Origin of the sequence: Qipengyuania xiamenensis (genome assembly GCF_019711495.1) — a bacterium.
In the GTDB taxonomy this organism is placed as follows: domain Bacteria; phylum Pseudomonadota; class Alphaproteobacteria; order Sphingomonadales; family Sphingomonadaceae; genus Qipengyuania; species Qipengyuania xiamenensis.
The window spans coordinates 620,696-676,528 of sequence record NZ_JAIGNM010000001.1 but is presented as its reverse complement, the minus strand read 5'-3'; the positions used below and the strand labels follow the sequence as shown (position 1 = coordinate 676,528).

58 protein-coding genes and 2 tRNA genes (2 of these 60 only partly in view) are annotated in these 55,833 nt (G+C 62.9%); 35 read left to right on the top strand and 25 right to left on the bottom strand.

Annotated features, from left to right (window positions below; all coding sequences use genetic code 11):
* Positions 1-347, top strand: the 3' end of a protein-coding gene (locus tag K3165_RS03360; RefSeq protein WP_221547414.1) for a hypothetical protein. The gene continues 496 nt to the left of window position 1, outside the view; the window shows 347 of its 843 coding nt (coding positions 497-843); the start codon falls outside the window, past its left edge; its stop codon occupies positions 345-347.
* 14 nt (positions 348-361) lie between these two features.
* Here the strand turns inward: K3165_RS03360 and K3165_RS03355 are convergent, their stop codons facing one another.
* Entirely contained in the window at positions 362-1,678 is a 1,317-nt protein-coding gene (locus K3165_RS03355; protein WP_345720354.1) for a pectate lyase family protein, read from the bottom strand.
* A 319-nt stretch (positions 1,679-1,997) separates the two neighbouring features.
* Between K3165_RS03355 and K3165_RS03350 the strand changes: the two genes are divergently transcribed.
* Entirely contained in the window at positions 1,998-3,263 is a 1,266-nt protein-coding gene (locus K3165_RS03350; RefSeq protein ID WP_221547412.1) for a hypothetical protein, read from the top strand.
* A complete protein-coding gene (locus K3165_RS03345) occupies positions 3,260-4,648 on the top strand; it encodes a lipopolysaccharide biosynthesis protein (protein WP_221547411.1) in 1,389 nt (462 codons plus the stop codon). Before K3165_RS03350 ends, K3165_RS03345 begins: the two co-directional genes overlap by 4 nt.
* A gap of 41 nt (positions 4,649-4,689) precedes the next feature.
* Here K3165_RS03345 and K3165_RS03340 read toward each other — a convergent pair whose 3' ends face one another.
* The 5 genes from K3165_RS03340 to K3165_RS03320 form a co-directional block, all read right to left on the bottom strand.
* Positions 4,690-5,916 carry an outer membrane beta-barrel protein gene (locus K3165_RS03340; RefSeq protein WP_221547410.1) on the bottom strand — a complete coding sequence of 409 codons (1,227 nt, stop codon included), beginning with the start codon at positions 5,914-5,916 and terminating at the stop codon, positions 4,690-4,692.
* A 3-nt stretch (positions 5,917-5,919) separates the two neighbouring features.
* The gene (locus K3165_RS03335; protein WP_221547409.1) at positions 5,920-6,495 is read right to left on the bottom strand and encodes a polysaccharide biosynthesis/export family protein; all 576 of its coding nucleotides are present in this window, start codon (positions 6,493-6,495) and stop codon (positions 5,920-5,922) included.
* 139 nt (positions 6,496-6,634) lie between these two features.
* On the bottom strand, positions 6,635-7,483 hold the full coding sequence (locus K3165_RS03330; RefSeq protein ID WP_221547408.1) for a sulfotransferase domain-containing protein: 849 nt from the start codon (positions 7,481-7,483) through the stop codon (positions 6,635-6,637).
* Positions 7,480-8,700, bottom strand: coding sequence for a DegT/DnrJ/EryC1/StrS family aminotransferase (locus tag K3165_RS03325; RefSeq protein WP_221547407.1), 1,221 nt, complete (start codon positions 8,698-8,700; stop codon positions 7,480-7,482). The genes K3165_RS03330 and K3165_RS03325 overlap by 4 nt, the downstream gene beginning before the upstream one ends.
* Positions 8,697-10,784: a polysaccharide biosynthesis protein gene (locus K3165_RS03320; RefSeq protein WP_247713870.1), complete on the bottom strand. Its 2,088-nt coding sequence runs from the start codon at positions 10,782-10,784 to the stop codon at positions 8,697-8,699. Before K3165_RS03320 ends, K3165_RS03325 begins: the two co-directional genes overlap by 4 nt.
* A gap of 340 nt (positions 10,785-11,124) precedes the next feature.
* Between K3165_RS03320 and K3165_RS03315 the strand changes: the two genes are divergently transcribed.
* From K3165_RS03315 to K3165_RS03305, 3 genes are read left to right on the top strand one after another with little or no spacing between them, the layout of a single operon-like run.
* Entirely contained in the window at positions 11,125-12,342 is a 1,218-nt protein-coding gene (locus tag K3165_RS03315; RefSeq protein ID WP_221547406.1) for a glycosyltransferase family 4 protein, read from the top strand.
* Positions 12,343-13,269, top strand: a complete 927-nt coding sequence (locus K3165_RS03310; protein ID WP_221547405.1) for a methionyl-tRNA formyltransferase — start codon at positions 12,343-12,345, stop codon at positions 13,267-13,269.
* Positions 13,266-13,952: a PIG-L deacetylase family protein gene (locus K3165_RS03305; RefSeq protein WP_221547404.1), complete on the top strand. Its 687-nt coding sequence runs from the start codon at positions 13,266-13,268 to the stop codon at positions 13,950-13,952. The genes K3165_RS03310 and K3165_RS03305 overlap by 4 nt, the downstream gene beginning before the upstream one ends.
* 22 nt (positions 13,953-13,974) lie before the next feature.
* On the opposite strand, the gene K3165_RS03300 is transcribed toward K3165_RS03305, so the two are convergent.
* The 5 genes from K3165_RS03300 to K3165_RS03280 all read right to left on the bottom strand — a co-directional run bounded on the left by K3165_RS03300 (position 13,975) and on the right by K3165_RS03280 (position 18,125).
* Entirely contained in the window at positions 13,975-14,790 is an 816-nt protein-coding gene (locus tag K3165_RS03300; RefSeq protein ID WP_221547403.1) for an HTD2 family dehydratase, read from the bottom strand.
* 2 nt (positions 14,791-14,792) lie between these two features.
* Positions 14,793-15,578, bottom strand: coding sequence for an enoyl-CoA hydratase-related protein (locus K3165_RS03295; RefSeq protein ID WP_221547402.1), 786 nt, complete (start codon positions 15,576-15,578; stop codon positions 14,793-14,795).
* 73 nt (positions 15,579-15,651) lie between these two features.
* Positions 15,652-16,455 carry a WecB/TagA/CpsF family glycosyltransferase gene (locus K3165_RS03290; RefSeq protein ID WP_221547401.1) on the bottom strand — a complete coding sequence of 268 codons (804 nt, stop codon included), beginning with the start codon at positions 16,453-16,455 and terminating at the stop codon, positions 15,652-15,654.
* Between the two features lie 19 nt (positions 16,456-16,474).
* Positions 16,475-18,004, bottom strand: a complete 1,530-nt coding sequence (locus K3165_RS03285) for an acetyl-CoA acetyltransferase (RefSeq protein ID WP_221547400.1) — start codon at positions 18,002-18,004, stop codon at positions 16,475-16,477.
* A 46-nt stretch (positions 18,005-18,050) separates the two neighbouring features.
* Positions 18,051-18,125 (bottom strand) — tRNA-Gln (locus tag K3165_RS03280).
* 80 nt (positions 18,126-18,205) lie between these two features.
* On the opposite strand from K3165_RS03280, the gene argE reads away from it, so the two are divergent.
* The gene (gene argE / locus K3165_RS03275; RefSeq protein ID WP_221547399.1) at positions 18,206-19,357 is read left to right on the top strand and encodes an acetylornithine deacetylase; all 1,152 of its coding nucleotides are present in this window, start codon (positions 18,206-18,208) and stop codon (positions 19,355-19,357) included.
* On the opposite strand, the gene yghU is transcribed toward argE, so the two are convergent.
* On the bottom strand, positions 19,358-20,209 hold the full coding sequence (yghU, locus tag K3165_RS03270) for a glutathione-dependent disulfide-bond oxidoreductase (protein WP_221547398.1): 852 nt from the start codon (positions 20,207-20,209) through the stop codon (positions 19,358-19,360).
* Positions 20,210-20,303: 94 nt separating this feature from the next.
* Between yghU and K3165_RS03265 the strand changes: the two genes are divergently transcribed.
* The 3 genes from K3165_RS03265 (at position 20,304) to K3165_RS03255 (ending at position 25,093) form a co-directional block, all read left to right on the top strand.
* Positions 20,304-21,305 carry a DNA topoisomerase IB gene (locus tag K3165_RS03265; protein WP_221547397.1) on the top strand — a complete coding sequence of 334 codons (1,002 nt, stop codon included), beginning with the start codon at positions 20,304-20,306 and terminating at the stop codon, positions 21,303-21,305.
* A 276-nt stretch (positions 21,306-21,581) separates the two neighbouring features.
* Positions 21,582-23,642: an NAD(+) synthase gene (locus K3165_RS03260; protein WP_221548307.1), complete on the top strand. Its 2,061-nt coding sequence runs from the start codon at positions 21,582-21,584 to the stop codon at positions 23,640-23,642.
* A 107-nt stretch (positions 23,643-23,749) separates the two neighbouring features.
* Positions 23,750-25,093 carry an MFS transporter gene (locus K3165_RS03255; RefSeq protein ID WP_221547396.1) on the top strand — a complete coding sequence of 448 codons (1,344 nt, stop codon included), beginning with the start codon at positions 23,750-23,752 and terminating at the stop codon, positions 25,091-25,093.
* Between the two features lie 63 nt (positions 25,094-25,156).
* Here K3165_RS03255 and K3165_RS03250 read toward each other — a convergent pair whose 3' ends face one another.
* Genes K3165_RS03250 through K3165_RS03240 form a run of 3 tightly spaced genes read right to left on the bottom strand, consistent with a single transcriptional unit; the run spans position 25,157 to position 26,916 of the window.
* The gene (locus K3165_RS03250) at positions 25,157-25,579 is read right to left on the bottom strand and encodes a DoxX family protein (RefSeq protein WP_221547395.1); all 423 of its coding nucleotides are present in this window, start codon (positions 25,577-25,579) and stop codon (positions 25,157-25,159) included.
* Positions 25,580-25,605: 26 nt separating this feature from the next.
* A complete protein-coding gene (locus K3165_RS03245) occupies positions 25,606-26,199 on the bottom strand; it encodes an FMN-dependent NADH-azoreductase (RefSeq protein WP_221547394.1) in 594 nt (197 codons plus the stop codon).
* A 15-nt stretch (positions 26,200-26,214) separates the two neighbouring features.
* Positions 26,215-26,916 carry a pirin family protein gene (locus tag K3165_RS03240; RefSeq protein ID WP_221547393.1) on the bottom strand — a complete coding sequence of 234 codons (702 nt, stop codon included), beginning with the start codon at positions 26,914-26,916 and terminating at the stop codon, positions 26,215-26,217.
* 114 nt (positions 26,917-27,030) lie between these two features.
* On the opposite strand from K3165_RS03240, the gene K3165_RS03235 reads away from it, so the two are divergent.
* Positions 27,031-27,960, top strand: a complete 930-nt coding sequence (locus K3165_RS03235) for a LysR family transcriptional regulator (RefSeq protein WP_221547392.1) — start codon at positions 27,031-27,033, stop codon at positions 27,958-27,960.
* On the opposite strand, the gene K3165_RS03230 is transcribed toward K3165_RS03235, so the two are convergent.
* The 3 genes from K3165_RS03230 to K3165_RS03220 all read right to left on the bottom strand — a co-directional run bounded on the left by K3165_RS03230 (position 27,957) and on the right by K3165_RS03220 (position 30,225).
* The gene (locus K3165_RS03230; protein WP_221547391.1) at positions 27,957-28,298 is read right to left on the bottom strand and encodes a hypothetical protein; all 342 of its coding nucleotides are present in this window, start codon (positions 28,296-28,298) and stop codon (positions 27,957-27,959) included. The genes K3165_RS03235 and K3165_RS03230 overlap by 4 nt on opposite strands.
* 10 nt (positions 28,299-28,308) lie before the next feature.
* Positions 28,309-29,388, bottom strand: coding sequence for a branched-chain amino acid aminotransferase (locus tag K3165_RS03225; RefSeq protein WP_221547390.1), 1,080 nt, complete (start codon positions 29,386-29,388; stop codon positions 28,309-28,311).
* Positions 29,389-29,817: 429 nt separating this feature from the next.
* Positions 29,818-30,225 carry a hypothetical protein gene (locus K3165_RS03220; RefSeq protein WP_221547389.1) on the bottom strand — a complete coding sequence of 136 codons (408 nt, stop codon included), beginning with the start codon at positions 30,223-30,225 and terminating at the stop codon, positions 29,818-29,820.
* A gap of 214 nt (positions 30,226-30,439) precedes the next feature.
* Between K3165_RS03220 and K3165_RS03215 the strand changes: the two genes are divergently transcribed.
* From K3165_RS03215 to K3165_RS03155, 13 genes are all read left to right on the top strand, one after another.
* Complete coding sequence (locus K3165_RS03215) at positions 30,440-31,174, top strand: TlyA family RNA methyltransferase (protein WP_221547388.1); 735 nt, start codon at positions 30,440-30,442, stop codon at positions 31,172-31,174.
* A 96-nt stretch (positions 31,175-31,270) separates the two neighbouring features.
* Positions 31,271-31,897: a DUF2975 domain-containing protein gene (locus K3165_RS03210; RefSeq protein ID WP_221547387.1), complete on the top strand. Its 627-nt coding sequence runs from the start codon at positions 31,271-31,273 to the stop codon at positions 31,895-31,897.
* Positions 31,897-32,130: a helix-turn-helix domain-containing protein gene (locus K3165_RS03205; RefSeq protein ID WP_221547386.1), complete on the top strand. Its 234-nt coding sequence runs from the start codon at positions 31,897-31,899 to the stop codon at positions 32,128-32,130. The genes K3165_RS03210 and K3165_RS03205 overlap by 1 nt, the downstream gene beginning before the upstream one ends.
* Before the next feature lie 54 nt (positions 32,131-32,184).
* Positions 32,185-33,717 (top strand): acyl-CoA carboxylase subunit beta, encoded by a 1,533-nt coding sequence (locus K3165_RS03200; protein WP_221547385.1) that lies wholly within the window; start codon positions 32,185-32,187, stop codon positions 33,715-33,717.
* Positions 33,718-33,723: 6 nt separating this feature from the next.
* Complete coding sequence (locus tag K3165_RS03195) at positions 33,724-34,266, top strand: hypothetical protein (RefSeq protein WP_221547384.1); 543 nt, start codon at positions 33,724-33,726, stop codon at positions 34,264-34,266.
* 41 nt (positions 34,267-34,307) lie between these two features.
* A complete protein-coding gene (mce, locus tag K3165_RS03190) occupies positions 34,308-34,757 on the top strand; it encodes a methylmalonyl-CoA epimerase (RefSeq protein ID WP_221547383.1) in 450 nt (149 codons plus the stop codon).
* Between the two features lie 21 nt (positions 34,758-34,778).
* Positions 34,779-36,935, top strand: a complete 2,157-nt coding sequence (gene scpA, locus K3165_RS03185; RefSeq protein WP_221547382.1) for a methylmalonyl-CoA mutase — start codon at positions 34,779-34,781, stop codon at positions 36,933-36,935.
* A gap of 214 nt (positions 36,936-37,149) precedes the next feature.
* Complete coding sequence (gene bioB / locus K3165_RS03180; RefSeq protein ID WP_221547381.1) at positions 37,150-38,172, top strand: biotin synthase BioB; 1,023 nt, start codon at positions 37,150-37,152, stop codon at positions 38,170-38,172.
* Positions 38,169-39,020 carry an alpha/beta hydrolase gene (locus K3165_RS03175; RefSeq protein WP_221547380.1) on the top strand — a complete coding sequence of 284 codons (852 nt, stop codon included), beginning with the start codon at positions 38,169-38,171 and terminating at the stop codon, positions 39,018-39,020. The genes bioB and K3165_RS03175 overlap by 4 nt, the downstream gene beginning before the upstream one ends.
* The gene (locus K3165_RS03170; RefSeq protein WP_221547379.1) at positions 39,017-39,802 is read left to right on the top strand and encodes a heme-dependent oxidative N-demethylase family protein; all 786 of its coding nucleotides are present in this window, start codon (positions 39,017-39,019) and stop codon (positions 39,800-39,802) included. The genes K3165_RS03175 and K3165_RS03170 overlap by 4 nt, the downstream gene beginning before the upstream one ends.
* Positions 39,803-39,937: 135 nt before the next feature.
* Positions 39,938-40,372, top strand: a complete 435-nt coding sequence (locus tag K3165_RS03165) for a hypothetical protein (RefSeq protein WP_221547378.1) — start codon at positions 39,938-39,940, stop codon at positions 40,370-40,372.
* A 77-nt stretch (positions 40,373-40,449) separates the two neighbouring features.
* Positions 40,450-42,516 carry an acetyl-CoA carboxylase biotin carboxylase subunit gene (locus K3165_RS03160; RefSeq protein ID WP_221547377.1) on the top strand — a complete coding sequence of 689 codons (2,067 nt, stop codon included), beginning with the start codon at positions 40,450-40,452 and terminating at the stop codon, positions 42,514-42,516.
* Positions 42,517-42,712: 196 nt separating this feature from the next.
* Positions 42,713-42,970: a hypothetical protein gene (locus tag K3165_RS03155; RefSeq protein WP_221431420.1), complete on the top strand. Its 258-nt coding sequence runs from the start codon at positions 42,713-42,715 to the stop codon at positions 42,968-42,970.
* Between the two features lie 32 nt (positions 42,971-43,002).
* On the opposite strand, the gene K3165_RS03150 is transcribed toward K3165_RS03155, so the two are convergent.
* From K3165_RS03150 to K3165_RS03135, 4 genes are read right to left on the bottom strand one after another with little or no spacing between them, the layout of a single operon-like run.
* Complete coding sequence (locus K3165_RS03150; RefSeq protein ID WP_221547376.1) at positions 43,003-43,440, bottom strand: hypothetical protein; 438 nt, start codon at positions 43,438-43,440, stop codon at positions 43,003-43,005.
* Complete coding sequence (locus tag K3165_RS03145) at positions 43,437-44,213, bottom strand: cyclase family protein (RefSeq protein WP_221547375.1); 777 nt, start codon at positions 44,211-44,213, stop codon at positions 43,437-43,439. The genes K3165_RS03150 and K3165_RS03145 overlap by 4 nt, the downstream gene beginning before the upstream one ends.
* An 11-nt stretch (positions 44,214-44,224) precedes the next feature.
* Positions 44,225-45,334 (bottom strand): 3-dehydroquinate synthase, encoded by a 1,110-nt coding sequence (gene aroB / locus K3165_RS03140; protein ID WP_221547374.1) that lies wholly within the window; start codon positions 45,332-45,334, stop codon positions 44,225-44,227.
* Entirely contained in the window at positions 45,325-45,894 is a 570-nt protein-coding gene (locus tag K3165_RS03135; protein ID WP_221547373.1) for a shikimate kinase, read from the bottom strand. The genes aroB and K3165_RS03135 overlap by 10 nt, the downstream gene beginning before the upstream one ends.
* 70 nt (positions 45,895-45,964) lie before the next feature.
* Between K3165_RS03135 and K3165_RS03130 the strand changes: the two genes are divergently transcribed.
* The 5 genes from K3165_RS03130 (at position 45,965) to K3165_RS03110 (ending at position 51,380) form a co-directional block, all read left to right on the top strand.
* Entirely contained in the window at positions 45,965-46,105 is a 141-nt protein-coding gene (locus K3165_RS03130) for a hypothetical protein (RefSeq protein ID WP_221431415.1), read from the top strand.
* Positions 46,102-47,946, top strand: coding sequence for a hypothetical protein (locus K3165_RS03125; RefSeq protein ID WP_221547372.1), 1,845 nt, complete (start codon positions 46,102-46,104; stop codon positions 47,944-47,946). Before K3165_RS03130 ends, K3165_RS03125 begins: the two co-directional genes overlap by 4 nt.
* A 7-nt stretch (positions 47,947-47,953) precedes the next feature.
* Entirely contained in the window at positions 47,954-48,832 is an 879-nt protein-coding gene (locus K3165_RS03120; RefSeq protein WP_221547371.1) for a tyrosine recombinase, read from the top strand.
* 10 nt (positions 48,833-48,842) lie between these two features.
* Entirely contained in the window at positions 48,843-49,787 is a 945-nt protein-coding gene (locus K3165_RS03115; protein ID WP_221547370.1) for an acetyl-CoA carboxylase carboxyltransferase subunit alpha, read from the top strand.
* 129 nt (positions 49,788-49,916) lie between these two features.
* Positions 49,917-51,380 (top strand): M48 family metalloprotease, encoded by a 1,464-nt coding sequence (locus tag K3165_RS03110; protein ID WP_221547369.1) that lies wholly within the window; start codon positions 49,917-49,919, stop codon positions 51,378-51,380.
* Positions 51,381-51,457: 77 nt separating this feature from the next.
* Here K3165_RS03110 and K3165_RS03105 read toward each other — a convergent pair whose 3' ends face one another.
* Positions 51,458-51,631 (bottom strand): Flp family type IVb pilin, encoded by a 174-nt coding sequence (locus tag K3165_RS03105; RefSeq protein ID WP_221431410.1) that lies wholly within the window; start codon positions 51,629-51,631, stop codon positions 51,458-51,460.
* A 133-nt stretch (positions 51,632-51,764) separates the two neighbouring features.
* Entirely contained in the window at positions 51,765-51,956 is a 192-nt protein-coding gene (locus K3165_RS03100) for a Flp family type IVb pilin (RefSeq protein ID WP_247713869.1), read from the bottom strand.
* A 140-nt stretch (positions 51,957-52,096) separates the two neighbouring features.
* Between K3165_RS03100 and K3165_RS03095 the strand changes: the two genes are divergently transcribed.
* The 3 genes from K3165_RS03095 (at position 52,097) to K3165_RS03085 (ending at position 52,989) form a co-directional block, all read left to right on the top strand.
* Positions 52,097-52,450 (top strand): (deoxy)nucleoside triphosphate pyrophosphohydrolase, encoded by a 354-nt coding sequence (locus K3165_RS03095; protein WP_247713868.1) that lies wholly within the window; start codon positions 52,097-52,099, stop codon positions 52,448-52,450.
* A gap of 44 nt (positions 52,451-52,494) precedes the next feature.
* Positions 52,495-52,571: transfer RNA gene (locus K3165_RS03090), tRNA-Arg, on the top strand.
* Positions 52,572-52,797: 226 nt separating this feature from the next.
* The gene (locus K3165_RS03085; RefSeq protein ID WP_221547368.1) at positions 52,798-52,989 is read left to right on the top strand and encodes a hypothetical protein; all 192 of its coding nucleotides are present in this window, start codon (positions 52,798-52,800) and stop codon (positions 52,987-52,989) included.
* 11 nt (positions 52,990-53,000) lie between these two features.
* Here K3165_RS03085 and K3165_RS03080 read toward each other — a convergent pair whose 3' ends face one another.
* Positions 53,001-53,399, bottom strand: a complete 399-nt coding sequence (locus tag K3165_RS03080) for a metallopeptidase family protein (RefSeq protein ID WP_221547367.1) — start codon at positions 53,397-53,399, stop codon at positions 53,001-53,003.
* A gap of 95 nt (positions 53,400-53,494) precedes the next feature.
* On the opposite strand from K3165_RS03080, the gene K3165_RS03075 reads away from it, so the two are divergent.
* The 3 genes in view from K3165_RS03075 to folE are tightly spaced (at most 2 nt apart) and all read left to right on the top strand, a layout consistent with a single transcriptional unit that may run on beyond the window.
* Positions 53,495-53,986 carry a hemerythrin domain-containing protein gene (locus K3165_RS03075; RefSeq protein WP_221547366.1) on the top strand — a complete coding sequence of 164 codons (492 nt, stop codon included), beginning with the start codon at positions 53,495-53,497 and terminating at the stop codon, positions 53,984-53,986.
* Positions 53,987-53,988: 2 nt separating this feature from the next.
* Positions 53,989-55,551, top strand: a complete 1,563-nt coding sequence (locus K3165_RS03070) for a phospholipase D-like domain-containing protein (protein WP_221547365.1) — start codon at positions 53,989-53,991, stop codon at positions 55,549-55,551.
* Positions 55,548-55,833, top strand: the beginning of a protein-coding gene (folE, locus tag K3165_RS03065) for a GTP cyclohydrolase I FolE (protein WP_221547364.1). 326 nt of this gene lie beyond the right edge of the window; 286 of the gene's 612 nt are visible here — the first part of the coding sequence; its start codon is at positions 55,548-55,550; its stop codon lies off the right edge, out of view. Before K3165_RS03070 ends, folE begins: the two co-directional genes overlap by 4 nt.

Sequence of the window (55,833 nt, the reverse complement as noted above, 5' to 3'; positions counted from 1 at the left end):
CTGTCGAGCTTGTCAGTCCGCGGCTAAGGGACCAGCCCAGCGTAACCATCGCGGAAGATGACATCTTCACGCGGACTCCCGCGTTCGAGCGCAAGTTCCACTTCGTTCGCGCGGCGAATATTCTCAATCTCGACTATTTCGAGAACGACCGGATTTCTACCGGCCTTGGTCATTTGCGGGCTTACCTGCGCGGACCGGGTGCGCTTCTCCTGCTCGTGAGGACGGACAAGGTGACCGGTCGCAATAACGGCACTCTATTCCGGCTCGACGAAGATTACGGGTTCGAAATCGTCCGGAGGTTCGGCGACGGAAGCGAAGTCGAGGACCTCGTTCTGTCTGTCGCCTGAGAGCGCGGCCCTGATCAACCACCTACGAGCTGGTCGCTCAGGTCGTCGAGGAATTGCTCGAGATTGGAAATCCCGTCTCCATCGCTGTCTGACCAGGCATCTGCCGTTTCGGGATCCGCTCCGTGGTCGCGTTCCCATCGGTCGTCCATGCCGTCTTCGTCGGCGTCGGGATAGGGGGTGCCAGCCTCGATAGCGGGAATGCTGCCGGGCGCCTTTGCCAGTTTGCCGCCCTTGCGCTGGACCTCGGAGACAACCTGCCTGTCGAGCGCATCCCTTGGATGTGCGCCGGCAGACTGCAGGACCTGCGAGTAGGCGTCTTGGGCTGAGAGAGGCTGCATGGTGAACTGGCAGGGCGGGGTGTCGGTGGCGATGTCGGCGACCGAGCCATCGAGGTGGGTGAAAGGACCGTCAAAAGCATTCCCGCGGATGTAGGCGGTGGCCTTGCCTTTGCTGCCGATTGTCTGACGCACGATACCCACGGCATCGCGCCGCGTGTCCGGCCCGGCGATGAAAATGTTGCCGACGATCGACACCGGGCTTCCGCCATGGCTTTCCCAGACCTCCGCAAATTCCGATTCCGCATTGTAGAAGACGTTGTTGAAGATCTCGATGCACGAACCCGGTGTGAAATTGATATCCGGATTTCGGTCGCCATTGTGGGCGCACAAATTGCCGATGAAGCTGACGCGCTGCGGCTCGAAGGAATCCGCCGCCAGCAAGGCGCACTTGTCGTGCCTCGGGATGCCCCAGGAGAAGATGGAATTGCTGATCGTGATTGCGTCATTGTCGGCGTAGCCGTTGACGATCTCGTCTCTGGCCCAGCTGGCACTGACGTGATCGACGATCACCCGTGAACTTTGTTCGATAGTGACGGCGTCTTCGGAGCCGCGTTCATTGCCGGCGCGATCGGTCCTGACCCGCAAGTGCCTCACCACGACGTCATGCGTGTCCTTGATGACCAGCGGGGTCCTGCCCGCATCGCCGCCGCTATGCGCCAGCGTTATTCCTCCGCCGGGTGCAGTTTGCCCGGCGATGGTGATATACGGGTTGCGTATCCGTGGAGGGCGCTGGGTGAAGCGGATGACGCCGGAAACCCGGAATACGCAGACGCGTGGTCCGTCTGCTTCGATACAGGCACGCAGGCTGCCCGGGCCGGAGTCCTCCAGCGTAGTCACCGCGATTACCGTGCCGCCGCGGCCCCCCTCGCTGACAGCGCCGAAGCCTTGTGCTCCGCGAAAAGCAAGCTTGCTGGCGGGAGGCGCCACCTGTTCGGCGTCGCTGTCGTCGATCTGCTGCGCAAGCCCGTTGCCCGGTCCCGAGCAGGAGGTCACGGCAATGCAGGCCGCACCCAGAAGGCCCCGGATCCTGCGGGATTGGCCGGTCCGGCATTTCGATTGCGACGGTTTGCGCGATGAACTGTGAGGCGGTGGTGTCATGGCTACCCTTCAGACCTGCCGTGTGGCAGGAAATCAGCAATTACATACAGTATTTTAGCCGCCGGACGGGGTCTCTTTGGGGGTAGCGGGGTGATTCCCTTGCGAGACCTGCGGTTCAAATGCGTCAATCCACTAGCCGCCTGACCCTTGGGCGCGGGGCGGAACAAGCGGTAGGTTTGCCGACAGTGCGCAACCGAAAAATCCCGGGATGACCTTGGCAAGCTCGACAGCAGACCAGCAATTCCTGCCTCCGGGCGGTGCCGTCAGGCATGCCGAGGCTCGCACCTATGCCTCGCGCTGGGAAAGGATCGCCTATTTCTGCCTGCTGGGAGGAATGTTCACGCTGACATGGAACATCGTGCGGCTTGGCGATGTGAACCTCAGTCTCTCGGACGGCCTGTTCCTGTTCGTGATCATGTTCCTCGTGGCGCGCGGGCACCTCAACGTACAGCCCTTCGGGTCAGCCACCCCGATCTGGTATATTGGGCTATTGCTGATGCTTGGCGGTTTGTTGATCAGCTCGATCATCAACGGTGTCGCGGTGCGCTGGATAAGCGTGGCTGCGCAATATGCCTTCGCTTTCCTCGCCATTCCGATGATGCTGGCGAGTTGGCGCCGGCAAGTGCTCGACAGGTGTATTGTCGCATTCGCGCTCGGGGTGGTGCTTTCGCAGGCCATCGCTTTCGGTGCGAACCTTTTCTTCACCTACCATGATACGTGGATGGTCATGGGGCGCGATTTCATTACCGCCACTGGCCGCGTCGGAGCCCTGTCAGGCAATCCCAACACCAACGGAGCGGTGGCAACCTTCTGCCTGCTGAGCCTGATCTACATCTTCCACCGGGGCCTCCTCCCGCGCTGGCTGGTCTTCTTGTGCGCAGCACTCGCCGGATGGGGCCTGATCTCGAGCGCCAGTTTTACGTCTTTCGTCCTGGCAAGCATCGCCCTGCCGCTCGCATCGCTGTTCCTCTGGCCAAGAGGCACGCTGGTCGGGGTTCTGGTAGTCCTTTTCGCCATAGCGGTTGGTGTGACGTCAGAGGTTCCTTTGCCCGCCGTGTTCGAGCAACGCGTGGCGGAGGCACTTGCCCAGGGCAATCTCGACCAGGCGGGGACTTTCTCCGGCCGCTGGGCAATGGCGCTGGAAGCGTGGCGCCTGTCGGGTGACACGGCGCTGATCGGCTTCGGTGCCGACGGCTATCGCGCTGTCAGCGCCCATCAGGCCCCGGTGCATGTTCTCCCGCTCTTGTTGATGACGGAGGGAGGGCTTCCATCGCTGCTCGGGCTGCTGGTGCTGCTCATCATGCTCTGGGTGCTCGGTTTCAGCATCCTGCGGAGTTTGAGAGCCGATGCTGCGCTGGTGCTCGGCCTCCTTGTCGTCTTCACTGGCTTCACCTTCTCAGTGCCGCATATGTACGCCCGCATGTGGGTTGTCCCGGTGCTGCTGGGTCTCGTGCACGCTCTCAAGTGGCGCGAGCAGTGAGCCAACCCTCCCGATATCCTGCCGAGGTGGCGGACACCCCGGCGGCCAATGATGCAGCCGCGCTTTCCGGAAAGCTGGGCAAGTCCTTCTTCGGATCGCGCCTCGTCAGCATCCTCCACCTGTTCGGCGGGAATATCGCGAACAGCCTGCTCATGCTCCTCGGGACGGCGCTGGCGGCGCGTACGCTGGGTACCGAGCAGTTCGGGGTCTTCGTTCTGGTCCTCACACTGGGCCGCTTTAGCGAACGTCTCGTGAGGTTCGAATCGTGGCAGCCGCTGATCCGTTTCGCGGCCAGCGAAGAACAGTCATTCGACAGCGACCGCATGGGTTCGCTCTTCCTCTACGGACTCCTGCTCGACACGGCGAGTTGCCTGCTTGCCGCGGCTCTCACCATCGGTGGCGGACTGCTGCTGATGCAAACGATCGGCCTGCAGTCGGAAGACCTGCCGCTGGTCATGATCTTCGCAGCGGCGATCGCCCTCAACATCCGCGGGTTTCCCACTGCCGCCCTGCGCTTGGGAGGCCAGTTCCGGACGCTTGCCTATCTGCAGACGGTTTCGAGCTTCGTCCGCATCGTGCTCGCCTTCGGCGCCTTCCTAATGGGGTTGGACGTGCTCGCGTTCATCCTGATCTGGACCGGGGTGCAGATCTTCGACACCGCGCTGTTCCTCTTTATCAGCTTCAGGAGCCTCAAGAGGCAGGGCGTGGCAAACCCGCTCAAAGCAGAGTGGAGAAACCTGCCGCAGCGCTTCCCGGGCTTCATGAGCTTCGCCTGGTCGACCAATATCTCGAGCACCTTGCGGACCATGACGCAGGAAGCCGACACGTTGCTGGTCGGCGCTCTCGGGGGAGCGTCGTCGGCCGGTTTCTACCACATCGCCAAACGCGTCGCGAAGGTCGCGATGCAGATCGGGGCGAATGTGCAGGCCGTGATGTATCCCGATATGGCGCGGCTCTGGGCCAAGCTTGAAATCCGTGCCTTCCGCACGGTCACCTCCCGATTGCAGCTCGCCCTGCTGGCGATCGGCCTTGCGGCACTGGTCGCGACGATCTTCCTTGGCAAACCGGCGATAGCGCTGGTTCTCGGTAGCGAGTTTGCAGAGGCATACGGTCTCCTGATCGCCCAGATGGTCGCGGTGATCCTGATCCTTCACGCGGCGCCCTCGCGATCAGCACTGCTTTCGATGGGCAGGCCGGGTGTCGTCCTGAAGGTTGCGGCGCTGTCTACCGTCCTCTTCTTCATCACGGCATTCGTGACCATGCCGATCTACGGCGCCCTGGGGGCGAACCTTGCGCACATCGCGTTTGGCCTGCTGACCGCCGTCGCGCTCGACGTCGTCTGGTGGCGGGAGTCGCGCAAGGCCATGGAAGGAACCGCCGATTAGGATATCGCTTCGGGATTGATGGGCGCGGCTTCGCCGCTGCGTCAGTACCTGAGCCTCAGGCCAACCCCACCACGGAACCGGTCGAACTCGTCGCTCAACAGGTCGCTCTGCCGGTCTCCGTAGCTGGCATCGGCCACCACAGACAGGTGACGGCTCACGAGAAACTCCAGCTCGCCGCGCACGATAGCGGTTTCTTGCTCGATGTCCGTTCCGCGGAACTTGCTGCGGCGATACCCCACCGATAGCGAGGAATAGAGGTTGTGGCGGATTTCCTGCTGCCAGGTCAGGCGGAGGGTCGTGTCAGTTCGCCCGGTCGCCCCGTTGCGGAAAGTGGCGACATCGCCGCTCGAGCCCGATAGCGTCAGCGCGGTGCGCCGCTGCGGCCGGTAGGTCACGTTCGCCGCGAGCGAGAACCCGGTGCGATCATCGAAAGTCGGCTCGTCGGGTTCGAAGCGGAAGACACCTGCGGAGATCGCGCCCTCGACGAGGCCGCCCGGTGCGAAGCTGAGACCTGCACGGCCACCCCATGTCGTGGAATTGCGCTCCAGTCCGGCAAGATCGGTCTCGAGCCGGAAATCGCGGCGGCTGGCAAAGCCCGTTGCGGTCACGAAGACAGAACCTGCGACCCGGAAGCCGACGGTGGCGCTGCCGCTGTAGGACGTGAAATCGCGGTTGTCGTCGACCACGGACCGCGCGTTATATTTCGCGACATCGGCCTGAAGATCGAGCAGGATCCGTCCGCGTTCGCGGCGGTAATGGCCATTGCCGCTCAGGATGTCGATTTGACGCGGTCCCGGTGCCAGGACATCGCGAGCTTCCGGGTCGCCCCTGTCCTCGATGGCACGCTCGAACTGCGCGCCGAAGCCAAGCGACTCTCCCTCGACAGGCGTCCATGTGAAATCGCCGAAAAAGCGTGCAGCTTCGGAATCCTCGGTCGTCTGGTCGGCATGGCGGCGGACCACCGATTGCGTCCCGATTTCGAAGCGGGATTTCCCGCTGTCGATTGCCGCGGTGACATAAGGAGACAGTTCGAAAACGACGTCGTCGATCTCGTTGTCGGGCAGGGCATAGAGGTTGCTGTCGTATTGCGTGCTCGCGCGCACGCCGACCGTCACGTCGAACGGGCCGATGCGGGTCGGATCGATCTCGTACTCGGGATCGTCACGCGGGATTGCAGGCGCCGTATCGGGCAGCGACTGGGCGGCCAGCGGTGCATGAACGAGCGCCGCTGCTGCGACAGAAAGCGAGAGAAATGTTGCCCCCCGCATCGATCAGAACCAGCGCTCGTAGACGCGGATGCGGTCGCCCGGCATGACCAGCGTGGTCTCGTCCGCCTTGCCGACGACTTCGCGGCCGTCGATGTTGCGTGTCACTTCCACCTCTCCGGAATCGGCGCGATAGGTGTAGCCGCCCGCTGCGGAAATGGCTGCGAGTACGGTCATGCCCTGGCGATAGGTAAACTCGCCGGGACGGTTCACTTCACCCAGCACGTAGAACGGGCGCAGGGCCGCGGGCTGCACGTTGACGACCGGCGCATTGAGAATGCCGGCGCTGCGATACTGGTCTTCGACCTTCGAACCGATTTCGCGGAAGGTAAGTCCGCGGACCTCGATCTGCTTGACCATAGGAAGGGAAATGGTTCCGGAATCGTCGACCGTGTAGTCGCCTGATGCCGCATCGAGGTCCTGCACGGTGATCTTCAGCGTATCGCCGGTATTCACGCGGTATTCGCCGCCCGGAGGTGCCGGAATTGTCGCTAGTCCACCCGGTCCGCCGCACCCGGTGAGTGCTGCGCTTGAAAAGGCGGCGAAGAACGCCATGCCGAGCAATCCGAGTAAGCGGGACATTGTTTTCTCCGTTATTATTGCACCCGTCCTGATGGACCTTCACGGGTGACCCTAGCGCATGCAGGACACCTGCTGGTGGACAATTAAGTCGATGACCACAAAGCGGTTCTCGCGACTAATCCTTATGGGGTAGGTGCGCTCAGGCGACCGCGCTTGCCGCCGGCGCTTTCCATGCCGACAGGTCGAGGCCGGTGAGCTGCTCGGTAAGTTCGATGTCTTCGCGATAGAAGTCATCCATGTGCTCGCGAAGCTTGGGATCGAGTTGAGGATAGCGCACCTCGCGTGCCAGCAGCGACCGGGCGCTTTCGAACCAGAATTTGCCCCTCAAAGGACGGACCGGCTCTTTGAACGGCGCAAGCACCTTGCGCATCAGCAGCGGGAGAAGCATTTCGCGGCTGTTGTTCTCGCGCTTGTAGATCAGCTCGTCGTCGATGGTGATCGGTGCGCCGATGTGGCCGCAAACCCTCTCGATGACGCCGACGGGATCGCGCGAGACATCCTCGTAGGTGAAGACGAGCAATTGCTCGCGCGGAAAATGCTCGAGCCAGCCGGACAGGTGCTTTCCGTAAAGGCCGTCCAGAAGGAAGCGAGGGTGGGGATTGTCCGGGTCGGAAAGGTAGTCTTCCGGTCGATCGTTCACCTCGCCGCGACGGTAGAACATCTTGTAGTCCGAATAGGCCCTGCCGACCGGATTGCGCAGCTGGACTACCAGGCGCGCGTCCGGAAGCATCTTCGCCATCCGCGCTGCGACGTGGGGATCGGACAGGTAATCTGCGGACTTCTCACCGAGCAAGGTCGCGCGGGCAGGGTGGTCGCGGAACCAGTCGAGGTAATGATCTTCGCCCTTCTCGTATTCGCGCGAGAAGAAGTGCGGCTCCGGATCGGGCATGAAGATTGCCGGATTGGCCTGAAGCTGCGCCTGGATCCAGGTGGTTGCCGCCTTGGCTGCTCCGATGATGACAAAGTCTGGCTTGCGCACTGCTGTCACCCGGCTTCCCCGTCCAGTGCGAGAAGCAGGGCAGTGGCAGTCGCGCGCATGTCGTCACACAGCAGGGTATGATCCACTTGCAGCATCAGGGACCTGCGGCCGAGGTCGCGGGCGACAGGAAGTTCGCCATCACGCTTCACCTCCAGGCCTTCGAAGGCCCGTTCGAGGCTCATGTCGGGGCAGGAGCCTGTCCCGATGGCGATCCCCGTTGCGTGCAACCGCTCGATCAGGCGCGTCCGCAGGTCTTCTACCGTCTCGCCAACCGGATCGGTGAGGGCGAAGTTGAACTTGTAGTAGGCGTGTTGGTAGCCCGGCGGAGCCAGTTGCAGGGAGACGCGCGGATCGCTCTCGAGCGCATGGGTCAGGATCTCGGCATTCATGCGTCGACGATCCAGCCAGCCCGGCAGTGTATGGAGCTGGCGGCGGCCGATTGCCGCCTGCATTTCGGTCATGCGGAAATTGGTCCCCGGCTGGTTGCAGACATAGCGGAACTGCCCCGGCATGCCTTGCCCGTCGCGCATAGTTGCACGGCATTTGCCATGATCCTTGTAGGACCACCCGCGCTCGGCAGCTTCCTCTTCACGGAAAAGGCAGATGCCGCCTTCGCCGCCCGTCGACATGATCTTGTCGGTGCAGAAGGAGAATGCGGAGGCATCGCCCCATGAGCCTGCCTTGCGGCCATCGATTGCAGCACCGTGGGCCTGTGCGCAGTCTTCGATCACCTTGAGGCCATGCTTTTCCGCGATCGCGCAGATGCTCGGCATGTCTGCGGGCAATCCGCCGAGGTGGACGCAGAGAATTGCCTTGGTCTTGGGCCCCTCCAGCCGCTCGATCGATTCCGGATCTATATTGTGCGTGCTGGCGTCGATATCGGCAAAGGCGGGCGTCGCTCCCACGGCAAGCACTGCGCTGGCGGTCGCGAAGAAGCTGCGTGCCGGGACGATTACCTCGTCGCCCGGACCGATGCCGAGGGCCCGCATCGCTACTTCGAGCGCTACGGTGCCATTCGCCACGCAGAAGCCATGAGGCATGTCGATGTACTCGGCGAACTCCTCTGCGAAGAGGGTCGTCTGCTGTGCATGGACCAGACCGTTCACCTGCCCCGTGGCGAGAACCGCAACCACGGCGTCGATCTCGTCCTGCTCGTGACGGGGCCAGTGGCTGGCGCGTGGACGCAGGGCCGCGACGGGTTTCTCCTTGGGGGTGAAGATGTTCATGGGGTCGCTGCCGTATCGACCAGGCTGGGCTTCTTCTTGGGCGTGATAAGGTCGAAGCGCGCACCGCTGCTGGGAATTTTCACCAGGTGGTGGGCGATGCGTTCGGCCTCTGCGGCGTCATTGCGCCTCACGGCTTCGAACAGCCGGTCGATGCTCTTGTTGATGAAGGGCAGCGGGATCGGATGCGAGCGTGCTTCGAAGATGCCGCCGATCTTGGAAGGCACCTCTTCCTCGCAATCGTCGAACAACTCCTCGTAGAGTTTCTCGCCCGGTCGCAGGCCGACATACTGGATTTCGACATCGACTTCCGGCTCGAGGCCGTACTGCGCGATCAGGCGATAGGCGAGGTCGACGATCCGCACCGGCTTGCCCATGTCGAGGACGTAGATGCTGCCACGCTCGAGGTCTTCGGCCAGAGCCGATGCGCTGCTCTGGAGGATGAGCTGCACAGCCTCGCGTACGGTCATGAAGAAACGCTCGATGTCCGGATGGGTGACGGTGAGCGGCTTGCCTTCCTCCAGCTGGCGCCGGAAGAGCGGCAGGATCGACCCGCTCGAACCGAGCACATTGCCGAAGCGAACTGTCATGAAGCGCGGGGCATCTGGATCGTCGACACCGCACATGTCGAGCGCCTGGCTGTAGAGCTCGCCGATACGCTTGGTGGCGCCCATCATCCCGACGGGGTTCACGGCCTTGTCGGTCGAGACCTGGACCATCGCCCGCGCGCCGAATTCGGTAACGGCATCGGCGATGTGCTTGGTACCGATGATATTGGTGTGGACGCCTGCGCAGGGATTGAGTTCGACAATCGGCACATGCTTGAGTGCTGCGGCGTGATAGACCACCGAAGGACGGTGCTTTTCGAACACGCGGTTCACTTCGTCGCGTGAACGGATGTCGCAAAGTTCGGGATGGATCTCGAGATCGGGATACTTCTCCCTCAGCGTCATCTCGATCGAATAGAGATTGAATTCGCACAGCTCGAGCAGGATGAGGCGTGACGGACGGAAGCTCGCTAGCTGTCGAGCGAGCTCGCCGCCGATGGTGCCGCCGGCTCCGGTGACGAGGACGCTCTGTCCCTCGATCTGGCGCGTGATGACGTCGCCTTCCATTTCGAACTCGTTGCGACCGAGCAGGTCGGGGACCGACAGGTTCTTGGGGTCCTCTGCGCCGGGGCGCTGGAGTATCTGGCTCCAGTGGTTCTTGATGCGGGAAAGCTCGAGCCCGAGCTCGCGCGCCCGGTGCGTGAGCCGGGTCATCTCGCGATTGCCGAGGTACATTCCGTCATCGAGAGTGATTGCGAGCGAGAACGGTCGACCCTGCGCTTCGGCCGCCTTGGCGATTTCGACCAGCTTGTCGTGACTGCCAAGCACGCGCACGCCGCCGATCCGGTCGATCACGTCGGCTTCGGAAGGCAGCAATATGCCGGCGATGGCGAATTGCGGATCATCCTCGGCCCGCATCAGTTCGATGACCGACATGGCCCATTGCGCGGGTCCGATCAGCAGGGCTTGGGGAAGGTCGGCCCTGACCGCCGCGCCAAGCCTGATCTTGGTGCCTGCCATGTTTTCACGGGCAATCCGCCGCAACGACCTGAGGGCCATCAGCAGCCCCGTCGCCAGCATCCACTGCGTTAGTGCGGCGGCGACAAGACCGAGCCCGAGCGTTGCCTCCTGGCCGAGGATCAGGAGCGTCCAGCCCAGTGCAGAACCCAGCAGTCCGAGGCCGACAACGCCCGCAGCATGGGCAAAGCCGAAGAAGCGCCAGCTCTGGCGGTACATGCGAAACACCAGCAGGGTCGCGGTCGCAGTCGCGGCAAATCCCAGCAGCGCGGGAGGGAAGGTCACGTCGAGCCCATAACCCGACAGCGGAACCATCATTCCCACCGCGAGAAGGCTGACGATGAACGCCGTCATGTCGAGCAATGCCAGCAGCACGGTCCGCAAGAGCCACCGAATGGAGGTGCGGCGATAGGGGCGGACCTGGCGATGCGCACGTCCCAGGCCGACGACCTTGCGGATCGGAGGGGTCCTGCCGCTGGCGGCATTCCAATCGTCGTTCGCGGATCTAACCTCGTCGGTCATGCTGGCGATCGGCCTTCCTGTGCGTGCGGATGATGGGACATGAAATCGGTGCTGCTCTGGGATAGTCGATCACGGCACGCTCGGCAGCGGCGCAATGAGACATCAACCGGAATGGTCGCAATCAGCCCAAGGTGGTGGTGGGGCTAATCCCATGTCGGAACGGATGGGCAGGGTCTTACCCATTTGGCCTGATCGCCCCGGTGCCATCTCAAAGGAGTATGCCCCCTATTGCCGATTGAACCCGCGCCCGCTTCGCGCCGAATATGTCCTTGCGTGGAGGACGAATTTTCCCGTCCTCCGGAGAACATGGCACGAGAACCGGCCGGAAGGACCCGCGAAGTTGAAGATCGTCGTACTATCGAGCCTCGCATATTCGCTGACGAATTTTCGCGGCGACTTGCTGCGGGCGATGAAGGCGAACGGACACGAGGTCGTGGCTGTCGCTCCCGATCACGACGAGAAGGTCGAACGCGAACTGGCCGAAAGCGGGATCGAGTTTCGCACGGTGTCGATGAGCCGGGCAGGGATGAACCCCTTCGCCGATCTCTGGCTGATGCTGCAATATTTCTTCCTGTTCCTGCGCGAGCGGCCCGAACTGGTGCTCGCCTACACGCAGAAGCCGATCGTTTATGGCGGGCTGGTCTCGCGCCTGCTCGGCATCCCGCGCTTCTTCCCGCTGATGTCGGGACTGGGCCATGTCTTCAGCCCGGATAGCGGCGTGCGCCCGCTGATCCGTTCGGCAGTGGCGCGCCTCTATCGGTTGGCGGTGCGCCGGGCGCAGACGATCTTCGTTTTCAACTCGGACGACCGCCAGGACATGCTGGATCTGGGCATCATCAGCCCCGATCAGAACGTCCTGCAGGTCCCCGGCTCCGGGGTCGACCTGCAGCGCTTTCCCAAGGTCGAGCCACCCCACGGCAGGATGCACTTCCTGCTGGTAGCGCGATTGCTGCGTAACAAGGGGATCCTCGAATTCCTCGAGGCGTCACGCGTGGTGAAGCAGTCTTGCGAGCGCTGCGAATTCACAGTGCTAGGCCATATCGACGGGGAGAACCCGGCTGGCTTTGCCGAGGACGAAATTGCCGGCTTCGCTCGGGAGTATCCTGTCGAATTCGTGCCGGGGACCGACGACGTGCGGCCTTATCTCGCCGACAGTTCGGTCTTCGTCCTGCCGTCCACCTACCGCGAGGGACTTCCACGCACGATATTGGAAGCGCTTTCGACGGGTCGGGCAGTGATCACGACCGACATGCCCGGCTGCCGCGATGCGATCGACGACGGGTCCAACGGGTTTCTCGTCAAACCCGGAAATGCGCAGGACCTTGCCCGCGCGATGATGAAATTCGTGGCCGAGCCCAACCTCGTGTTCGACATGGCGACGCGCTCTCGCACGCGCGCCGAGCGGACCTATGACGTCGAGATCGTCAATCGCATGTTGCTCTACGAAATGGACTTGCTGAGGCTGACTGGCGGCCCGACGAAACCTCGGCCGTCCGACAAGCCCGCAGAGAACCTCGCGCCGCGTCCTGCCTATGCAGAAAAGCGCAAGGTGGGCTGAGTGGGGCAGCAGGCAAAGCGCGCAGTGGTGGTGGGAGCCGTCGGTAGCACCGAAGTGGTGCTGGACGCGTTCGCCGAAGCGAAGGGCTGGGAAGTGGTGCTGGTCGTGACGCTGCCTCAGGAACTGAGCTCACGGCACTCCGACTTCGTCGATCTTGGCCCTCAGGCTGAGGCGCTCGGGGCGGAGATTTTGCGGACAGGGAAAACCAATGATCCCGAAACTCTCGCTGCAATCCGCGAGGCACGACCTGACTACATCTTCGTAGTCGGCTGGTCCCAGCTGTGCGGAAGCGATTTCCTTGCCATACGCCCAGGCAAGGTGATCGGCTACCACCCGGCAGCATTGCCAAGGCTGCGGGGCAGGGCGGCCCTTCCTTGGACGATTCTGCTCGACGAGAAGATCACCGCCGGAAGCCTGTTCTGGATGGAGGAGGGCACCGATGACGGTGACATCCTTGCCCAGTCCTATTTCCATCTCGCGCCCGACGAGACTGCGGCGCAGCTTTACGAAAAGCACATGATGGCGCTGCGCGAGATGCTCGACCAGAGCCTGCCACTACTCGCCGAGGACATCGAGCCGCGCCGTGTGCAGGACGAACGCTATGCCACATGGGCGGCGAAAAGGACCGCGCGGGACGGGCTGATCGACTGGAAGGACGATGCCGTTGCCGTCGACCGTCTGGTTCGCGCGGTTGGCCGTCCATATCCCGGTGCATTCACGAATGCGGGCGAGGATCGCCTCGTCATCTGGAAATGCGAACCTGTTTCGGGCGCGAGGCTTCACCACGCCGGGCCCGGCCAGGTCGTCGAACGCGACGGTGATACACTTACGGTCCAGACCGGATCGGGCCTGCTGCGTCTTCTCGAATGGGAAAGCGATAGCGGGAAGCCACCGCGCATGCATGCAATCCTCGGGAGGGGTGATTGAACAAGATTCACGATCTCGGACGCGTGCTGGTCGTTGCTCCGCATCCTGACGACGAGGTGCTGGGGTGCGGCGGCACGATGGCGCGGCTCGCCGCCGAAGGGCATGCGGTTCACGTGCTTGTCGCAACGCGCGGCCAGCCGCCCGCCTTCCCGGAAGAGGGCGTGGCGCGTGTGCGTGCCGAAATGAAAAAGGCCCATGCACTGCTGGATATTGCCGAGACGCATGAACTCGACCTGCCGGCGGCTGCCCTCGACACGGTTCCGGCAGCGCAGGTGAATGCAGAGATTGGCGACATCGTTCAGGCGGTTTCGCCCGACACGCTGTTCCTGCCATTCTACGGTGACATCCACGGCGACCATGCGATCGTCTTCCAGGCCGCAATGGTAGCGGCGAGGCCGCGCCACAACCGCGCGCCGGCCCGCATCCTGTGTTACGAGACGCTGTCGGAAACCAACTGGTATGCGCCACCCGTCACGCCAGCTTTCATTCCCAATGTCTTCATCGACATCGCCGAGACGCTGGAACGCAAGCTCGACGCCTTCAAATGCTTTGAATCGCAGGTCCGCCCGTTTCCGGAAGAGCGATCCGTCGAAGCGCTGGAAGCCCTTGCGCGCTCGCGCGGCGCGATGGTCCATCTGCGCGCGGCCGAAGCCTTCGCGAATATCCGTCAGATAGTCCGCTAGGTCAGACTTTCGGAAACGCGCTTCAGCGGTAGGAGACGTTAGCCTGCATCGCTGTCACGCCATCGCAGCGCACTGCCTCGACACTGTCATCGGCCGATTGCCTCAAGTAGACAGGTTCGCCCAGAAATAGCGGTGCCGTAGCCCGGAAGCTGAAGCTGGCCAGTTCGCCCTTGCGCATGGCGAGGTCCGCGAGCTTGGCGGCAGTGAAGGGGCCGTGGATTATCAGCGCCGGATAGCCTTCGACACCCGTCGTATAGGGATAGTCGTAATGGATGCGGTGGCCGTTGTAGGTCGCGGCGGAAAAGCGGAACAGCGAGACCTCGTCCGGGTGCCATGCCTCGCCTTCGGGTACTTGGGCAGCGGGCTGCGGCAGGGGTACCGGATCGCCTTCGTCGCGGTAGACATAGGTCTGGACCTCGCGCACGCGCAGTTCACCGTCCTGCTCGATCCGCTTTTCGACCTTTGCGAAAACCAGGTCGCCCGTCCGTCCACTCTTGTGCGTAAGCTCGGCAACGCGGCTCGTTTGCTTCGCGGGCGCGCCAAGTTCTAGCTCGCCGGGAAATTCGATGCTTGAGGCCGCGAACATCCGTCGCGGTAGCGTTACGTCCGGAAGGAAACCGCCCCTTTTCGGATGTCCGTCAGGCCCGGTGTCCCCACTCAGCGGATTGGGCAGGAAGAATGCCCAATGCGGAAGCGGTGGCCGATCGCGTTCGTCGACTTTTCCGACCGCCCTTGCGAAACGGCAGAGGGCGAGCGGCGCAAGAGTTTCCTCCTCCACGATCTCGCGCCCGATCGTTTCTTGCCATTGGGCGACTTGGGCTTCGGTCACGCCCGTCATGCTCAGGCGCCCTTGAAGGCTGCCTTGCGCTTCTGGAGGAAGGCGAGGGCACCTTCGACGGCGTCCTGCGTGCTGCCCGCCTTGCGCTGGGCCTTCGCCTCAGCAGCGAGAGTGGCGGCAAAATCCATCTCCAGCCCGTCACGCAGTGTCTGCTTCATCAGGCCGAGGGCGACCGTTGGGCCATTGGCGAGGCGCTCGACCAGCGCCTGCGCTTCTCCGGCAAGCGCGTCGTCCTCGACGCATTTGTAGATGAGACCGATACGCTCAGCTTCTTCTGCGTGGATCTTTTCGCCCAGCATCATCATGCGGGTCGCCTGTGCCGTGCCGATCAGGCGGGGAAGCATCCAGCTGGAGCCGCCATCGGGGACCAGTCCGATATTGGCGAAGGCCTGGAGGAAATAGCCGCTCTTGCCGGCAATCACGAAGTCTGCCGCCAGCGCGATGGAGCAGCCGACACCGGCTGCCGGACCTTGCACCACCGACACCACCGGAACGGGCAGCGACGCGAGCGCCTGGACCATCGGATTGTAATGCTGGCTGAGCGAAGCATAGGCGCGGTCGCCGCCGCTGACCGACATTTCCGCATTCGCCGCAAGATCCGCGCCCGAGCAGAATGCCCTACCTTCGCCCTTCAGCAGGACTGCGCGGGCATCGCCCAGATCGCGGATAGCGGTGAAGATTTCGTCCGCCATTGCGGGCGGGCAGGCATTCAGGCGTTCCGGGCGGTTCAGTGTGATGGTGAGGACATTGCCCTCGCGTTCTGCCCGGATGGTTTCGAAATCGCTCATTGCCTGCTCCCATAATTCTCGTTGCCCGAACCTCTTGGGCAAACCGGTCTGGAAAAGCAACCGATCGAATGGTTCAGGCGGGCTCGTATTCCATGACGCGAACGCGCTTGTCCGAATTTCGCAGCGCGATGGCGAGCGCGTGGGGGGTGGTCGTGAGATAGCGCCACAGCAGGGTCCGCGGCTGGGTCACCATGCGATGCACCCATTCCAGCCCTGCATCCTGCATCCACACAGGTGCCCGGCTATAGTCGCCGGTGATGAAGTTGAAGCAGCCGCCGCAGGTGATGGTCCAGACCGCATCCAGACGATCCTTGTATTGCGCGCAGAACTTTTGCTCCAGCGGCTTGCCGAGCCCGACCCAGAGGAAGTCGGGTTTCTTCTCGGCGATATCGGCGAGGATTTCGTCTTCCCTGCCCCTGAAGAAACCGTGGTGGCGACCGACGATCTTCAGGCGCGGATACATCTCTTCGAGCAGCCGCGCGCATTCGGCATTGGTCTCTTCCGGTCCGCCGAGCAGGTAGAAGGTCCGCCCGCTTTCTTCGCATGCCTTGGCGAAGTCGTGGATCATGTCGGTGGTCGGTGCGCGCTCCGGGATCGGCTCGGCGCAGTATTTGCGCGACATGTTGACGATGAACTGGCCGTCGGCATGGATGACATCGCCGTGGTCGAGTGCTGCGCGGAATTCGGGATTGGTCCGGGCGAGCGAGATGCCCTGTCCGTTGGAATCGAAGATCAGGCGCGTGCGCACGCGCCCATGCTCGTCGGCATAGTCCGCATCGGCATGTGCTGCGTCGACGAAATCCTGGCGGCTGGCGGCAGCAACCCACTGGTCGGCCACATGCACGTGCCGGATCGGCGTCCAAACCTGGTTGGTCATTCAGACCCTCGTAAAACTGTTAGCTGGCGTCCCTGCCGTCCTGTGCCGGCATCTGCCACAGCCCCATGCCTTCTTCGTCGCGGAGGATCAATCCCGCTGTGCCGACCGGCTCGGTCGAGCCATCGGTTAGCCAGGAAAGTGAAGCGCTATCGCTGCCCCGCACCAGCGCGAGCGTGCGCGTGCCTTGCGGTGTGCGAGCGACCACCACGCCCGAGCGCGGCGATCCGTCCCTCGCATAGTGGACCGTATAGGTTTCGACCTCGGCCTCGCCTTCGTATTCCTCGTCCAGTTCCGGAACGGCCCCGCGCTTGGCGTCGGCCTCTTGCTGGTAGTCGAATTCCTGCGGAAAGCGTGCTCCGGTAGGAGTTCCGGACAGGAGGATCGTGTGATTGTGCGTGGCGTAGCCGCCATTGGCGAACAGCAGGCCCTTGTCTTCTGTGCCGCGCAAGCGAATCACCATCTCGGCAACCGCGTGGCTCATGTAATTGCCGATCGGGCCACCGCCGAATGTCAGCCCGCCGAAGACGGTCGCGGGGCGATTGAGCGGCCAGCCGAGCACGCGGCGCGCCATCTTCGGGACACAGGGGAAGCAGGAATAAAGCTCGACATGGGCGAGGTCGTCGGCGCTCACCCCGTTCAGCTCCATGGTCCGCTCGATCGATGTTGAGAGACTGGGCGAATAGTCGTAGCGGTCACGGGCGAGGAAATTGCCATCCTCATGTGCGGCTGCTCCGTGGCCGATGAAGACCAGTTTCTCGTCGGGCTGTCCGCGTTCACGCGCTTCGGCAAGGCTGGTGACGATGAAGCCTGCTCCCTGGTTTACCGAGGAATTGGCGACCTGGAGCTTGGTATAGGGGAAGGCGATCGGCCTGTTCGAGGCGGAAGGCGTGATGACCTCTTCCGCGCTGACCGCCTCGCGTATCCACGCGCTGTCATTGCCCGCCGCTACCTCGCTCATGCCAGACCAGATGGCGCCGCTTTCTGCCTGACCTTCGGCGAGCGACTGGCCAAAGGCTGCGCGCCCGGCATTCTCGTAGAGAGGATAGACGTCGGTAGGCACGACGAGGCCGTAACTGGGAGCATAGCCGCTGCGCTTGCGGTGGCTGGCATCACGCAGGGCGTTGGGCTTTTCGCCATCGTCGCGCGGTTTGAGCGCCGCGAGCTTTGCCGCGGTACGAAGCGCCTCGCCGCCGACAATTGCGCAGATTGTCGCTTCTCCACGAGCGATGCGGTTCGCAGCTTCGTGCAAGAGCAGGATCGGGCTGTCGCCATTGGGCATGGCGGTCTGCATGCGGTGGGCAGGATCGATACCGAGCGTCTCGGCGAGCTTTCCGTCCACCGGATTGAGCTGGGGCCATGCCAATTGCGCCACGACGGAAAGCGAATCGCAGCGCGCCAGCCAGTCGCCACCAGCATCTTCGTCCGCCTTGCGCAGGGCTGCCGCCATCAAGCCGATCGGATCGAGCCCGTCGCCGGGGTCTTGGGGCCGGTCGTTGATCTGGCCGACGCCGATAATGACGGGGGTTTTGCGCGGATCGAGTTCGCTCATCCGCACAGGCTTAGCGATACGCGGCGATTTCGCAAATGAAGGAGGCTGGCTGGGGTGGCAGGGATCGAACCTGCGAATGGCGATACCAAAAACCGCTGCCTTACCACTTGGCTACACCCCAGCAGCGGGCGCTCCTATAGCGCCCCCATCGCGAATGTGAAGGGGTAGCAGTTCGCGTTTCGATGGGCGATAGCGCTTTTCATGACAGACTTGGCCAAAGCCCGTTCGATCCTCGAAACACTGGTGGCATTCGACACCACTTCGGCGCGCAGCAACCTCGCGCTGATCGAGTGGGTCGAGGCCTATCTGGGGGAACACGGAGTCATATCGAACAGGGTGCCCAACGAGGGCGGCGACAAGGCCAATCTGTTCGCCACCTGCGGCCCGGTGGTCGAGGGCGGGGTCATCCTCTCAGGGCATAGCGACGTGGTGCCCGTGGAAGGGCAGGACTGGAGCAGCGATCCGTGGATCGTGAGGGAATCCGGAGGCAAGTACTTCGGGCGCGGCACATGCGACATGAAAGGCTTCCTTGCCTTGGCGCTCGCATGGGTACCGCAGTTCGTGAAGGGAACGCGGCCGGTTCATCTGGCCATAAGCTATGACGAGGAAGTCGGCTGCCAGGGTGCGCCTGCGATGATCGAGCGGATGGCTGCAACCATTCCCGCGCCGCGCCTTGCCGTCATCGGCGAACCGAGCAGCATGAAGATCATCACCGGCCACAAGGGAATTTGCGCTTTCGAAGTGAACATCCGCGGTCACGAAGCGCATAGCTCGCTCGTCGACCACGGCATTTCGGCCAACATGGTCGCCGTCCGCCTGATGTCGAAACTGGCCGAAATCGCGGGTGAGCTCGAGGCTTCCGCCAATCCGGACAATGGCTTCGATCCGCCGCAGGCGACGCTTACCATCGGCGAGATGCAGGGCGGTACTGCGGTCAATATTTTGGCCGGGCATGCGCGTTTCATTTTCGATTTAAGGTGCCCACCCGATGTCGATCCGGATGCTGCTATCGAACCCTTCAGGGAGCTCTGCCGCAAGGTCGATGCGGAAATGAAGGCGAAGTTTCCTGCCACCGGTGTGGAGCTGCAGCAGCTCGCATGCGCACCTGCGATGACGCACGAGGGAAGCGATGATGCCGTGGCATTCGTCCGCAAGCTGACAGGTGAGAATACCGCGCCTTCGCAAGTGGCCTATGGCGCGGAAGGAGGGCAGTTCCAGCGGGCCGGCTTCCCCACGCTGATTTGCGGACCGGGTTCGATCGAGCAGGCGCACCAGCCCGACGAATGGATTGCGATCTCGCAGTTCGAGGAAGGCGCCCGTTTCATGGAGCGCCTTGCCCGCGAACTGGCCTGATCAGAGCCTCTTGCCTTCGAAATCGGCGGCGGAGTGGCGTTCGAGGAGTTGCGTTTCCTCGTCACCCCATGCCTTGTTGACGATCCGCCCGCGCTTCACTGCGGGACGCGCGGCGATCTGCTTGGCCCAGCGTCCGACATTCTCGTATTCGTCGATCGAGAGGAACTTGCGCGCCTCGCCATAAATCGTGCCCTCGACGAAGGGTGCCAGCCACGGCCATGCCGCGATGTCAGCGACCGTATAATCGTCACCGCCCAGATATTCGGTCTTGGCGAGGCGCTGGTCGGCCACGTCGAACAGGCGCTTCACTTCCATCGCGTAGCGGTTGATCGGGTATTCGTACTTCTCCGGCGCGTAGGCGTAGAAGTGTCCGAAACCGCCGCCGATGAAGGGCGCGCTGCCGATCTGCCAGAAGAGCCAGCTCAGCACTTCGGCGCGGGTGTGGTTCGTGGGTAGGAAAGCCCCGAACTTCTCGGCGAGATGCAGCAGGATCGCGCCGCTTTCGAAAATGCGGACAGGGGTCTCGCCGCTTCGATCGAGCAGGGCAGGGATCTTGCTGTTGGGGTTCACGTCGACGAAGCCGCTGGTGAACTGGACGCCGTCCCCGATATTGATCGTATAGGCATCATATTCGGCACCCGAATGGCCCGCTTCGAGCAACTCTTCGAGCATCACGGTTGCCTTCACCCCGTTGGGCGTGGCGAGCGAATAGAGCTGGAAGTCATGCTCGCCCGTAGGCAGTTCCTTCTCTTCGCGCGCGCCGGCAGTGGGACGATTGATGTTGGCAAACTTGCCGCCGTTCTCGGCGTCGTGGGTCCAGACTTCGGGCGGGGTGTAGGTCGGATCGGCCAAATCTAATCTCCTGTTGGCTGGGTCGGTATTACGCCCAACCGTTCGTCGCAAGGTGGGGAACGGATACAGCCTCGCCACGGTTCTTCCCTTCGCCATGACGAAGCTCATCTATGTCGACGATCAATTGCCCGGTATCACACGCAAGGGAGCGGGAAAGGGGTGGGCCTATTACGACGCCACGGGCGAGCTGATTACCGACCGTGCGGAGAAGAAGCGCCTCAACGCGATCGCGCTGCCACCGGCCTATGTCGACGCATGGTTCTGCCCGGCTCCCAACGGGCACATCCTTGCGACCGGCGTGGATGCCAAGGGGCGCAAGCAATACCGCTACCACCCCGAATTCCGCAGCCAGCGCGAGAGCGAGAAGTTCGACAAGTGCCTCGCCTTCGGACAGCTCCTGCCGCTCGTGCGCAAGAAGGTCGAAGAAGACCTGCGCGGTCGCAAGCTCACGCGGGAGCGCGCCGTGGCGAGCGTCGTTCGCCTGCTCGATCTCGGTGCGGTCCGGGTCGGGAACGAAGGCTACGCCGAGCGTAACAATAGCTACGGGGCCACCACGCTGCGCCGCCGCCACGCCGAGGTGACGGGCAAGACGTTGAAGCTGCGTTACAAGGGCAAATCGGGGAAGATGCGCGAGGTCACGCTGACCGATGGCAGCCTCGCCCGAATGGTGCGCAACATGCAGGACCTGCCGGGCCAGAACGTCTTCAAATATGTCGACGAGGACGGAGACGTGCAGGCCGTCGGCTCCAGCGACGTGAACGAATATCTCGAAGCCTGCATGGGCGAACGCTTCACCGCGAAGAATTTCCGCACCTGGCACGCCAGCGTGATGGGGTTCGAATGCCTGCGAACAGGTGAGGGGCGGATGCCGATGAAGGCGCTGCTCGAATGCGTCGCCGAACGATTGGGCAATACGCCTGCTGTCACGCGCAAGAGCTACATCCATCCTGCGGTGATCGACCTTGTCGAACGTCAGGAAGACTGGCGCGAAGGCCTCCAACTTCCCCGCGCAACACAATGGCTGACCCGCGAAGAACGCGGCTTGCTCAGCCTGTTGCAGGAAAGCCCCGCAGCCGCGGAACTGCTGGCGGCATGAGTATCTTTCTTGCGGTAATTATCCTTTTGAGATAATCGCTCCGCCATGCATTTGGCAGGTCAGAAACTGAAGACCTGGCGTCTGGCGCAGGACCCGCCGCTCTCCGCGGAGGAATTCGCCTCGCGCCACGGGTTCAAGACGCAGACCGTCTTCGGCTGGGAGAGCAAGGGGCGCATTGCCCGCGCCGATGCCCAGCGCAAGCTCGCAGAGCTGGGTATCTGCCAGCCGGCGGACTGGATCGAGCCTGCCCTTCAGGAAAAGAAAGACACTTCACGCATGGCGAAGAGCGATACGCATCCCTTCTACGACCTTCACACGCACGGCTTCGTGCGCGTGGCGACCGCGACGCCGAGGGTTCGCACGGCCGATATCGCCTACAACGCGGAAGGAATACTCGAGCAGGCGCGCAAGGCGCACGAGCGCGGGGTGGACCTGCTGCTCTATCCCGAGCTGTGCCTGTCGTCCTATGCGATCGACGATCTGCACCTTCAGACCGCGCTCTTGGAAACAGTGGAGCGGCACCTCGCCGACATCGTCGAGGCATCGCGCGATCTAGCGCCGGTACTGGTCATCGGCGCGCCGCTGCGGCGCAATGGCCGGATCTACAATTGCGCTGTGGCGATTGCGCGCGGCAAGCTGTTGGGCGTCGTCCCCAAGAGCTACCTGCCCAACTATCGCGAGTTCTACGAAAAGCGCTGGTTCAGCCATGGCCGCGAATGCGTGGGGCTGGAAATCGAGGTGAACGGCGATACCGTGCCCTTCGGTACCGATCTCGTTTTCGATGCCGACGACCTGCCCGGTTTCACCTTCGGTATCGAGATCTGCGAGGATTTCTGGTCGCCCAATCCGCCCGGAACGCTCGCCGCGCTGGCGGGCGCGACGGTCCTGCTGAACCTCTCGGCGTCCAACATCACCATCGGCAAGTCCGACGAGCGACACATGCTGACGCGCGCCAGTTCGAGCCGGTCGGTCTGTGCCTATGCCTATTCGGCCAGTGGCCATGGCGAGAGCACGACCGACCTCGCGTGGGACGGTCAGGGCATGATCTACGAGCTCGGAGACCTGCTGGTGGAAAGCGTACGCTTCGACCACGCGCCCGAGCTCTGCGTCGCCGATGTCGACACCAAGCGCATTCTTGCCGAGCGCATGCGGATGCAGACATGGGGCGATGCGGCCGATGCGGCGGGCCGACCCGAGGACTGGTATCGCCGCGTGACCTTCTCACACGGTCACGCGCCGAAAGACATCGGTCTGGAACGCCCGATCCGCCGTTTCCCCTTCGTGCCCAACCGGCAGGAGAAGCTGGACGAGGATTGCTACGAGGCATTCAACATCCAGGTCGATGCGCTGATGCGCCGGATCGAGGCGACCCGGCCCAAGTGCCTCACCATCGGTATCTCGGGCGGGCTGGATTCCACCCATGCCCTGCTCGTCGCGGCCAAGGCGATGGACCGGCTGGGAAGGCCGCGCAGTGATATCCGTGGCTATACCATGCCCGGCTTCGCCACGTCCGAAGGCACCAAGTCCAACGCATGGAAGCTGATGAAGGCATTCGGCATCACCGCCGAAGAGATCGACATCAAGCCGACGGCCACCTTGATGCTGGAAAATATCGGCCATGCCTTTGCCGATGGCGAGCCGGTCTATGACGTTACCTTCGAGAACGTGCAGGCGGGCCTCAGGACTGATTACCTCTTCCGCCTCGCCGGACAGCATGGCGGATGGGTCATCGGGACGGGCGATCTGTCCGAACTGGCGCTGGGCTGGTGCACCTACGGCGTAGGCGACCAGATGAGCCATTACGGCGTCAACGCGGGCGTACCGAAAACGCTGATCCAGTACTTGATCCGCTGGACCACGACGACCCACCAGTTCGACGTGGGCGTAGATGAAGTCCTGCTTGCGATTCTCGATACGGAAATCAGCCCCGAACTGGTACCCGCTGGCGAAGACGGGTCGATCCAGAGCACGCAGTCGATCATCGGTCCGTACGAACTCAATGATTTTTTCCTGCACCACGTGATCCGCTGGGGACAGAGTCCGAGCCATGTCGCCTTCCTCGCCTGGCATGCGTGGAAGGATGCCGAGGCGGGGCAATGGCCGATCGATTTCCCGGAAGATGCGAAGAACGAATACGACCTCGCTACGATTGCGAAGTGGCTGGAAAATTTCGTGAAACGCTTCTTCGGCTTCAGCCAGTTCAAGCGCAGCGCGCTCCCCAACGGGCCGAAGGTCAGCGCCGGTGGCGCGCTGTCACCGCGCGGCGACTGGCGTGCGCCCAGCGATGCCGTAGCGGATTTGTGGCTCGAGGACCTGCGTCGAAACCTGCCCGACTGACCTTGCGGCCTTGGCCGCGATAGGGCAGCTTGCCCTCAATCGGATCGTAGGGACGCGATCGGCCAAGGGCACAGAGCCAGCCGGCACTCTTTTTTGGGGGGGTAGCGATGGCGTCTGCTGCGTCGGGCAATTCGATGATACTGGAGAACAGCCAGCGACTGCGGCTGTTCACTCTTTTCATTCTTTACGTGGGGCAGGGCATGCCCATCGGGCTGTTCTGGTTTGCCATTCCGGCATGGATGGCAGTGAACGGTGCGCCCGCAGCCGATGTCGGTTCGGTTGCAGCGCTGACGGCGCTGCCATGGTCGCTCAAGCTGGTGAACGGCTTCATCATGGACCGTTACACCTTCCTTCCGATGGGACGGCGCAGGGCGTGGATACTCGGCGCGCAGTTCGTCATGATCGCTTTCCTCGTCATCGGGGCGCTGGTTGATCCCACCGTCACAGATGTCGCGATCCTCGGCGGTATCGGCTTCGCGGTGAACATGGCGACCACCTTCCAGGACGTCGCGGTCGACGGCCTAGCGGTAGACATCATGACCGAGGACGAGCGCGCCCGCGGATCGGGAATGATGTTCGGCGGTCAGGCGATCGGCATTGCTGCCGCCACGGCCATCTGCGGGTTCGTGATAGAGGATTTCGGCGCGCCGGCAGCCTTTCTGATCGTGTCGGTCCTCATCTTCGCGCTGTGCATCTACATCGCCTCCTTCAGGGAACGTAGCGGCGAACGGTCGCTGCCGTGGGGGACCGGCAAGGCGCATGAGCGCAATCTTGCCATCCAGCTCGATGCATGGTGGCCGCTCCTGAAGGCAACGTTCAATTCGATGCGCAAGCTGGTCAGCCTGCTGTGGATACCGTGCCTGTTCGGGCGCGGCGTCCTCTATGGCGGTTTCACCGGTGCCACTCCGCTGATCGGGGCCAATTACGCGGGCTGGGATACGTCGGAAATCTCCAGCCTGACTGCGACTGCCGGCCTGCTGGCGGGCGTCCTGTGCATGACGCTGGGAGGATGGCTCGGAGACAGGTTCGGCGCGAAACGGATCGGCATCATGTGGGTCGCATCGGGCATCGTGCTGTGCGCCTTGATGTACCTCGGGGTCGAGCACTGGAGCAACTCGGCGGTGTTCATGGCCTTCGTGTATTTCTGGATACCGCTGGACATGCTGATCACGGTTGCGCTGCTGCCGATTTCGATGCGCCTGTGCGACCCGACTGTCGCGGCCACACAGTTCACGATCTACATGGCGATATCCAACTTCGGCATCTCTTTCGGAGCCTTCATGCTGGGCAAGACCGATGCCTTGGGAGGGTTGCCGTCGATCTTCATCATCGTGGGCGCTGGCCTTGCGGTAGCGCTTACCCTGCTTCTGACCGTCCAATACCCGCGCCGCCCCGAATATTACGAGATCCAGAAGCGGCGCGAGATCCTGGCGGCGCACAAACCGGCCTGACCCGAACGAAAACTGCCGGAGAGCCATCGCTCCCCGGCAGTTCCTTCGGGACGGAAGGTGGTCTTACTTGCGGTCCAGCGAAATCGCGCCCGGACCAAATGCGGCGAGCTGCAACAGGCCGCCTGCGATGGCGATATTCTTGAAGAACATTACGAACTGCGTCTGGTCGCCGATCTGGTTGTGGAAGACGAAGGCCGTGACCAGCGTGAAGAACGCAAGCCCGATGGCTGCGAGGCGAGTCCGGTAACCGGCGATGAGCGCCAGTGGGCCGAGGATCTCGACTGCCACAGCGCCCCAATAGGCAAGCTGCGGCGCCGGCAGTCCGACCGACTCGATATAGCCGATCGTACCGGCAGGGTCGGCGATCTTGTTGATGCCCGCGAGCAGGAAGATGGCTGCAAGCATCAGCCGGGCCAGCAGCGGAAGCCAGCGGGTGTCGGCGGAGGTCGGGGTGGCCGCACCGGCGTTGAGAGTGGTCGTGTTCATGAGTTTGTCCTTTCGGGATCGAGGCCTCAGGCGGCCAGCTTTTCGACTTCCTGATGGGCTTCTGCGATCTTCTCTTCGCCGCCTTCACCCATGATGCCGTCAGCCGCGACCACTTCGACATCGTTCATGCCAAGGAAGCCGAGGAAGAACTTCAGCCAGGGCGACATGAAGTCGATTTCGCTGCCCAGCCGGGTGCCGCCGGAAGCCGCCGTGATGTAAACCTTCTTGCCCGTAAGCAGGCCTTCAGGGCCATTGGCGGTATACTGGAAGGTGGTGCCGGCGCGGGCCACGAGGTCGGCCCATGCCTTCACTGTTGCCGGAACCGAGAAATTATAGACCGGCACGCTGAAAACGATGGTGTCTGCGGCCTTGAGTTCATCGATCAGCTCGTCGGCGATCTTCGCCAGCTCGTGCTGTTCGTCGGAGCGCTCGGCATAGGGCGCAAGATTGGCTGCGAAACGCTCGGCATCGATGAAGGGAATATCGTTCTTCGACAGGTCGCGAGTGACGACGTCTGCGCCGTGCTTGGCCTTGAGGCCCTCGACCAGCTTGTCGCCGAGGCTGCGCGATACGCTTTCGCCGTCACGGATGCTGGCGGTGATGTAAAGAATGGTGCTCATGTCTGTGTCTCCTGATCAGGCCGCGTCGACGAGGACGAGTTCGCTGTCTTCGAGTGCGGTGATGGTGATGCTGTCTTCCTTGGTGATGGCGAGGCCGTCACGGGCCTTTGCCTCGATGTCGCCTACGCGGATGCTGCCGGTGGCGGGCACCAGATAGAGGTGACGGTCGGCGGTGCGCGGCGTGTAGGTCACGCTCTCACCGGCCTTCACCGTCGCACCGAGCACGCGGGCATCGGTGCGGATCTTGAGGGCGTCGTCGTCATTAGCCGCGCCGCTGGCGAGGGGGACGAACTGGCCCGCACGATCGCCCTTGGGGAACTGGCGTGCACCCCAGTCGGGATCGCCGCCGCGTTCGGACGGGATGATCCAGATCTGGAAGAGCGTGGTCTCCTCGTCCTCGAGGTTGAACTCCGAATGCGCGACACCGCGTCCGGCGCTCATCACCTGGACGTCGCCGGCTTCGGTACGGCCTTCATTGCCCATGCTGTCGCGGTGCGTGATCGCGCCGGTGCGGACATAAGTGATGATTTCCATGTCCTGGTGCGGGTGGGTCGGAAAGCCGCTCTTCGGGGCGATCTTGTCGTCGTTCCAGACGCGCAGCGCGCCCCAGTTCATGCGGGAGGGGTCGTGATAGCCTGCAAAGGAGAAGTGGTGGTTCGCATCGAGCCAGCCGTGGTTGGCCTTGCCGAGGCTGTTGAAGGGACGATGTTCGATCATGTTTGGTCTCCTGAAAGGGTCGGGAGGATTGCTTCGTTGGACCAAGAGTTAGGCGTTGCCCCGCGTTCCGAAAACTGCGATAAAACGCGGCAAGATGTTCAGCAAATCCGAACAGTGAAGCTGGGTGAGCCCAGTCTCGACCAATTGCGTATCTTCCTCGCGGTAGCCGAGGAGGGCAGCTTCGGTGCGGCCGCTCGCAAGATGGGTCGCGCGGTATCGGCAGTCAGCTACGGCATCTCGCAGATGGAGGCCCAGCTGGGCGTCACCCTGTTTGCCCGCGAAGGTTCGCGCAGGCCGGTGCTGACCGAGGAAGGCAAGGGCCTGCTGGCGGAGGCCAAGGCGGTCGCCGACGGGATAGATACTTTGCTCGCCAAGACGCAGGGGCTCCATGCGGGGCTCGAAAGCGAGGTCTCGCTGGTGGTCGACGTGATGCTGCCCGGCGAAGTGACGGCGAGCGTGCTGCGCGATTTCCGCCGCTTCTACCCCAATGTCGCCCTGCGCCTGCAGGTCGAGGCGCTGGGGGCTGTGGCGGCCTGCCTGCTCGACGGCAGCGCGGACCTCGCGATTGGCGGGCCCGTGCTGGCCGACCATGCCGAACTCGAAAGACAGGCGATCGGGGCCGTCGAACTGGTGCCGGTTGCTGCACCAGACCATCCGCTGTCACGCTCGGGCGTGAAACCGGGAGAGAGCCGCAAGCACCTCCAGCTCGTGCTCACGGACCGGTCGCCGCTGACCGAGGGGCGCGAGTTCTCCGTCCTTGCGCCGGAAAGCTGGCGGCTGGCGGACCTCGGCGCAAAGCATGCGCTGCTCAAGGAAGGGATCGGCTGGGGCAATATGCCGCGCCACATGGTGAGCGGCGATATCGAGGAAGGGCGCCTGTGCGAACTCGACCTGCCCGAGAAACCCGGCGCAAACTATACGCTCAGTGCATTATGGCGCCGCGATGCGCGTCCGGGCCCCGCGACCAGCTGGCTGATCGACGCGATACGTGAGCGACTGGGAGCGTGCAGCGGGGTGAATACTTCTGTGAGCGGTGTGAGCTAGTCTGGCGCGCAAGGTCTTTTGGTCCAACGATGATCAAGACCGCGGCGTGCAACTTCGACTTTCGCTCCAACAGGGCATTCCCGTGCCCGGTTGGGGCTGGTGACCAATTGTGTTCTGTAGCCGTCGTCGGTCAGGACGGTTGTTAGATAAGACGTCCCTGTGTTCGAAGGAATAAGGTTGATCGAGACGACTTCGCCGGTGATGATCTCGAATTCCGCATCATCGAGACCTTTGGCGTGCCAACCTTCGAGATTTTGTAGAACGAAGGCAAAGATGCAGAGCGTGCCGAGTAAAAGCGCGACCTGAATTCGTTCCTTGCGTGTCGTTATTCGCGCCAAGCCGCTCAACTCAAAGCTTCATCGTCCAGCCGTGCGTGTCCTCGACACTGCCCTTCTGGATACCGACGAGCCGCTCGCGGATTTTGTTGGTCATCTGACCGGTGCCGCCGCTGCCGATGGTGAATTCGCCATCGGGGCCGAGCACGGTGCCGACCGGGGTCACGACAGCTGCCGTACCGCAGGCCATCGTCTCGAGCAGCTTGCCCGTGGTCGCATCGGCGCGCCACTGGTCGATGCTGTAGGGTTCCTCGCGCACCTGTAGGCCTTCTTCGCGCAGGAGCTCGATCAGGCTGTTGCGGGTGATGCCCGGCAGGATCGTGCCGGTAAGCGGCGGAGTAATCACTGTGCCGTCGTCAAAAACGAAGAACAGGTTCATGCCGCCCAGTTCCTCGACCCACTTCTTCTCGACCGCGTCGAGGAAGACCACCTGGTCGCAGCCGTTCTCGATGCCTTCGGCCTGCGGGACGAGGCTTGCGGCGTAGTTACCGCCGGTCTTTGCAGCGCCGGTGCCGCCGGGGGCTGCGCGCGTGTAGTTGCGGCTGACCCAGATCTTCACCGGCTTCGCGCCGCCCTTGAAATAGGGGCCGACGGGGCTGGCGATCAGGATGTATTTGTACTGCTTGGCCGGACGCACGCCGAGGAAGGCTTCCGAGGCGAACATGAATGGGCGCAGGTAGAGCGAACCGTCGGGATCTCCCGGCACCCAGTCACGGTCTGCAGCGACCAACTGGCGGATCGATTCGAGGAACAGTTCCTCGGGCAGGTCGGGCATGGCCATGCGGCGGGCGCTTTCGTTGAAGCGGCGCGCGTTCTGCTCGGGGCGAAAGAGGGCGAGCGTGTCGTCACCCTGCTTGTAGGCCTTCATCCCCTCGAAGATTTCTTGGGCGTAATGAAGCACGGCCGCTGCCGGATCGAGGCTGATCGCCTCGCGCGGGCCGAGCGTCGCCTTGTGCCAGCCGCCCTTTGCTTCGTCGTAGTCGATCACGACCATGTGGTCGGTGAACAGCTTGCCGAAACCGGGGTCCTTCAGCGCCTCGTCGCGCTTGTCGGCAGGCGTGGGGGCGGGGTGGGGGAGATGCTCGAATTCCATGCCCGCGCGGTTAGTGTGAGTAGGCTCGCAGGGCAAGTTTTCTAGGCCCAAAAATGAGAAGGGCAGCTCCATCCGAAGATGGTGCTGCCCTTTTCATGGTCAGCGGCGGAAGCGCCGCTCACGAAGTCTCTAAGGGTATGGAACTACCGATAGTACCTCGCGCGGAAACTTGCCGACCTCTCTGCTGAACCATGAGACATCGGATCACCTCCTTTCGCGCTTGTGAGCTAGAGGGCTTATCAGGGCCCCCAAGACCGCGTTCGCCGCTGATCTTGAGTACAATTTGAGTCTTTTCGGGACGCAAAACAAGGCTTGCAAAAAAGTTTTCCCACGTCAGAATTGTCGTTTGTGGCTCGGAGCGGACTCCGGGCCTTTTTCACGCCTGAAATGGAGCGCCGTCCCAGTCGGTAACCTGGTGAGGGAATCGGCTCAGCGGCAAGCCTCGATCACGCGGGTCACCTCTGCCCACGGGGGCAGGTAAAGTGTGGTCATTCCTGAAGTTTCCACAGCGAATCGTCCACGGGTCACTGCCATGGCGTCGAGAAGGCGATCGTTCGACGAAAGCATCACCGTCGCCAGTGCCGGGTCATCCAGCGGTTCGGTCTCGAACGCGCGGTCCATGGTTTCGGTTCTGATCTGCATGACCAGCGGGCCCGGGCTTGCCGAAGGACGTGCGAAACCGAAGGTCTTGGTCGCCTTTTCACAGCGCATGAAGAACAGCGGGACCATCGCGTCCGTGCGATAGATGGCGATGGCCTCTGCACGCTCGTCATCGAAAACCCATTCGCCCGGTGTGCGCGGCTCGTTGATCCAGTCTTCGAATGCCAGCTCGGTCATGGGCGCGGATGAAGAGGCAGGCGTTGGGATGGGAGAGGGTGCGGGCGCCGGAGCGGGTGCCTGCGCAGCCGGGCTCGGGCTGGGTGCCGGCGTGGAGTCGGGTGCAGGGACGCACGCAGCCACGCAGAGGGCACAGGAAAGGAGGATCGAGCGGGCAAGGGCGATATGCGAGGCTTTCATGCTTCCCCAATGCTCGCTAACGGCTTTGTTTCCTATGGCTAAGAAACGTCTCGATCAGATGCTGGTGGACCGCGGGCTGGTGGAAAGCCGCACCCGTGCGCAGGCGCTGGTCATGGCGGGCCTCGTCTTTTCGGGCGAGCAGAAGCTGGCCAAGCCCGGCCAGCAGATGGCCGAGGACGCACCACTGGACGTCCGCGGGCGCGATCATCCCTGGGTCAGCCGTGGCGGGATCAAGCTTGCCCACGCGATCGAACATTTCGGCCTCGACCCCACGGGCGTGACCGCAATGGATATTGGCAGCTCGACCGGCGGCTTTACCGATGTGCTGCTGCAGGGCGGGGCTAGCCACGTGTTTGCGGTCGATAGCGGCACCAACCAGCTGGCGTGGAAGCTGCGGCAGGACGAGCGCGTGACGGTGCTCGAGCAGACCAGCGCCCGCATCCTGACCCGCGAGATGATCGACCGGCCGGTCACCTGGGTGGTGTGCGATGCCAGCTTCATTGGCCTCGCCAAGGTACTCGACCGCCCGCTGGTACTGGCCGAGCGCGATTGCCGCCTCGTTGCACTTATCAAGCCCCAATTCGAGGTCGGGCGCGAGGAAGTGGGAAAGAAGGGCGTCGTCAGCGACCCCGCACTCCACCAGCGCGTGTGCGACGAAGTGCGAGAATGGGTGGAGGGCCTCGGCTTCGAGGTGCAAGGCATCGTGGAAAGCCCGATCACGGGACCTGAAGGCAATGTCGAGTTCCTGATATCGGCCCATCGAACTTAACGCATTTCGATACAAGATTTACGTAAAACATAAAAAAGCTATTGCCAATCGTTTTTCTCGCTGCCATCCAGCCTTTCATCAGCTTTGGAGGAAGAGATGACAGGTGTCTGGACGAAACGGTTTGTGAACGCGCTGCTGGTGCTGGTTGCCATCGCGGCGCTCGCAGCGGTGCTGCGTGCGGGCGGCGCGATCGCCGAGGGCAAGTTCCACATGGTGAGCTATCCCGCATCGAGCGAGAACATCCGGATGGAACCGCTGGGCGGTTGGGCGACCGTCTGGCAGTTGCAGGAGGGTACGGTGCGTGTTGACGATCACACCTGGCTCCGCATTGCGCGCCTCGTCGGCCAGCTTGTCGGTTTGGGGTTACTCGCTGGGATATTCTGGCAACTGCGCGGGACGCTGGTCCGCATCGGCAAGGGCGAAGTTTTCACCGAAGCGAACATCTCCTCGCTGCAGATGATCGGCAAGCTGCTGGTCGCCGCTAGCGTTTTGTCGATTTCGATCGTTTTCATGACGCAATACGCCATTCTCGAGGCGATCCCGCCGATGGAGGATCGCGTCATCCACTCCTCGATCAGCTGGAGCGTGAAGGGTGTCGAGAACATCTGGATGGAATACGAGCCGCCGATCATCCCCATGCTGCTTGCGATGACCGCCTTCGTCACGGCAGGTGCATTCCGGTCGGGCATGGAATACCGCCAAGACAGTGAAAGTGTGGTCTAATGGCGATCGTCACCAATCTCGATGTTATGATGGCGAAGCGGAAGGTCAGCTTGAAAGAGCTGGCCGACCGCATCGGCATTTCGAACACCAACCTCTCGCTGCTCAAGACCGGCAAGGTGCAGGGCGTGCGCTACAAGACGCTCGACGCGATCTGCCGCGAGCTCGACTGCCAGCCCGGCGATATCCTCGAATATCGACCCGGCGAGGAGGAAGAAGAGGCGGGCGACGATTGACGTTGCGGCACTCTCGGCTCTAGGCGCTCTGGCAATCGTATTCACGGAGAGAACATGTCCGCCAATATCGCCGAAATGGAACGTCGCCGCGAAGCCGCCAGGATGGGCGGGGGCGAGAAACGCATCGCCGCGCAGCACGCCAAGGGCAAGCTGACCGCGCGTGAGCGGCTCGACGTGCTGCTGGATGAAGGCAGCTTCGAAGAGCTCGACACCTATGTCGAGCATGACTGCGTCGATTTCGGCATGCCGGACCAGAAGATTCCCGGCGACGGCGTGGTCACCGGCAGCGGCACGATCAACGGCCGCCTCGTCTATGTTTTCAGCCAAGATTTCACCGTCTTCGGCGGCTCTCTTTCCAAGCGGCATGCGGAGAAGATCTGCAAGGTCATGGACACCGCGATGAAGGTCGGCGCGCCGGTGATCGGCCTCAACGACAGCGGCGGCGCGCGCATCCAGGAGGGCGTGGCCTCGCTCGGCGGCTATGCCGAGGTGTTCCAGCGCAATGTGCTCGCATCCGGCGTGGTGCCGCAGATCAGCCTCATCATGGGACCGTGTGCGGGCGGCGCGGTGTACAGCCCCGCGATGACCGACTTCATCTTCATGGTCGAAGACAGCAGCTACATGTTCGTCACCGGCCCCGACGTGGTGAAGACGGTGACCAACGAGGTCGTCACGCAGGAAGAACTGGGCGGGGCGAAGACGCACACCACCAAGACCAGCGTTGCCGACAACAGCTTCGAGAACGACATCGAAACCCTGCTCGCGACACGCGATTTCTTCGATTACCTGCCGCTGTCCAACCGCGAGGAAGTGCCCGAGCGCCCGACCAGTGATCCGTGGGACCGCATGGAGGATAGCCTCGACACGCTGATCCCCGACAACGCCAACCAGCCCTATGACATGCATGAAGTCATCAGGAAGACGCTGGACGAGGGCGATTTCTTTGAAGTGCAGCCGAACCATGCCGCCAACATCATTTGCGGCTTCGGCAGGGTGGAAGGGCGCACTGTGGGCGTGGTGGCGAACCAGCCGATGGTGCTCGCCGGCGTGCTCGACATCAATTCGTCGAAGAAGGCCGCGCGTTTCGTGCGCTTCTGCGATGCCTTCGAAATCCCGATCCTGACCTTCGTCGACGTGCCCGGCTTCCTTCCCGGCACGGCGCAGGAGCACAATGGCATCATCAAGCACGGCGCGAAGCTGCTCTTCGCCTATGCCGAGGCGACAGTGCCCAAGATCACCGTCATCACCCGCAAGGCCTATGGCGGCGCTTATGACGTGATGGCGTCCAAGCACCTGCGCGGCGACCTTAACTACGCTTGGCCCACCGCCGAAATCGCCGTGATGGGCGCAAAGGGCGCGGTGGAGATCATCTTCCGCCAGGACCGCGACGATCCGGGCAAGATCGCCGAGAAGACCAAGGAATACGAAGAGCGCTTCGCCAACCCCTTCGTGGCAGCGCAGCGCGGCTATATCGACGAGGTGATCTACCCGCACTCGACGCGGCGGCGGATCGCGCTGGGGCTAAGGAAGCTGCGCACGAAGCAGCTCGAGAACCCGTGGAAGAAGCATGATAATATCCCGCTTTAGTAACCCATGATTAAACCAGTTCTCAAAAACCCCCTTACATACCTCGGCTTCGGCCTAGGTTTGGCCGCAGGGATTATAGCCGCGGGGCCGGTGTCCTTCGGGCCTGAAGATAGCGCTCGGTTCTTGGGTGCTATGGTCGGGTCGTTAATCACTGTCTCTGGGGCAATCGCGTTGTTTTTCCTGAAAGAAGAGTATGATTCTCGAAAACGCGTGGAGATGGTTAGGACGACGCTGAAGGACTTGTTGGCAATGTGCATGGTCGGAAAGGACAAAGCCACGACTTCAGATCCCAATACTCGTTCGTCCGTGAAACCGGTTGTCGCCCAGTTTCGCCGCGCTCAAGCGCTGACTGCCAAGTTTGAATTTGATGATGTGAGGATTTCAGAGGCCCACTTCTGGTTGAATGCACTGTCCGATAATTTTGATGTCGACGAAATTTTCGATGGCGATGAGAATCTTTCGGAAGAAGAGCGGTTGCAAGTTTGCGAGCTATTCCAAAATGCCGCGGAATCGGCACTTGAGAAACTGAACCGCAAGAAGAGCGCCTAAGCCAAGTCGCTGCTCCGACAGCAGGGGCTAAAGGAGAAGACATGAAACTCGGCCGTCTCAACCATATCGGCGTCGCCACGCCCTCGATCGAGGAATCGGTGCGCTATTACCGTGACGTCATGGGCGCGACGCGGTTCCACAAGCCCTTCGATCTCGAGGCGCAAGGGGTGAAGGTCTGCTTCGTCGACACGCCCGGAGAAAACGGCACCAACGGAACGCAGATCGAGCTGATCGAACCGCTCGGCCCAGACAGCCCCATCGCCAAGTTCCTCGAGAAGAACCCCTCGGGCGGGCAGCACCATGTCTGCTACGAGGTCGAGGATATCGAGGACGCGCGCAAGTGGTTCGAGGAACTCGGCAAGCGCATCCTCGGCCCCACGCGCATCGGCGCACACGGCACGCCCATTTTCTTCCTCCACCCGAAGGACATGATGGGCCAGCTGACCGAAATCATGGAAACGCCCAAGGACAACGCGCACTGGTCGAATTGACCGCGCGACACTGGAATTACGATGACCGACAAGCCGACATATGACGACTGGAAGCCCCTTGCCGACAAGGAGGTGAAGGGCCGCGACCTCACCTGGCACACGCCCGAGGGTATCGAGGTGAAACCGCTCTACACGAGCGAGGATACGCAAGGGATCGACCCCGGCGTTCCCGGCATCGCGCCGTTCACGCGCGGGCCCTATGCCTCGATGTACACCGGCCGTCCGTGGACCATCCGCCAGTATGCGGGCTTCTCGACCGCCGAGGAATCGAACGCCTTCTATCGCCGCAACCTCGCGGCGGGGCAGAAGGGCCTCTCGGTCGCTTTCGACCTCGCCACGCACCGCGGCTATGACAGCGACCACCCGCGCGTGGTCGGCGATGTCGGCAAGGCGGGCGTCGCGATCGACACCGTGCGCGACATGGAAATCCTGTTCGACCAGATCCCGCTCGACACCATGAGCGTGTCGATGACGATGAACGGTGCGGTCATTCCCGTGCTCGCTTTCTATATCGTCGCGGCAGAGCGGCAGGGGGTGAGCCAGGACAAGCTCGCCGGGACCATCCAGAACGACATCCTCAAGGAGTTCATGGTCCGCAACACCTATATCTACCCGCCCGAACCGAGCATGCGGATCGTCTCCGACATCATCGCATATACCTCGGCCAACATGCCGAAATTCAATAGTATTTCGATCTCGGGCTATCACATGCACGAGGCCGGGGCGACCGCCGTGCAGGAACTCGCCTTCACCATCGCCGACGGCAAGGAATACGCCAAGCGCGCGATGGAAGCAGGGCTCGATATCGATGCCTTCGCGCCGCGCCTGTCCTTCTTCTGGGGCATCGGCATGAACTTCTTCATGGAGATCGCCAAGATGCGCGCCGCGCGTCATCTGTGGCACGATGTCATGGAAGGGCTAGGGGCGCAGAACCCCAAGTCGAAGATGCTGCGCACGCACTGCCAGACGAGCGGTGTGAGCCTTCAGGAGCAGGACCCCTACAACAACGTCATCCGCACCACGATCGAAGCGATGGCGGCAGTGCTGGGCGGCACGCAGTCGCTCCACACCAATGCGTTGGACGAGGCAATCGCCCTGCCGACCGATTTCTCCGCCCGCATCGCCCGCAACACTCAGCTGGTGATCCAGGAAGAGACCGGCATCACCAATGTCGCCGATCCGCTGGGCGGCAGCTATTACATCGAGAGCCTGACAGCCGCTCTGCTGGACGAGGCCCGCAAGCTGCTCGACGAGGTCGAGGCGGCTGGCGGCATGACCGAATATGTCGCCAGCGGCAAACCCAAGGCGCAGATCGAGGAAGCGGCGGCCGCCAAGCAGGCGAGCGTCGACAAGGGCGACACGGTCATCGTGGGCGTCAACAAGTACCGCCTACCCGAAGAGGCCGATATCGACACGCTCGACATCGACAACCACGCAGTCCGCCAGAGCCAGATCGCACGCCTCAAGAAGGTGCGCGAAGGGCGCGACGATTTCGCCTGCAGGGCGGCGCTCGACGCGCTTGCTCGCGGTGCGGGTCAGCGCGAGGGCAATCTGCTCGAACTCGCGGTAGAGGCTGCACGCCACGATGCGACGCTCGGTGAGATCAGCCAGGCGATGGAAGACGCCTATGGCCGCTACGACACGATGCCCAAGCCGGTGCGCGGCGTGTACTCGGAAGCCTATTCCGAAGACGATCGCTACCAGCAGGTGGTCGCAGGCGTGAAGGCGGTCGAACGTCGCCTCGGCCGCGCGCCCAAGCTGATGGTCGCCAAGATGGGGCAGGACGGCCACGATCGCGGCGCCAACGTGATCGCATCCGCCTTTGCCGACATGGGCTTCGAGGTCGTTTCCGGCCCGCTGTTCCAGACGCCCGAAGAAACCCGCGATATGGCGCTCGAGAACGACGTCGACGCCATCGGCGCGAGCAGCCTTGCGGCGGGCCACAAGACCCTGATCCCCGAACTCATCACCCTGCTGAAAGAGGCGGGCCGCAGCGACATCAAGGTGATCGCCGGCGGCGTGATCCCGCAGAAGGACTACGACTTCCTGCGCGATGCCGGGGTGCAGGGCATCTACGGCCCGGGCAGCAATGTGGTCGAATGCGCGGCGGATGTGCTGCGTCTGCTCGGCCACAACATGCCGCCTGCGGGTGAGGATTTGGACGAGGCGGCGGAGTGATACACGAGGGTTGGCTTAAAGCTCTAATCTTGTTGCCCGTGTGGCTCTTTGGAGCGGCAATGCTCTGGATGTTTGTCGGTTTCGGCATGCCTGGCGTGGGTGACTACTCGCCCGCCACATGGAAGTTCATCAATCGCGTTCTGCCTTTCTTGCTTGTGCTAGCCTACATCCCCGTCGCTTGGTGGCTCATCGGCCAAAAAGGTAATTCTTCTAAATGACCCAAATCCGTACCGACTGGACCCGCGAGGAAATCGCGGGGCTGTTCGACCTTCCCTTTACCGAGCTGCTTTTCCAGGCCGCCACCGTCCACCGCGAGTTCCATCCGCCCGAGCAGATCCAGCTCTGCACGCTGCTGTCGATCAAGACCGGCGGATGTCCGGAAGATTGCGGTTATTGCTCGCAGTCGGTGAAGGCCGATAGCGGCGTCGAGGCGACCAAGCTGATGGAGGTGCAATCGGTCCTCCAGCGCGCGGCGCAGGCGAAGGATGCCGGCTCGCAGCGCTTCTGCATGGGCGCGGCGTGGCGCAACCCCAAGGACCGCGATATGCCCGCGATCGTCGAGATCGTGAAGGGCGTTCGCGCCATGGGGCTGGAGACCTGCATGACGCTGGGCATGCTGACGCCGAAACAGGCGGACATGCTGAAAGAGGCAGGCCTCGATTACTACAACCACAATGTCGACACCGGGCCGGAATATTACGAGCGCGTGATCTCGACGCGCAATTACCAGAACCGGCTCGACACGCTCCAGAACGTGCGAGATGCGGGCATCAATGTGTGCAGCGGCGGGATCGTGGGTATGGGCGAAACGCGTGAGGACCGGGTGGGCTTCGTCCACACGCTTGCCACGCTCGAACGCCACCCTGAAAGCGTGCCGGTCAACGCACTGGTGCCGGTCAAGGGCACGGTGCTGGGCGATATGCTGGCCGATACGCCGCTCGCCAAGATCGACGATATCGAGTTCGTCCGTACCGTGGCAGTGGCGCGCATCTGCATGCCGATGAGCATGGTGCGCCTCTCCGCCGGACGCGAGTCGATGTCCGAAGCCACGCAGGCGCTGTGCTTCATGGCGGGCGCGAACTCGATCTTCACCGGCGACAAACTGCTGACCGCGCCCAATGCGGGCGACGACAGCGACGCCGCGCTGTTCGCGAAACTGGGGCTGACGGCGCTGGCGCAGGAAGAACCCCTCAGAGCTGCTGGACGGGCTTGCAAGGCCATGGAGCCTGCCGAGTGATCACCGTCTTCGCCTCCCTCGCTCTCGCCACTTCGGCGCCAGTCACTGAAATCGAGGCCGAGCCGCTGGTCATCGGTGAAAGCTACCGCTTGGAGGCGCTCGACGCAGAGCGCCGCGTAAACGTCATCCTGCCGCCTGATTACGAGGCCGAAGCGGACAAGAGCTGGCCCATCATCCTCCAGCTGGACGGCGGCACGGGTCAGGACTTGTTTCTCGGCAACGGCATCGAGAAATGGAACGGGCTGTGGGGGCGCAGCCGGCCTGCCATCATCGTCGGCATCCAGACGGTCGACCGCCAGCGCGAATTGCTTCCCGCCACCCGTATTCCGGACGAGAGGGAGGCCTATCCCACCTCCGGCGAGAGCGCCGAGTTTCGCAGCTGGCTCGCCCAAACCGTCCTGCCGCTGGTCAAGGCGCGCTACCGTCATGACGGCACGGCCGTGCTGGTGGGAGAGAGTGCGGCGGGGCACTTCGTGGTCGAGACCTGGCTGGAGGAGCCCGGTCTCTTCACCGGCTATGCGGCGATTTCGCCCAGCCTGCAGTGGGACGGGCAGGCGATGGCCCTGGCTGCCGCAAACGGCATCGATGGCCGCCCGCCGCTTTACCTCTCGCTGGCCGACGAGGGCGGCGAGACGGAGCAGGGCATGTACCGTCTGCTGGCGAAGCTCGCCGCGGAGCAGCCGTTCTGCTTTTCCGACCGCCGCAGCGACCTGCATCACTCTACGAGCCTGCACGGCCTGATGCCCGAAGCCCTCCAGTTCCTGCTGCCGACCGGCGCGGACTGGCTCGAGGAATATGGTCTGGCCTTGCGCTGCGAACAGGGCGGGCCGGAGAGCGGGGTAGAGTGACGCTCGGCTTCTCCGTCGACGAGCTGCTGCCCAAGGCGCGTGGCGGCGGGGTGCTCAAGATGGGGCTCGCCAAGCTCGACGAGAACGACTGGCTCCAACCCGATCCAGACCTTGCTGCGCGGCAAGCTGGGTTTGCGGCTTATCCCGAGGGTGTCCAGACCTCGCCCGAAGGTGACGCGCCCGGGGCAGAACTCGCTGCCATGCTTGGTCTCTCGGGCGGGCTCTCCGAAGCCGCCGCCGCGCATCACGAGGACATGTGCCTCCTCACCCGGCGCGAGGGCGACGAGCAGTACCGCCTCGTCGGCGCTGCTGTCGCCTGGCCGTCCGACTGGACGCCTGCCGACAAGATGGGCCTCCCCTTGCGCGCGCTGCATGCGCCGATCCAAGGGTATGAGGAACAGCTCGCCACCGGGGTCGACCACTTCATGTCGAAGCTGAAAGCCGGAGCGATCTACGGTCGCTGCAACTGGTTCATCGCCGCCACGGGCGAGAAACGATGGGTTGCCGAACCGCCCGAGCACGCCTTCGCGCATGTCACGCCGGAAAATGCGGGCGAGAAGCTTTTCGTGCGGTCCGAACGCCAGACATTGCGGCGTCTCCCGGGCACAGGCGCGATCCTGTTCACTATCGGCATATACGTCTCGCCGTTGGGCGAACTTTCGCGCGAGAACCAGCAGCGCCTCGCCGCTGCCGTGACCTCGCTGCTCGAAGGCGAGGGCGACCGCCGCGGTGCGCAGGCCTATGCACATGCTCTCGCCGGCTATGTGGCGCATCGGGAGTAACCCTCCTGCCCCGGTTGCGGGCAATTGACTTTATCGCTTCGAAAGCCTGTTTTCCGCAGCGTTCCGGTCCCGGATAAGGATCGGGTTCCGGGTCGCTTCTCGGGGGTCGCATACCTTTACAGGGGAGTGGACTGTATGAAGAAGCTTGTACTCGCAGTGGCCGCAATCGGCCTCGCAATTCCCGCAGCGCCCGCATTTGCGGACAATCACGAAGAGCCTTCGCTGGCAGAGCTCGACTGGTACCGGGTCAACCTGATCAAATGGAAACCGGGCAAGGGCGAACGCGCCCATGAAATTATCGAAATGTTCCAGAAGGTCGATGAGGCACTCGGTCATAGCGGTGTGATCGACCTCCATATGGCCACCGGCGAATGGGATTCGATCGTCGCCCTGCCGATGCGCCAGGGCATCGCTGCCATGGGGTGGAGTGAAAACCCCGAAGGCAAGAAGTGGGAAGCCGAGTTCATCCGTCAGGCAGGCGGCGAGGACAAGGCGAAGGCCCTCTGGGAAGAATTCGATTCCCTGATCGCGCGTCAACAGCGCCATATTGGTCATATCGACCGCGATTGAGGCATCTGCCTTGATACCGGGCCTCCGCTACGGCATGGGCGTGCATACGTTTGTACACCTGCCTTTCGGAGGCCCGATTGTTTTCCAAGATCCTGATTGCAAACCGCGGCGAGATTGCCTGCCGCGTCATCAAGACCGCCAAGCGCATGGGTATCAAGACCGTCGCGGTCTATTCCGATGCCGATGCCCGCGCGCCCTTCGTGCGCATGGCCGACGAGGCAGTGCATATCGGGCCAGCTCCGGCGGCAGAGAGCTATCTGATCGCGGACAAGATCATCGATGCCTGCAAGCAGACCGGCGCCGAAGCGGTGCATCCGGGCTACGGCTTCCTGTCCGAACGCGCGAGCTTCGTCGAGGCGCTTGAGGCGGAGAATATCGCCTTCATCGGTCCGCCCACCAATGCGATCGCGGCCATGGGCGACAAGATCGAATCCAAGAAGCTCGCGAAGGAAGCGGGCGTGAATGTCGTCCCCGGCTTCGTGGGCGAAATCCGCGATACCGACCACGCGGTCGAGATCAGCAACGACATCGGCTACCCGGTGATGATGAAGGCCAGCGCGGGCGGCGGCGGCAAGGGCATGCGCCTCGCGTGGTCCGAAAAGGACGTGCGCGAAGGTTTCGAGGCGACCAAGCGCGAAGGTCTCAACTCCTTCGGCGACGACCGCGTCTTCATCGAGAAATTCATCGAGAACCCGCGCCACATCGAGATCCAGATCCTCGGCGACAAGCACGGCAACGTGATCTACCTGAACGAGCGCGAATGCTCGATCCAGCGCCGCCACCAGAAGGTCGTGGAAGAGGCCCCGTCGCCATTCGTCACGCCCAAGATGCGCAAGGCCATGGGCGAACAGTGCGTCGCGCTGTCGAAGGCGGTGAACTATCACAGCGCCGGCACGGTCGAACTGATCGTCTCGGGCGCCGACCCGACGGGCGAGAGCTTCTACTTCCTCGAAATGAACACCCGCCTGCAGGTGGAACATCCCGTTACCGAGGCGATCACCGGCGTCGACCTCGTCGAGCAGATGATCCGTGTTGCGGCAGGTGAAGAACTCAAGATCAAGCAGGACGACGTCAAGATCGACGGCTGGGCGATCGAGAACCGTGTCTATGCCGAAGACCCCTATCGCGGCTTCCTTCCGTCGACGGGCCGCTTGGTGCGCTACCAGCCTCCGGTCGAGCCTTGGGCCGATGACGGCGAAGAAAACGGCCGCCGCGGGATCGACGGTATCCGCGTCGACGATGGCGTGTTCGAAGGTGGCGAGGTGTCGATGTTCTACGACCCGATGATCGCCAAGCTGATCACCTGGGGCGAAACGCGCGAAGAAGCGGCCGACCTGCAGATCGCCGCGCTCGACGCTTTCCGTATCGAGGGGCTCGGCCACAATGTCGACTTCCTCAGCGCCATCATGCAGCACGAGCGTTTCCGTTCGGGCGAGCTGACCACCGGCTTCATCGCCGAGGAATATCCCGAAGGTTTCGAGGGCGCGCCGGCAAGCGACCAGCTGAAGAGCGTTCTTGCTGCCGTGGGCGGTGTCATCGCCACGGCCGATGCCGACCGCGCGCGCCGGATCAACCAGCAGCTGGACGGCAACGAATACGCGCCGGGTGACTGGACGATCCGCATCGGCGAGCGCGAGGAAGGTTCGAGCACGCACGAGGTCGTGCTCGAGGAGAATGCGCTGACGGTCGATGGTGAACAGGTCACGATCGAGATGCAGTACACGCCCGGCGAACCGATGGTTGATGTCGTGCTGTGGGATAATGATGCAGGCGAGGATGCAGAGCCGGTCGATATCTACACGATCCAGCTCGCACCCACCCGCACGGGCTACAAGATGACCACGCGGGGGGCGACGCATAGCCTGCGCATCCTCCAGACGCGGATCGCCGACCTTGCCGGTCACATGATCGAGAAGGAGCCGCCCGATCTTTCCAAGATGCTGATCTGCCCGATGCCGGGCCTGCTGGTGAAGCTGCACGTGGCCGAGGGCGAGGAAGTCCAGCCCGGACAGCCGCTCGCCACGGTCGAGGCCATGAAGATGGAAAACATCCTTCGTGCCGAGAAGCAGGCGACCGTCGGCAAGATCAACGCGGGCGAGGGCGACAGCCTTGCCGTGGACGAGGTCATCCTCGAACTCGAATAGGGTTATTGCAGAATCGAAAAGCGGGCGCGGCGATTAACCAAATCGCCGCGCAATCGCGCGTTTCCGGACCTTTTCGAATCTTGCGAATTCGCGGCTCTGGGCGCGATTCAAGGTAAATGCGCTTTTAAGAATTGGCCTGTGCGGTGATAATTCCTGTCTTCGAGTCGCTTCGGAAACACTGAAGCAGGAGCAAACTATGGCACACAGGGGAACAGGGTTCTTCGATACCAGGGGCAATTATTACAAGACCCCCGAAGACGCGACGATCAGCGACCTCGCTGGCATTCTCGGCAAGATCGGCGAGGGCGACAGCCTTGCGCCGGGCATCGCACAGATGCTGCTCGACCGCCGCAGCGAGATTGAACGTCTTTTTGCCGAACACGACACGATGATGGCCGAATACCAGCCGCATGGCGCCGGCAAGGTCACCCAGCTGAAGGCACGCGCGAGCTAATTCGCGCGGCCTTCCCAAGGCTGGCGATCAGGTCAGAAGGTGTCCGAGAAGCTCACGTTGGTGATGGTCATGCCGCCAGGCAATTTGTCGACGTTGAACTTCCACTGGATCAGCAGATCGCGATGCTGGCAGACATATTTGAGGTGGAACCTGAGTTCCGTCGTGTAGTCACGCGACTGCAGGACGCACTGCTCTACCGGCCCGTAGACATCGACCGCACTGCGCGCCTGACCGCCGAGCGAGGTGAGCTCGGCACGCTTCGACGCGAATAGCGGGCTGCCGCTGGCCGCAGCCTGGATCGCTTCCTGCATTTTCTCCGCTTCGATAAGCGCGATAATCGGTGCGACGGCTGCTTCGGCACGGGTGAAATCTGCGGCATCGGGTTTGGACACGATCTCGCGAGTGGTGTCCTGGGCAATGCTCGGTACGGCGACCGCGGCAAGCGCGGCACTCAAGAAAATCCTTTTCATGCAATGTCTTCTAGCATGGCCACCGCGCGAATCCACCCCGCACTTGCCCGCTCGATTTTCACGGGGAAGCAGCTGAAGGTGAAGCCATGTGATGGCAGGTTCTCGAGGTTCGTCAGCTTCTCGATCTGGTAATAGGGTCGGATGCGGCCCGCCTTGTGACCTTCCCAGATGATCGAGGGATCACGTTTTTCCGCCCAGCGCTTCGCCGTATGGCTGAAGGGGGCATCCCAGCTCCATGCATCGGTGCCGACAACTTCCACGCCGCGTTCGGTCAGCCACAGCGTTGCCTCGGCGCCAAGGCCGACGCCCTGGTCGGTGAAATTCTCCGTGCCGTAGATCGCGCCCGACTGCACCAGCACGATGTCGAGCGGCTGGAGGTCATAGCCGATCTTGTCGAATGCCTCCTCCACCTCCGCAGCGCTCACCACATGGCCGTGCGGCAAATGGCTGAAATCGAGCTTCACTCCGGGCCGGAAGAACCGGTCAAGCGGTGCCTCGTCGATGCTCGGAGCAGGTTCGGCGCCGTCATCTGTGGTCGAATGGTAATGCCACGGCGCATCCATATGGGTGCCGTTGTGGGTCGAAAGTTCCAGCATCTCGACCGCCCAGCCTTCGCCGTCGGGCAGGTCGTCCTTCTCCAGCCCGGGGAAGAACATGGCGATCTGCTCCCACGTGTTCTCGTGGGTCATGTACTGGATCTTGGGCCGCATCACCTCCGGGTCGGAGATGACATCGTTGGTTATCGGGATGGACAGGTCGATAAAGCGCGTCATGGGCACGCAGCCTAATGCGCCTGGAGCTCCTCGTCGAGGAATGCCGCAATGTCGGCCATGTCGACGTCGCGCGCCAGCCATGCCTCGCCAATGCCGCGCAGGAGGATGAAGGGCAGGGTGCCCGCGTCCATCTTCTTGTCGTGAAGCATGTGATCGGCGAGCTTTCGTCCGTCGCAGTCGAGGCCGAGTGCCGAAATCTCCGCCGGCAATCCGGCAGTGTCGACGGCGCGGGTCACGCGGGCCGCATCGTCCAGCGACAGTTCGCCGCGCCTAGAGGAATATCGGGCCGCCAGCACCATGCCGAGCGCCACGGCCTCCCCATGCAGGAGCCGGTCCGAGAAGCCTGTCTCGGCTTCTAGCGCATGGCCGAATGTATGGCCGAGGTTGAGGAGGGCGCGCGCGCCGCTGGTCTCGCGCTCGTCCTCGGCAACGATACGCGCCTTGGCCGCTACGCTATTCGCGACCGCCCGTTCGAGCGGCTCGGGCTGGAGCGCAACGACATTGCCGCCTTCGCCTTCGAGCCATTCGAAGAAGCCCGCATCGCCCAGGACGCCGTATTTCAGCACCTCGGCATAGCCCGCCCGAAGCTCGCGCGGGGGGAGAGTGGAAAGCGCATCGAGATCGGCGAGGACCAGCGAGGGCTGGTGGAACGCGCCGATGAGGTTCTTGCCCGCAGACGTGTTGATCGCGGTCTTGCCGCCGACCGAGCTGTCCACCTGCGCCAGCAGGGTCGTGGGCAGTTGCACGAAGCCGCAGCCACGCTTGAGGATAGCGCAGGCAAAACCGGTGAGATCGCCCACCACGCCGCCGCCAAGCGCCAACACATGGTCGCCGCGCTCGACACCTTCGGCGAGCAGCCAGTCGGTCAGCCGCGCTAGGCTTTCCCAGCTCTTCGATCCTTCGCCCGGTTCGATATCGTACCAGCGGGGCTCCTTGCCTGCCGCCTCGAGCGACCGGGTCAGTTCCTCGCCCCAATGCTGCCGCGCATTGGCGTCGGCGACGATCGGCACGCGGGTCTTGCGCAGGAAGGGGGCCGCTTCCTCGGCCACATTGGCGAGCAGGCCGGTGCCGACGCGGACTTCGTAACTGCGTCCCGCAAGATCGACGGGGATTACTGCCATGCGTCCAGCTCCTGCAGGATGCGTTCGACGGTCGCCTCATGCGGCCCGTCATCGGTCACGACATGGATTTGCGCCTGCGAATAGGCGGGACCGCGCTGTTCCTTGAGATTGAAAAGGATTTCGCGTGGATCGCCCGTCTTCAGAAGCGGGCGGGTGTCGCGGCGCGAGGTCCGCTCGACGAGGGTGTCGAGATCGCAGTCGAGCCAGATCGCCAGACCTTTTTCCAGGACCAGCGCGCGGGTCTCTTCATCGACGAAAGCGCCGCCGCCGGTTGCGATCACACCGTAGCCTTCTTCCATCAGCCGCGCGATCACGCGTCGTTCGCCATCTCGGAAGTAGGCCTCGCCATGGGCTTCGAAGATTTCGCTCACCGATCGGTCGGCGGCACGCTCGATTTCCTCGTCGGCATCGACGAAGCTGCGCGAGAGCGCAGTGGCGAGCCTGCGGCCGATGGTCGATTTGCCCACACCCATCAGCCCGACCAGCACAAGCGGGCGTGTGATACGCCCTGCGAGCGCCTGAAGGTCCAATTCACCGGTCGAAGTGTGTGCGTTGCTCATTGCCGCTCGGCCTATAGATGCGCTAGGGCGCGGGCAAGGCATCGGATTGTTCACCGGGGATACGAAAAACTTGGCCGTCAAACGTTCGCGCATCGCAGGCATTGCCATCCTCGGCATCCTCGCAGTCCTGATCATCGCCTGGATCGACGGCGGGGAAGAGCCGCTGCGCACCATTTCCGAACCCGTCGAACTGCCGGAGTCGCTGCGATGAAGCGCGGTTACCTTCTTGCTGGCGGCGCATTGGCGCTGTGCTCGACGCTGGTGATGGCTCAGAGCGCACCCGAAAGCCTGCTGCCTCCCGGGGTCGGACAGGCTGCTCCGACGCCCACCCCGGCTCCCGTGCCGACTGCGACCAGCGCACCTTCGGCGCCCGCAGTTCCGACGGCCCCCACGCCGCAGGGCTCCGAAGTGGTGCAGCCGGTGCCCAGTGCGCCCGGGCCGGTCGACACTTCGGGCGTGTCGCTGTCGGACATTCCCTCGGTTGAAGAACTCGAGGAAATGACCGTCGACGAACTCGACGATCTCCTTGGTCTCAAACCGCGCTACGACATTCCTCCCGCGGCTCGCCGTTCGACCGAGCGGGTCGGCATCATCGATGAGAGCGAAGGCGGACTGCCGGTCGCATCGCTTGCCCGCCAGCCTGCCTCGATCGTGCGTGCTGCTCTCGCCAACACCAGCCAGCCGCTCGTCTCGCGCTGGGGTCATATCCTCGTGCGCCGTGCACTTGCGAGCCGCCTTGCTGCGCCTGACGGCATGAACCCGGTCGAGTTCGCCGCGCTGCGTGCCGCAACGCTCAACGCGATGGGCGAACATTCCGCGGCCCGCGCGCTGGTGCAGGACGTGGATACGGCCGACTACTCTTCCGAACTGACCGATGCCGCGATCGACGCCTATGTCGGGACTGCGGACATCACCGGAGCGTGTCCGGTCGTGCGCCTCGGACGCGCCGAGCGCGGCGATGTGCAGTGGGAGATGTTCGAAGGCATTTGTGCTGCCTACGCAGGCGAAACGACCGCTGCGAACAATGACCTGCGCCGCTTGCTGAGCCGTACGGAAGAAGACCGGATCGACGTTCTTCTGGCGCAGCGTTATGCCGGAGCCGCCGGGCAGGGACGCCGCGCGGTCACCATCGAATGGGACGATATTGAAGCGATGAACCCCTGGCGGTTCGCGCTCGCCAACGCGCTGGGCGAACCGATCCCCGAAGGCCTGCTTGAACAGCTCGGCCCCTATTATCTCAAGGCCGGGGCGGCCACGCCTGCGCTGCCCGTCGTGCAGCGCCTGCGCGGCGCAGACATGGCCGCAGCAGCAGGCATCTTCTCTTCCGCGGCAATGGTGGACCTCTATTCGCAGCTCTATGCTGACCGCGAAGAGCAGCAGGATGCCGACGCGGCGATCGCACGCGCTGCGCGCCTGCGCGATGCCTATGTCGATCCTGATGCCGGCGCCCGCCTCGCAGCGATCCGCGATGTCTGGTCGGGCGATGACGAATATGCCGGGTTGGTCCTTACGGCCTATGCTTCCGCGCGCCTCACCCCGAGCGATGATTTCGAAGACGATGCCGCGCGGCTGATCGCCTCCATGCTGACTGCAGGCCTCGATCGCGATGCGATGCGCTGGGCCGATGTCGTGGAGGATGGAAGCGTGGGCTGGGCGCTGCTTGCGCTTGCCAATCCGCAGAATGTCGCGGTGACCGACGGCCAGCTCGACACTTTCGAGAATGGCGATGAATCCTCAGGTCAACGCAAGTCGAAGATGCTGCTTGCCGGGCTCGCAGGCCTTGGCCGCACCGATGCCGACAATATCGCCGAATATAGCGAGCGGCTGGGCGTCAACCTGCGCGCGCCGACTGCATGGACCAACATGATCGACAAGGCTGCCGAGGCCAATAACGGCGCGCTCGTCGTGATGCTCGCAGGGCTCGGTATGCAGGGCACGAGCTGGGACCAGATGACCGCGCGTCATCTCTATCACATCGTGTCGGCACTCAATCGCGTCGGCCTCAGTGCCGAAGCCCGGATGATCGCCGCGGAGGCGGTCGCGCGGGCCTGATCGGGCCATGAGCGATATCGAGGATTTCCTCGCCATGCTCGCCGCAGAGCGGGGGGCGGCACGCAATACCCTGCTGGCCTACGGGCGAGACCTGCATCAGGCAGAGGAATTGCTCGGGGGCGATCTGGCGAACGCTACACCGGCCCAGCTCGCCAAGCTGGGGCAGGGCTGGTCCTCGCTCGCGCCATCCACAATGGCCCGCAAGATATCCGCACTGCGCCAGTTTTTCGGTTTCCTGGTGGACGAGGGCGAGCGCGAGGATGATCCGACGCATGCGCTCCCGCGCCCCTCGACCCGCAGGCCGCTGCCGAAAATTCTCGGCCATGCGCAGGTAGAGGCGCTGTTCCAGGAAGCCGAGGCAGAAGCGCAGAGCGACCGGCCGGAAGCGGTCCGCATGCTCGCCATGCTCGAACTGCTCTATGGCTCGGGGCTGCGCGCAACCGAACTGGTCTCGCTGCCGCTGTCCGCAGTTCCTCGCGACGAGCCTTTCCTGACGGTGACAGGCAAGGGCGGGCAGGCCCGCCTCGTCCCCGTGAGCAAGCGTGCGAAGCAAGCGCTGTCGCGCTGGCTGGCGGTCCGACCGACGGGTTCGCAATGGCTATTTCCCTCGCGCACCAAGCACCTCTCGCGCGTCCGGCTGTTCCAGATGCTGAAAGAACTGGCGGTGCGCGCAGACCTTCCACCCGAAAAGCTGAGCCCGCACGTCCTGCGCCATGCCTTTGCCACGCACTTGCTGGAGGGCGGGGCGGACCTGCGCGCGCTGCAGACCCTGCTGGGCCACGCCGATATCGCGACCACGCAAATCTATACGCATGTCGACGCAGCGCGGCTTGTGAAGCTGGTCAACGAGCGTCACCCGCTTGCGCAGTCCCGCCGTAGCGACTAGCGGGTCTGCGATGGTTTCCTATCTCGAATTCGAAAAGCCTGTCGCAGAGCTCGAAAAGCGCATTGCCGAACTGCGCAATGCGTCGGAAGGCGACGATGTCGATATCTCCAAGGAGCTCGAGCGGCTCGAGGTGAAGAGCGCGGACTTGCTCGCGACCACCTACGAATCGCTTTCGCCCTGGCAAAAAACGCAGGTCGCACGTCATCCCTCGCGCCCGCATTTCCGCGACTATGTGGAGCATGCGTTCGAGGAATTCATGCCGCTGGGCGGTGACCGTGCCTATGGCGAAGACGAGGCCATCCTCGGCGGCTTTGCAAAGTTGAACGGCCGCAAGGTCGTGCTGATCGGCCACGAGAAGGGCAACGATACCGCCAGCCGCATCCGGCACAATTTCGGCATGGGTAAGCCCGAGGGCTACCGCAAGGCGATTCGCCTGATGGAAATGGCCGGCCGCTTCGGCCTTCCCGTCGTCACGCTGGTCGACACTTCGGGCGCATTCCCGGGTGTGGAAGCCGAAGAACGCGGTCAGGCGGAAGCCATTGCCCGTTCGACGGAGGCCTGTCTCGCGCTGCCGGTCCCGATGGTTGCCACCATCGTGGGCGAGGGCGGTTCGGGCGGCGCTGTGGCGCTTGCCAGCGCAGAGCGCGTGCTGATGCTCGAACATGCGGTCTATTCGGTGATTTCGCCCGAAGGTTGCGCCTCTATCCTGTGGCGTACGGCCGAAAAGGCACCCGATGCCGCCGAAGCGATGAAGATCACCGCGCAGAACCTCAAGAAGCTCGGCGTGATCGACCGCATCGTCAACGAACCGGTTGGCGGCGCGCATCGCGATCCCAAGCGGATGGCCGAAGAGCTCGGTCAGGCGATCGGCGAGGAACTGGACATGCTGTCGAAATCCTCTCCCGACGAGCTGAAGCGGATGCGCGAAGAACGCTTCCTGCAGATGGCTGGCTAACCGTCAGCGCAGGATTAGAGGAGGGCGCGGGAACAAACCGCCCCATCCTCCTGTTCTCCCAAGGTAAACCAAACGGGCTGCGCTTCGGTCGCTGACGACTTGCGCGCCGCCTCCCCAGGGAGATACGCCATGTCGCGCACCAGAATAATCGCCACTTCCACCACTGCAGTCCTGTCGATCGCGCTTGCCGGTTGCATGGGCGGGACCATCCCCGATGCGTCTGCCCCGATCACCCAGAGCGAAGCCGAGATCGGCGCTGAAGCCCACCCGCAGCTGCTCGCCGAATTCGGCGGCGCCATGACCGGACCGCAGGCGGTCTATGTCGAGCAGGTCGGCAAGAACATCGCCGTGCAGTCGGGTCTTGGCGGCGCGCGTGACAGCTTCACCGTCAGCCTCGTCAACAGCCCGGTGAACAACGCCTTCGCGATTCCCGGCGGCTATATCTACACCACCCGCCAGCTCGTAACGCTGATGAACAACGAGGCCGAACTGGCTGGCGTTCTCGGCCACGAAGTCGGCCATGTTGCGGCCCGCCATTCGCAGCGCCGTCAGGCCGCGGCACAGCGCAACCAGATCTTCGGAGTGGGCGCGGCGATCCTGTCGAGCGTATTGCTTGGCAGCAATCCGCTCGGCCAGCAGCTCGGCCAAGCGGCGCTGCAGGGCTCGCAGATGCTGACGCTGAAGTTCTCGCGCAACCAGGAACTGGAAGCCGACGAACTCGGCATCCAGTATCTCAACAATGCAGGTTACGATCCGCGCGCCATGGCGACGGTTCTGGCCAGCCTTGCAAACCAGAACGCGCTCGATGCCCGACTTCAGGGCCGCGACGATGCGCGCCTTCCGGAATGGGCGTCGACCCATCCCGATCCGGCCAGCCGCGTACAGACCGCGCTGAGCAAGACGCAGGGAATGAGTGGCACGCTCAACCGCGACACCTTCCTCACCCGCATCGACGGGCTGGTCTATGGCGATGATCCCGAACAGGGCATCGTGGAAGGCCGCCAGTTCATCCATCCGGAACTGCGCCTCGCTTTCACAGCGCCGCAGGGCTTCTACATGGTCAACGGCACGAGTGCCGTGACCATCAACGGCCAGAGCGGGAAGGCGCAATTCACGCTCGCCCCGTACAACGGCAATTTGCAGAGTTACGTCCAGAGCGTGTTCTCGGGGCTTAGCCAGCAGCAGATCACGCCGTCGAGCATCCAGACGCGTACCGTGAACGGATTGCCTGCCGCTTTCGGTACGGCGCGGGTCAACAATGGCCAGAGCCAGGTCGACGTGACGGTCTTCGCGTATGAGTTCGCGAACGATCGCGCATATCACTTCCTCGCGATCACCCCGGCTGGACAGGCGAGTACCTTCAACCAGATGTATTCGTCGGTGCGCCGTGTCTCGACGCAGGAAGCAGCGCAGGTCGTGCCGCGCGTGCTCGATGTGATCACCGTTCGCAGCGGCGATACGGTCAGTTCGCTCTCGCGCCGGATGGCTTATCCTACTGCGCAGGAAGAACGCTTCCGCGTCCTCAACGGCCTTGGTTCGAACGACCAGCTCCAGGCCGGTCAGAAGGTGAAGATCGTCATCCGCGGAAGCTGATCGACATTTCCTTCAGGCAAAGAAAAAGGCGGCGAGGGGTATACCCTCGCCGCCCTTTTTGTATCGACAAACGCCGATTAGACGTTGGCGGTAGCCATTTCGTCCGACACCGTGGTGAAGGTGGCGTCGAGCTGGTTGCCGAGTGCGCCCATTGCGGTCATTGCAGCAACAGCGATCAGAGCAGCGATAAGGCCGTACTCGATTGCGGTTGCGCCTTCTTCGTTGTTGCGCAGCTTGTTGATGAACTTCATGTTACGTCTCCTGGTTCAGTCTTCGTACCCGACTCTCACCGCGTCCTACGGCTTGAGCTATCCTCGTTCTGACGCCGACAAGTTGACAAATCGTAACCGTGTCAGCGTCTTTTTGACCTCTTCACCCTGCGTCTTAGATTCCTGCGTTCTGCATTTCGGTCGAGATCCCATTCCACATGTCGATCGTCGTTTGTCCGAAAGCTTCCACAGCCCCCATCAGGGCCAAGAAGATCAGTGAGAGGATCAGCCCGTATTCAACAGCAGTTGCACCGCGGTCGTCGGCTTTCAGTTTTTTTAGAAACTCGACCACTTCGGTTGCCCCCAATGTCAATTCGTAGCTGACATCCTTTGGGTACTCGGGCAGGTGTTAAGAAAAAGTTGCGGGGTCACGAAAGTTTGGAAAATTTCCCGACAATCACCTTGGTAGTAGCCCTAGCCCTGCGTGGCGGGGACGGGCGTTGGCTCATGCACAAACGGCCCGATCACAAGCATCACGGCGGCTTGTGGGAATTTCCCGGCGGCAAGGTCGAGTCGCACGAAACCCCCGCAAATGCGCTGGTTCGGGAGATCGAGGAAGAACTCGGGATTGCGATTCGGGCCGAGCATCTCGCGCCGTCAGGTTTCGCCCAGGAGGCAGAGGGCACGCGCGAGCGCCCGATTGTCATACTCCTTTACACATGCACGCATTGGGAAGGTGAGCCGCAGGCGCTGGAGGGCGGGGCAGTGGACTGGTTCGGTGCCGATGAAGTGGCTGCGCTGGACAAGCCGCCGCTCGATATCGCGCTTGCGGCATCTTTGATGGAAAAATACGCGGATTAGGTGTTGCCAAGGCCGCGGCACCCACCTATGTGCCGCCCTCCAACGCGCCAGTAGCTCAGCTGGATAGAGTACCTGACTACGAATCAGGCGGTCGGAGGTTCGAATCCTTCCTGGCGCGCCATAAAAGCCCATGACCCCGCAAGGGTCGTGGGCTTTTGTGGTTCTGGGCCATTTTCCGCCCGGCGATGTCACCCGGAAGCGTGACAGCAGGCGGACACAGTCTTCCCGAAACTTGCGATGGAATGCTGCCGGTCCATTGTGCCGTGCAGGATTGCACATAAGGTGCGCCCGCATCCTGCGATCAATGGCTTGGGGACGAAGCCGGCGCAGGATGGAAGGGGACAGACATGGTCATAAGGTCGCACGAATCCATCCGGCGCGCTGCAGCGTTGAACCGGGCCATCATGCACAAGGGACAGGTCGATGCGGGCGGTCCGGCGCACGAGTTGCAGGGTAGCGGAGGTTCCTTCCGCACCTGTCTTTCGCAGCCGGGCTTTGCAGCATCGCTGGGCGTGGCGGACAACAGCCCGCATAGCTGAACGCCCGTGCGTCAGTCGGCGTTGTCTTCCAGCCAGTGCATGTCGTCGTCGGAAAAGCCGAAGTGATGGCCTGCCTCGTGGATCACCACGTGACGCACGAGGTCGTCCATCCGAACGCCGGTGTCGCGCCATTCGGCTATGAGAGGTTCGCGAAATAGCCAGATCCGCGCAGGCATGCGGTGGCTCTCCCAGACCGACCGTTCGGTCAGCGCCACACCTTCGTAAAGGCCGGTCAGCTCCCATTTACTGGTGAGCTCGACCGATTCGAGCTGCTCGACCGTCGCGAAGTCTTCCACCCGCATCACGATCTCGCCCATCTGCTGGCGGAACTTCTCCGGCAGGCCGCGCACGACCGCTTCTGCCATCTGCTGCATTTGCGCCTGGGTGGGGCCGGGACGGTCTTGGCTCATGCCGGTGATATGCGGTGCCGGGTTACCGTATTCAAGCAATGCTGGAACCGCCTCGCTTTCGGCCTGTTCTGAAAGGCAAAAGGAGAAACTGCCCCATGGCCGATGCCACCGAAATTTTCGCCCGCCTCAAGAAGGACCACGACAAGCACCGCGAGCTGCTCGACAAGCTGCTCCAGACCAGCGGCGACACCAAAGAGCGCGAAGAGCTGTTCGAAGAGCTGACGAAGGAATTGAAGAGCCACGCTGCGGCTGAAGAGCAGGCGCTCTATTCGACCATGCTGCGCAAGCCGCCGACCACCGATGAAACGCGTCACTCGGTTGCCGAGCATCACGAGATCGACGAAGCGCTCAACGATCTTGCCGCGACCGACATGTCGGAAGGCGGCTGGCTGACGAAGTTCAAGAACTTCGACCACCATTACCGCCATCACATCGAGGAAGAGGAAGAAGACCACTTCCCCGATTTCGAGAAGCATCTCGATGAAAAGGACATGGAGCACATGCGCGCGGTCTTCGATCGCCGTAAGGAAGAAGAGAAGGCCGAAGCGGAAGTGACGCCCGAGAAGAAAGAGGACGCCAAGGAATAGGCATGAGCGCGGAGGGGGCATCCGACACCAAGTCCGAAGGGGCCTCGAGCCGTACTTCGCAGCTGGACCCCGGCGTGGAGCCGGGTGTCTGGCGCTATGAAATGGCGAGCAAGGCATCGGTGATCATCGATGCCGCCGACTATTTCGCCTTCATGCAGGAAGCGATGCTCCACACGCGCCGCCGGATGCTGCTGATCGGCTGGGATTTCGACACGCGCATCCATCTCGAACGCGGCCGCCGCTGGTGGCAGCGTCCGTGGAAGCGCGGCTATCCGCGACGGCTGGGCAGTTTCATCGCTTGGCTCGCGCGGCATCGCAAGAAGCTCGATATCCGGCTCCTGAAATGGAACTTCGGCATTTTCACGATGCCGCTGCGCGCATCGATGATGTGGGACCTGGCCCGCTGGGTTCGCCACCGGCGGATCAATTTCAAGTTCGATACCGCGCATCCGGTGGGGTGCAGCCATCACCAGAAGCTCGCGATCCTCGACGGCAAGGTCGCCGTGTGCGGCGGGATCGACATGACCGACAAGCGCTGGGACACGCGCGACCATAAGGAAGACGACGAGCGCCGGGTCACCCCTCGCGGCAAGCCTTACGAGCCCTGGCACGATGCCACCATGATGATGGAAGGCGACGTCGCCAACGCCCTCGAAGAACTGGGCGAAGACCGCTGGACGCGTGCGGGCGGCGGAAGCTTGCCTCAGTACGAACCCAGTGTCGGCTCGCCATGGCCCGAGCCGCTGAAGGCACAGTTCGAGAATGTCGAGATCGGTATCGCAAGGACGCGAGCCGCCTATCGAGACTGGGACGAGGTGAAGGAGATCGAGCAGCTCCACCTCGCGCATATCAAGCGCGCCAAGCACTTCATCTATGCCGAAAGCCAGTATTTCGCCTCGCGCGCGATTGCAGAGGCGATCATCGAGCGGGTCCAGGAAGACGATCCGCCCGAGATCGTGATCGTCCATCCGGCCAATGCGGATGGCTGGCTCGAGCAGCAGGCGATGGACCATGCTCGCGCGGAACTGGTCCGGGCGATCGAGGAGGCCGACAAGAAGAGCCGCTTCAGCATCTGGACTCCGCTGACCGGCGAAACGCCGATCTATGTCCACGCCAAGATCATGATCGTCGATGACGAGATCCTGCGTATCGGCTCTGCGAATATGAACAACCGCTCGATGGGGCTCGATAGCGAATGCGACGTGTTCATCGATTCCACTCGCAAGGCCAATGCAGGGACGAGCAGCATGATCGCGAGCCTGCGCCATTCGCTGCTGGCGGAGCATTGCGGCATCGAAGAGGACGAGGTGCCGCAGCTCCAGGCACGCTATGGTTCGATGGCCGCACTGATCGATCACACGCTGACCCCGGGCGAGGGCCGCAACCTCCAGCGCTATCATCCGCCTGACCTCAACGACGCCGAGGAATCGCTCGCCCAGAGCGCGCTGCTGGATCCCGAACATCCCGACGATATGTTCGAGCCGTTTGCAAAGGGCGGACTTTTCCGCAAGGGAAGCCGCCTCGCGCGCATGCGCAACAAGTTCAGAAGGAAAAACGGCAAGTGAGCAGCCTGGTCGGACCCGACGAAGACAACCCGCTTGGCAAACCCCCGGTCCCCGAACACGTGCAGGACGCGATCCGCACGCTGATCGAATGGACGGGCGACGATCCGACTCGCGAAGGCCTGCTCGACACGCCCAAGCGCGTCGCGCGCGCGTGGAAGGAATACTGCCTCGGTTATGGCGAGGACCCGGGCATCCACCTCAGCCGCGTGTTCGAAGAAGTGGGCGGCTATAACGAGATCGTGCTCCTGAAGGACATTCCCTTCCAGTCGCACTGCGAACACC

Excerpts from the sequence above, each read along its gene's own strand:
- K3165_RS03340 (WP_221547410.1), bottom strand. The coding sequence starts at position 5,916 with ATGCGGGGGGCAACATTTCTCTCGCTTTCTGTCGCAGCAGCGGCGCTC.
- K3165_RS03335 (WP_221547409.1), bottom strand. The coding sequence starts at position 6,495 with ATGTCCCGCTTACTCGGATTGCTCGGCATGGCGTTCTTCGCCGCCTTT.
- K3165_RS03325 (WP_221547407.1), bottom strand. The coding sequence starts at position 8,700 with ATGAACATCTTCACCCCCAAGGAGAAACCCGTCGCGGCCCTGCGTCCA.
- K3165_RS03320 (WP_247713870.1), bottom strand. The coding sequence starts at position 10,784 with ATGACCGACGAGGTTAGATCCGCGAACGACGATTGGAATGCCGCCAGC.
- K3165_RS03300 (WP_221547403.1), bottom strand. The coding sequence starts at position 14,790 with ATGACGGGCGTGACCGAAGCCCAAGTCGCCCAATGGCAAGAAACGATC.
- K3165_RS03295 (WP_221547402.1), bottom strand. The coding sequence starts at position 15,578 with ATGAGCGATTTCGAAACCATCCGGGCAGAACGCGAGGGCAATGTCCTC.
- K3165_RS03290 (WP_221547401.1), bottom strand. The coding sequence starts at position 16,455 with ATGACCAACCAGGTTTGGACGCCGATCCGGCACGTGCATGTGGCCGAC.
- K3165_RS03285 (WP_221547400.1), bottom strand. The coding sequence starts at position 18,004 with ATGAGCGAACTCGATCCGCGCAAAACCCCCGTCATTATCGGCGTCGGC.
- argE (WP_221547399.1), top strand. The coding sequence starts at position 18,206 with ATGACAGACTTGGCCAAAGCCCGTTCGATCCTCGAAACACTGGTGGCA.
- K3165_RS03265 (WP_221547397.1), top strand. The coding sequence starts at position 20,304 with ATGACGAAGCTCATCTATGTCGACGATCAATTGCCCGGTATCACACGC.
- K3165_RS03260 (WP_221548307.1), top strand. The coding sequence starts at position 21,582 with ATGGCGAAGAGCGATACGCATCCCTTCTACGACCTTCACACGCACGGC.
- K3165_RS03255 (WP_221547396.1), top strand. The coding sequence starts at position 23,750 with ATGGCGTCTGCTGCGTCGGGCAATTCGATGATACTGGAGAACAGCCAG.
- K3165_RS03250 (WP_221547395.1), bottom strand. The coding sequence starts at position 25,579 with ATGAACACGACCACTCTCAACGCCGGTGCGGCCACCCCGACCTCCGCC.
- K3165_RS03245 (WP_221547394.1), bottom strand. The coding sequence starts at position 26,199 with ATGAGCACCATTCTTTACATCACCGCCAGCATCCGTGACGGCGAAAGC.
- K3165_RS03240 (WP_221547393.1), bottom strand. The coding sequence starts at position 26,916 with ATGATCGAACATCGTCCCTTCAACAGCCTCGGCAAGGCCAACCACGGC.
- K3165_RS03225 (WP_221547390.1), bottom strand. The coding sequence starts at position 29,388 with ATGGAATTCGAGCATCTCCCCCACCCCGCCCCCACGCCTGCCGACAAG.
- K3165_RS03220 (WP_221547389.1), bottom strand. The coding sequence starts at position 30,225 with ATGACCGAGCTGGCATTCGAAGACTGGATCAACGAGCCGCGCACACCG.
- K3165_RS03215 (WP_221547388.1), top strand. The coding sequence starts at position 30,440 with ATGGCTAAGAAACGTCTCGATCAGATGCTGGTGGACCGCGGGCTGGTG.
- K3165_RS03210 (WP_221547387.1), top strand. The coding sequence starts at position 31,271 with ATGACAGGTGTCTGGACGAAACGGTTTGTGAACGCGCTGCTGGTGCTG.
- K3165_RS03205 (WP_221547386.1), top strand. The coding sequence starts at position 31,897 with ATGGCGATCGTCACCAATCTCGATGTTATGATGGCGAAGCGGAAGGTC.
- K3165_RS03200 (WP_221547385.1), top strand. The coding sequence starts at position 32,185 with ATGTCCGCCAATATCGCCGAAATGGAACGTCGCCGCGAAGCCGCCAGG.
- K3165_RS03195 (WP_221547384.1), top strand. The coding sequence starts at position 33,724 with ATGATTAAACCAGTTCTCAAAAACCCCCTTACATACCTCGGCTTCGGC.
- mce (WP_221547383.1), top strand. The coding sequence starts at position 34,308 with ATGAAACTCGGCCGTCTCAACCATATCGGCGTCGCCACGCCCTCGATC.
- scpA (WP_221547382.1), top strand. The coding sequence starts at position 34,779 with ATGACCGACAAGCCGACATATGACGACTGGAAGCCCCTTGCCGACAAG.
- bioB (WP_221547381.1), top strand. The coding sequence starts at position 37,150 with ATGACCCAAATCCGTACCGACTGGACCCGCGAGGAAATCGCGGGGCTG.
- K3165_RS03165 (WP_221547378.1), top strand. The coding sequence starts at position 39,938 with ATGAAGAAGCTTGTACTCGCAGTGGCCGCAATCGGCCTCGCAATTCCC.
- K3165_RS03155 (WP_221431420.1), top strand. The coding sequence starts at position 42,713 with ATGGCACACAGGGGAACAGGGTTCTTCGATACCAGGGGCAATTATTAC.
- K3165_RS03150 (WP_221547376.1), bottom strand. The coding sequence starts at position 43,440 with ATGAAAAGGATTTTCTTGAGTGCCGCGCTTGCCGCGGTCGCCGTACCG.
- K3165_RS03145 (WP_221547375.1), bottom strand. The coding sequence starts at position 44,213 with ATGACGCGCTTTATCGACCTGTCCATCCCGATAACCAACGATGTCATC.
- aroB (WP_221547374.1), bottom strand. The coding sequence starts at position 45,334 with ATGGCAGTAATCCCCGTCGATCTTGCGGGACGCAGTTACGAAGTCCGC.
- K3165_RS03135 (WP_221547373.1), bottom strand. The coding sequence starts at position 45,894 with ATGAGCAACGCACACACTTCGACCGGTGAATTGGACCTTCAGGCGCTC.
- K3165_RS03125 (WP_221547372.1), top strand. The coding sequence starts at position 46,102 with ATGAAGCGCGGTTACCTTCTTGCTGGCGGCGCATTGGCGCTGTGCTCG.
- K3165_RS03120 (WP_221547371.1), top strand. The coding sequence starts at position 47,954 with ATGAGCGATATCGAGGATTTCCTCGCCATGCTCGCCGCAGAGCGGGGG.
- K3165_RS03115 (WP_221547370.1), top strand. The coding sequence starts at position 48,843 with ATGGTTTCCTATCTCGAATTCGAAAAGCCTGTCGCAGAGCTCGAAAAG.
- K3165_RS03110 (WP_221547369.1), top strand. The coding sequence starts at position 49,917 with ATGTCGCGCACCAGAATAATCGCCACTTCCACCACTGCAGTCCTGTCG.
- K3165_RS03105 (WP_221431410.1), bottom strand. The coding sequence starts at position 51,631 with ATGAAGTTCATCAACAAGCTGCGCAACAACGAAGAAGGCGCAACCGCA.
- K3165_RS03095 (WP_247713868.1), top strand. The coding sequence starts at position 52,097 with ATGCACAAACGGCCCGATCACAAGCATCACGGCGGCTTGTGGGAATTT.
- K3165_RS03085 (WP_221547368.1), top strand. The coding sequence starts at position 52,798 with ATGGTCATAAGGTCGCACGAATCCATCCGGCGCGCTGCAGCGTTGAAC.
- K3165_RS03080 (WP_221547367.1), bottom strand. The coding sequence starts at position 53,399 with ATGAGCCAAGACCGTCCCGGCCCCACCCAGGCGCAAATGCAGCAGATG.
- K3165_RS03075 (WP_221547366.1), top strand. The coding sequence starts at position 53,495 with ATGGCCGATGCCACCGAAATTTTCGCCCGCCTCAAGAAGGACCACGAC.
- K3165_RS03070 (WP_221547365.1), top strand. The coding sequence starts at position 53,989 with ATGAGCGCGGAGGGGGCATCCGACACCAAGTCCGAAGGGGCCTCGAGC.